The sequence below is a fragment of the Acinetobacter sp. IK40 genome (assembly GCF_035615075.1).
GTDB lineage: Bacteria > Pseudomonadota > Gammaproteobacteria > Pseudomonadales > Moraxellaceae > Acinetobacter > Acinetobacter courvalinii.
Genome location: NZ_JANBOE010000010.1, coordinates 1 through 57,671 on the forward strand (window position 1 = coordinate 1; position 57,671 = coordinate 57,671).

Here is a 57,671-nt window from a genome sequence, read left to right on the forward strand (position 1 = left end):
CCTTCCCGAACTCAGAAGTGAAACCTCTTAGCGCTGATGGTAGTGTGGCACTTGCCATGTGAGAGTAAGTCATCGCCAGCTTTTAAATACGAAACACCCCCAACCTAACGGTTGGGGGTGTTTTTTTATTGGCGGGGGGAAAAATAATGCTGTCTAAGAGCTTATTCTTGGCTCAATTCTTTCAAGATAGCTTCATTGAACTGTGGAATATCATCTGGGCAGCGTGAGGTGATAAGAGGCCAGTCATTGGTATTACAACGATGTACCGCTTCATCCACCCAGTGTGCGCCTGCATTTTCTAGGTCCAGACGAATGCTTTTATAGGACGTCAGATTTTTATCCTTAATGCGTTCTGCATTGATGAGTGTCCAAGGCGCATGACAGATTGCGGCAATTGGCTTGTTTTGATCGGTAAAATATTGAATGATGGCATGGGCTTTTTCATTGAGCCGTAAGGTATCGGCATTGACGGTACCGCCAGGAATAATCAAAATATCGTAATCTTCTACAGAAACCTGATCCAATGAGGCTTGTGGTGTATAACTTGGACCAAGTGCCTTATCACCTTTTACCGTCTGCACAGCATCAAAGCTTTCTGCAGCATGGATGACTTCAATACCTTTGCCTTTTAAAAATTCGAGTGGCTGAATCAGCTCATCATGTTCAACGCCTGCGTTAGATGTGATGATTAATGCTTTTTTACCCATGGTTACGACCTCAAAATCATTTTTATTTTAGGGTAACAAGCTAAAAACATGAAAAATGTAGGGCTTTCTGGGGCAGATTGTATCTTGCGGGATACGATGTCAATTTCTGTTACATGCTTCAGATAGATAAAAAGAAGCCCCATCATCCTGACGGGGCTTCTTCGTATTCCGCTTATGTCGTTGATATCCTATTAACGACCACGTCCTGTGTGTTTTATTATTCTCAATGAGACTTCCTGTCTCTCTATGCTTCATATATTAACGATTAAGCTGGGTTAGATATAGACGTAAATCTACCTGATCAACGTACGCTTAGGCGTACAATTAAGCGATATGATACTTCTGTAGTTTACTCATTAACGCTGACAAGCCTTTCACTTCAAACTCATTGGCTTCAAACGTTTCTTCTTTATTACGTTTAAAAATATCACGGATTTCAAGAACAGCATTGCTGTCCACCAGGCCGATATAGGTCGCGACCTGACGGAGTTGATCAATTGAGCGCGAGCCATTGGTTGCACCATAGCCCACATAAGCCGCAGGTTTACCTTGCCATTCCTTAGCCACGTAATCCAATGCATTTTTGAGTGCTGGACTGTAGCCATGATTATATTCGGGGCTAATCAAGATAAATGCATCAGCGGCGGCAATTTTATCGGCCCATTGTTGTTGTTTAGGTTGGTCATAAACACCTGTCGCTGGAGGATGCGCGCCTGCAAAGATAGGTAAGGCCCATTCTTTCAGATCGATAATCTCGGTCTGAATATCATTTAATGAAAGTCCATTGATGGCCTGATCGACCCAATTGGCGATTTTAATGGCTGTACGGCCTTCGCGGATACTACCGACGATAATGTAAATGAGCATATTAATCTTCCTGTGTTATTGCTTAGAATCGAAAATAAATGTCTTTTAATGATCTTATACTTTTATTCAGGGTTAAAAAAAGCTCTCATTTGAGAGCTTTTATGTTACATCAATTTAATGCCTTGCTGTCCAGCAGGGGTGACCTTAAAGATTTCAACTTCAAAGGTAATATTTTTGCCTGCTAGTGGATGATTAAAATCGATTTCAGTGGTGTCATCATTGACCGATTTTACAATTCCAAATAAGGTGGCTTTGGCCTTATCTTCAAATTCAATCATATGACCAACGATGGGACGTTGTTCAAACTTAACCGTATCGAAGATCTGGATATTTTCAGCATTCCAGGGGCCAAAAGCATCTTCAGGTGGTAAATGTACAGTACGACGATCGCCTGCACGTAAACCAAATAAAGCCTTTTCAAAGCCAGGTAACAGGTTACCGTCACCAATGATCAGACTGACAGGTTCTTCACGGCCACGGGTATTGTCGATCTCAACACCATTTTCGATTGAAACCGAAAAGTGCAAGTCAACTTTTGAACCGTCCTGAATACGAATTTCTTCGTTTGGGTGAATAATTTCGTTCATCTTATCTATCCGCATTTTGGTTGCGTTTCTTCTCGAGGAAGAAGGTATCGATTAGCAGTAAAATCGTTCCCAAAGTAATGGCACTATCTGCAAGGTTAAATGCTGGGAAATGGCTGTTCTGGTAATAGACATGGATAAAATCGACCACATAGCCCAGACTGACACGGTCAATCAGGTTGCCAATGGCTCCACCGAGAATCAACGCAATTGCCATAGGCAAAATGATCATTTTCTTTGGCATGCGCATCAGCCAGAACACAAAAATAACTGACACAATGCCTGCTAGAGACGTAAAAAGATAACGTTGCCAGCCACCCGCATCAGATAGAAAGCTAAATGCTGCGCCATGATTATGAAGTAATGTCCAGTTTAAAAAAGGCAGAACCGGAACAGGATCAGCATAATTTAAATGCGAACTTGCAATCCATTTGGTCCATTGATCCAGCACAATGGCAAGGACAGAAAGTCCAAGCCACATGAAGTTGTGCGGGTAAAACTGGAATAAGCCTTTTTTTGCGGGGCTTGTTTGCACAGAATTATGCATATTTTCTCACTTCGCCACTGCCAGTGACATTGATAATACAACGAGCGCATAAACCAGCATGACCAACGTGTGTATTTACATCTGGCAGCACATGCCAGCAGCGTACACATTTTTCACCATCCGCCGCTGAAACCTGAACACGTAACCCGGCAAGGTCAGTGCTTTCACCTTGTTCAGCATACGGATGCACAATGACTTGAGAGGTGATCAAGACAAAGCGTAATTCATCAGCCAATTGGTTCAACAATTTCTGTAATGCTTCATCTGCCCAAAGTTCAACTTTTGCAGATAAGTTACTGCCAATCAGTTTAGCGTTACGTGCTGCTTCAATCTGTTTATTTACTGCTGATTTTACGCTAATCAATGTTTGCCAATCTGCTTCAGACAGTAAGTTTGCCGTTGATGCGGTTGGAATGTCATACCATTCAGCGGTAAACACATATTTTTCAGTTTGTTCTGGGATTAAAGGCCATGCTTCTTGCGCGGTAAAGCTGAGAATTGGAGCCATCCAGCGGACAAAGGCCTGAACGATATGGTACAGCGCGGTTTGGGCAGAATGACGTGCTTGTGAATCTGCCTTGGTGGTGTATTGACGATCTTTGATGATGTCGAGATAGAAACCACCCAAATCGTTGATACAGAAGTTGGTGAGGGCATTGGTCACAATATGGAAATTCATCTCTTCATAGGCTTGCTGAATGGTTTTTTGAACCTCAGCAGCACGTTGCAGGATGTATTGATCCAATGCAATCAACTGGTCCACTGGCAGTGCATCTGTAGAAGGTTTGAAGCCATTCAGGTTGGCCAGCAAGAATCGTAAGGTGTTACGGATACGACGATAACCATCTGAAGCACGGCTAAAGATTTCTTTACCAGCCGTCATTTCATAACGGTAGTCCGCAGAAGCGATCCAGAAGCGTAAACCATCTGCACCCATATCTTTAATAATGTCTTGTGGGGTAATGATATTACCTAATGATTTAGACATTTTACGGCCTTTCTCATCGACCACAAAACCGTGGGTGAGCAAGCCTTTATATGGCGCACGTTCATTGATTGCAATTGATGTCAGCAATGAAGACTGGAACCAGCCACGGTGTTGATCTGAACCTTCAAGATACAAGTCAGCAGGATCTTGCAGGTCTTCACGTTCACGTAGCACAGCATAGTGAGTTGTGCCAGAGTCAAACCAGACATCAAGCGTGTCACGGATTGCATTGTAGTTCTCGGCATCTGCACCAATGAAGTCACTTGCTTCACGGTTATACCAGCCATCGATCCCTTCTTGCTCGATCAGCTTAGCCACTTCTTCAATCAGTTCAGGCGTGCGCGGATGCAATTCGTTGGTATCTTTATGAACGAAGAACGGGATTGGCACACCCCAGGTCCGTTGACGTGAGATACACCAGTCAGGACGACCTTCAATCATAGACTGAATACGGCTTTGACCCCAATCAGGCACAAACTCGATGTCATTTTCAATCGCGTTTAATGCATTTTGGCGTAGACCGTTGGCATCCATACTGATAAACCATTGTGGTGTCGCACGGAAGATAATTGGTGTTTTGTGACGCCAGCAATGCGGATAGCTATGCTTGATTGGCTGATGCGCCCATAAACGACCGACTGCACCCAACGCTTCAATAATTTGAGGATTGGCTTTATAGATGTGTTCGCCTGCAAAAATTGGTGCAGTGGGTAAATACACACCATTGCCGCCTACAGGGTTTTCAACTTTCAATTGATAGAGCAAGCCGACTTTATAGTCGTCTACACCGTGGCCTGGTGCAGTATGAACTGCACCTGTACCACTGGTTGCAATCACGTGCTCGCCTAAAATGACAGGCACTTGGCGATCAGTTAACAGCGGATGTTGCAAAAGAAGGTTTTCGATTGCCGCGCCTTTGAAATCTGCGAGTACAACTGGATTTTCCAATTTGTAACGTTCGATTGCTGATTCAACCAAGTCTTTGGCAAGAATAAAGTTTTGCGTACCACGGTCAGTGGTCACTTGGACCAGTTGATAGTCGATTTCAGCATGCAACGCGACCGCCTGGTTGGCAGGCAAGGTCCATGGCGTTGTGGTCCAGATCACGATATCAGTCGCATCTTTCACCTCGACATTCAAACGCGTGCTGAGATCGTTCAGATCAACCACGGTGAAGCCGACATCGATGGCATCTGATTTTTTATCTTCGTATTCAACTTCAGCTTCAGCCAGCGAAGAGCCACAGTCCATACACCAGTTCACTGGTTTTAAACCCGGCTCAATATGACCTGCCTTGGCGATTGCACCAAGCGCACGTACGATATCTGCTTCTTGTTTGAAGTTCATGGTGAGGTATGGATTGTCCCAGTCACCGAACACGCCCATGCGCACAAAGTCTTTTTTCTGTAATTCGACTTGAGTGTATGCATATTCACGGCAAGCTTTACGGAAGGTTGATGCATCAACCTTGACGCCGACCTTACCGACTTTTTCTTCTACTTTCAGTTCGATTGGCAGACCGTGACAGTCCCAACCTGGTACATATGGTGCATCGAAGCCATCTAAAACACGGCTTTTGATAATGATATCTTTTAAGACTTTATTGACTGCATGGCCTAAATGGATTTGACCATTGGCATAGGGAGGGCCGTCATGAAGGACATATTTTTTCTTGCCAATACGCGATGCACGAATCTGCTGATAAATGTTGTCGGCATACCACTCTTCTAACCATTTGGCTTCACGCACAGCCAAGTTTGCCTTCATGGCAAATTCAGTCGCTGGCAAATTGAGTGTGGCTTTATAATCCACTGCATTTTCAGGAGTTTGCTTATCGCTCATGCAAGTTTTCTTCCAGTTTGATCAGTTTGTAAACTGACATGTATTACAAATGAAAATTAAATTTAAAAAGGAAATTCAGCTGTGCTGCTACGATAATCTCGTAACTTTTGCACATCATCATCAATTCCGGCTTTGAGGGCTTCAAGCGAAGGGTAATTCAGCTCACCATGTAAATAGTGAAGGAAGGTTACCCGCATCAATAAGCCATACAGATTAGCAGAAACATCAGGGAAATGTACCTCTAATCGCCATTCTGGCTGGTCTTGTTTGATGGCTGGGCGTGTTCCCACATGACCTGCACCAAACAAACTGTCAGCTTGATAGCCAGAGATGCCATTAAGGGCAGGATCTGCATGTTTTATTTTTGCTGTAAGAGAGGCATCTTCACACACCACATCGACCGCATAAATCCCGTTTAAGCACGGTTTATGACGGTTTAAACGCACATTAATCGTTGGGAAATCAAGGGTGCGACCAATCTGGTCACCATACTGGACACGGCCAGTGATGCTATATGGACGTCCCAGTAATTTTGCCGCTAAAGCCAGATCACCTGCTTGTAAGACCTGACGAATACGGGTTGAACTGACCCGTTCACCGTTTAAGGCAATGGTATTTAAATTGGTGACATCAAAGCCATAGTTGCGTAGAAATTCGCTGTTGCCTTGACGATCTTTACCAAAATGGAAGTCATCTCCCAGTACAAGGCTTTGCGCATTCAGTTTTAATTTGAGTAGTTCTGCAAATTCTGTGGCATTTAGACTTCTAAAATATTGGTCAAATTTCGCAACCGCAATGTAGTCCACACCGAGCTCGGTTAAATATTCTACTTTTTCACGTAATGAGCTAATCCGTGGTGGTGCATCATAACCTTTAAAAAATTCAAGCGGTTGCGGCTCAAAAATCATCACTAATGTTTTTAAGCCTTGCGCAGCAGCCAACGTTTTGAGTTGAGCAATCATCGCTTGATGGCCGAGATGGACACCATCAAAATTGCCGATCGTTACCGCAGTCGGCGGTAACTGAAAATCTGGCGATAATGCGTTGAGACGAAGCAACTTCATGGGCGTTAAATACAGTGATTTTTGCAAAGGCTATATATTGCCATATTCTCAGCGTTTCGTCTTGTTGTTGTGTTTTTACACAGAAAAATTTCAATATTTAGAAGTTTTATATCAGTTAAAGTGATTCATTAAATAAAAATAAATCAATTTTTCTTATTTAATGATTAAACTAAAATAGCTGCATAGTCGCTTGATATCGAGATAGAGATGAAAAAGCCGTTTTATCAGCTAGAGCAGAGCACCGATGTAATACGCCATTTTACCCCGAACTGGTTTACTGCCACCATGGGCACAGGGGTTGTGGCGATGATTTTAACACAGCTGCCTTTTGCTTCATCTCTTTTGTTTATGCTTGCGACGAAATTGTGGCAATTCAACATTCTGTTATTTACTACTTTTACTGTGTTGTATGGCTTACGCTGGATCTTGTTTCCGACTGAAGCCAAGCAGATTTTTAGCCATCCCAATATGAGTCTGTTTTTGGGTGCGATACCCATGGGTTTAGCCACGATTGCCAATGGTTTTCTCAGTTTCGGTACCCATTTATATGGTGATATCGCCATACAAATTGCAACTTACCTTTGGTATATCGATGTTGTTCTTGCCGTTGTAATTGCTTGGTTGGTGCCATTCTGTATGTTTAGTTGTCAGGACCATCAACTGCAACGCATGACCGCCGTCTGGCTGTTGCCGATCGTGGCATGTGAAGTTGCTGCCAGCTCTGCGGGCTTGTTATTGCAACATTTAGCAGCCGATCAGCATGCCTTGACCATCTTGATCACAGGCTATGTATTATGGGGCATTTCTGTCTTACCTGCTTTTGCGATCTTAACCATCCTGATGTTACGTCTGGCATTGCATCAGTTGCCTGAGAAAGAAGTGGCGATTTCTAGCTGGCTATGTTTGGGGCCGATTGGGACAGGGGCGTTAGCATTACTATTACTTGGTGAGCAGGCGCCACGGATCATGCAAGCGATGGGCTTTGAAGGCTTGGCAATGTTATTACCTGCTTTAGGCATCGTAGCGAGTCTGGTGTTATTAGGCTTCGGTTTATGGTGGTTTGGTATCGCGATTTTGACTACATTACGCCATATGCGTACTGGAATTCCATTTAACCTAGGCTGGTGGGGCCTCACGTTCCCATTCGGTGTCTTTATTTTAGCAATCTTTAATTTAGCGCATCAGTTACATATCGGTTTTTTACAGTATGCGGCTGTGGTTCTCAGTTTGCTGCTGGTCGGATTATGGGCATTGGTGATGAAGAAAACGCTGGCAGGGGCATATAGCGGTCAGTTATTTTTCTCTCCCTGTTTGGTCGCCTTACAGCAGAAGATGCAATAATATCTAAGGTGTGCCTGAGCGCACCTTTTTTGTGTCTCTATTTTGATTTGAACGAGTCTTTTTATGAATACTGATATTGCCCTGATTATGGCGTTGCCGAGTGAATCCAAAGGTTTGTTTGAGCAGGCAGGTATAGAAGTCCATTACAGTGGCATCGGCAAAATTAATGCGGCATTCAAAGCCTTTGAGGTGATTCAAAAGACCAGATGCAAAACGCTTATCAATTTAGGCAGTGCCGGAAGTTCTCATTTTGATGCACATAGTCTGGTTGAAGTCACCACGTTCGTGCAGCGTGATATGGATGTCTCACCACTCGGTTTTGCAGTCGGGGTTACACCAATGGATGACGAGATTCCTGCTGAAATCCATGCCCAGCCGCATTTTGAGCTTTTACCAAAAGGAATTTGTGGTACGGGTGATTCGTTTGAAACAGGCTTACCGAAAGTCAGCTGTAATCTGGTTGATATGGAAGGCTATGCCTTAGCTAAAGTCTGTCAGAAACTGGGTATACGTTTGATCTCGGTTAAATATATTACTGATGGTGCCAATGATACCGCTCATTTAGAGTGGGAAGAGAATCTGTTACTAGGCGCACAAAAATTATTGGCGTTGTATCAGGCGCATTTTAAAATGTAAAGGGTTTAAAGTTGTAATATATATGGGTGGACTTTTGTGTGTTGGTATGTTATTGAAATTAAAATGTTATTTTGTTTTTAGTTCGTATAACGACCATTATGTTAAATAGATATTCCTGCTCAATTTAGATATATATGGTGATGCTTTAAATTAACTATAACTTAAATGGAAAAATAACGTTTAAGAATATATATTTATATTTTATTAGTAATAGAAATTAACTATGATTTTTACAGAAAAAATAGCTTTAGCTAATCAAGGTAATTTAGATGCACAAAATGATGTAGGCTTATTATACCTAAAAGGTCAAGGTGTTTCAGAGGATTACAATCTAGCGGTAAATTGGTTTCAAAAAGCAGCTGAAAAAGGACATTCAGACGCACAATTTAATTTGGGTTCAATGTACTATCTAGGTATTGGGGTTGAAATTAATGATACGCTAGCTGAAGAATTGATTCGGAAAGCTGCTAATCAGAATCATAGAGCAGCACAACGTGAATTAGGTATGCTATATGTCAAAGGTCAAGGTGTCCTGCAAGATTATGATCTAGCCGCAGAATGGTTTCATAAAGCTGCCATTCAGGATGATGCTATAGCACAAACTCATTTAGGGTTACTATATAGTAAAGGTCAAGGTGTACTGCAAGATTATGATCTAGCTGTAGAGTGGTTTCATAAAGCAGCTAATCAAAAGTTTGCAATGGCTCAATATAACCTAGGCGTGTCATATTATTACGGGCATGGTATATCACAAGATTATGATTTAGCCGTAGAATGGTTTCATAAAGCAGCTAATCAAGATTATGTAGCTGCTCAGCGTGATTTAGGTGTATTGCATGAATTGGGGATCGGAGTGCCTAAAGATATTAATTTAGCTAAAAATTGGTATCAAAAGGCCAGCCTTCAAGGAGATGACTATGCCAATAATAGACTTCATGAGTTGCAATAAAAAAGATATTTAATTATTTCTAAAATTAACATAATACGGCTTATGCGAAATGATTCAACTTTCCCTATAAGCATCAATAGTTTAGCCTAAGCCGTTCTAGGGTTCAGCGCACTAGAACGGCTTTTTCGTGATTTTTCACGTTCCATATAGGTTTATTGATCATTGTTCTATAATTTCATTTAGGCAAACTTAATAATATTTTCGTGCCTTAAATAAAAAAAGCGACAAACAAAGCCGCTTTTTCTATTTTAATCGCTAAGATAAGGCAAGGCGTGTGAAGAAAATTTAACGCGGCAATACGCCGTATAACATCACATGCACAGTATGCTCGATGCTGCGTTGAAACATACTACGATTACGCAAGGTTTTGCCTGTCACCATTTCAATCTGGGTCGAGAAATCCGCGTAATTCTGTGTAATGGCCCAGATATTCAGAATCAACAGTTCTGGATCAATCTCTGCTGACAATTTACCTTGTTCTTGCCAAGTTTGAATGACTTTAGCTTTACGTTTAAACAGCTTTTTCAACGGACCTTTCAGGATCGGCAAAATATGAGGTGCACCTTGAATAATCTCGAGTGCAAATAAACGGGAAGCCTTCGGCTGGTCACGTGAGCTTTCAATTTTTTGAATTAAATAATGTGTCAATGCTTCTGTTGGTTCAAGTTCAGACTCCAAGGTCTGTAAAGGCGCCAACCATTTTTGCAGAACCGTGGTGAGTACTTCCACATACAGTGACTCTTTATTTTCATAGTAGTAGAAAATATTGGATTTATGCATATTTGCGAGCTGTGCAATCTCATCCAGACTTGCGCCACTAAACCCATAGACGGAAAAAACATCCAGGGCAGCATTCAGCAGTTGATTGCGCTTTTGTGTACTTTTTTTCTGTTCCATCTGCGAGCTTGATTCAAAAAATGTCATTGACATTGTAAGATAAATTGCCGGATTTGTGCACAGTCACAGAATTTTTTTATCGAAAAAATTATACTTTTTGGGCCAAAATTAGGGATGTGTTTGATAATTATTGAAATCTAAAAAAGGTCATACATATTTTGTAAATAATTCATCTGTTGGTCATCAATTGGAATCGTTATTTTTGATGATTTGACGTATTTTTTAGAAAAAGTGAAACGGTTTTAGGTGGCTAAAACCGCATCAAGGACTTGTTGTTCAAGTTGTGCAAAAGCAATACTCTTTTTACGTGGACGTGGCAGATTTACCTGAAAATTATGCGCGATATGGCCCTGATCCAGAAGGATAATTCGATCGGCCAGCTGGACAGCTTCACTTACATCATGTGTCACCAGAATGGCGGTAAAGCCTTGTTCCTTCCAGAGACGTTCAATCAGGTTTTGCATCTCCAAACGGGTCAGGGCATCTAAGGCGCCTAAAGGTTCATCCAGAAGCAAAATACGGGGTGAATGCGAGAGCGCACGTGCCAGTGCAGCACGTTGACGTTGCCCACCTGAAAGTTGTGCAGGCCATTGCGAGGCTTTCTCTTTTAAGCCGACTTTCTCCAGTAAGGTGGCTGCGAGTTGGTGCTGTTCTTTAGGTAGTCCCAATTGCACATTTTGCAGGACGCTTTTCCATGGCAGCAGGCGAGGGTCCTGAAACATCACCCGAATGTCTGCATTGGTGATACCTTCACGAAAATGGCGGGCAGACTGGAATTTAATTTCTCCATAACTGGCTTTTTCCAGTTGGGCAATGAGACGGAGCAGGGTACTTTTACCACAGCCACTACGTCCGACGACCGCAACAAATTCACCTGCCTGAATATGCAAGTCAAGATCTTCCAGAACCTTGACCTCACCATAAAACTTATACAGTTGTTCAATCAGAATATCTGCGCCATTGGCAGGTGCCTGAGCTGTTTCTGGTTCAGTGACTGGTTGCACCAGATTATTGTCATAGAAATTTAGATTTAAATTACTCATCTTTAACTCCCTTTTATTTCTGGTAGCCTGCATGCCAGCGTAATAAATAACGTTCTAAACCTTGAGCCAAGACATCGGCCAATTTGCCCAGCAGTGCGTAAAGTAAGATACCGACCAGAACAATGTCAGTCTGTAAAAATTCCCGCGCATTCATGGTCATATAGCCGATTCCTGATTGTGCCGAAATGGTTTCGGCCACAATCAAAAGGACCCAGACCAATCCTAAAGAGAAACGCAGACCGACCAGTATGGAAGGCATGGCACCGGGTAAAATGATGTCTTTATACAACTGCCAGCGGCTTAATCCATAGCTTTTACCCATCTCGATTAGCTGGGGATCGACGGAACGGATGCCGTGATAGGTATTGATGTAGATCGGGAAAAACACGCCCACTGCAACCAGAAACAGTTTGGCCGTTTCATCAATACCGAACCATAAAATCACCAATGGAATCAGCGCCAATGCCGGAATGTTACGGATCATTTGCAAGGTGGTATCAAGCAAGGTTGAAGCAATACGCGATGAGCCGTTGAGTAGCCCTAAAATTAGCCCCAAGCCACCGCCAATCAGTAAACCCAGTAAAGCACGACCCGCACTGACTTTGACATGCTGCCAAAGTTCACCACTGAGCAGTAAGTGCCAGAACGCACTTACCACAGCACTTGGGGCGGGTAATACCCGGCTTTGTAACAGGCCCGAACTCGAAGCAGCTTGCCAAACCAGCACCAGTAACACTGGAAATAGCCAAGGCAATAAACTGCTGCCTATTTTTTGTGTTCCACGTGAAACATTATTAACGGAAACTTTGCTATTCATGCAGTCTCCTTGGTCAAGGGCTTAGCTTCCTTGACCTCCGGCACGTAGTTATTGGCAATGATTTCACCAAATGGGCCAGTTAAATGTGGTTGTGCCAGTTTCTCGCGGGTTTTAAGGGGTAATAATGGGAACACCAGTTCAGCAAAACGGATCGATTCTTCCAGATGTGGATAGCCCGAGAAAATAAAGGTATCGATACCTAAATCGGCATATTCCTGAATACGTGCCGCAACTGTTTCTGGATCACCGACCAGAGCGGTTCCTGCGCCGCCACGTACCAGCCCAATGCCTGCCCAGAGGTTCGGTGAAACTTCGAGTTGATCTTTACGCCCGCCGTGAAGGGCAGCCATACGCTGCTGGCCCACAGAATCCATTTGCGCAAATTTTTTCTGCGCTGCGGCAATGGTAGCATCATCCAGATATTGAATCAGCTCATCTGCTGCTGCCCAGGCCTGTTCGTTGGTCTCACGCACAATCACATGTAAACGGATCCCATAATTCAGGGTACGCCCTTTGGCCGCTGCTTTGGCACGCAAATATTCGACCTTTTCTTTCACTGCAGCAGGAGGCTCACCCCAGGTTAAATAGGTATCGACCTGTTCTGCTGCCAGTTCAGTTGCAGCTTCTGATGAACCGCCAAACCACAATGGAGGATAGGGTTGCTGTACAGGCGGATAGAGCAGTTTGGCGTCATCGACACTGAGGCGTTCTCCGTGAAAGGTAAACGATTCGCCGGTATGTGAGCGGGTCAGGATTTCACGCCAGATTTTGACATATTCAGAGGCTGTCTGATAACGGGTACTGTGATCTTCATAGAGACCATCACCTTTGAGTTCTTGCTCGTCGCCGCCAGTCACCAGATTAAGTAGAATACGCCCATTGGAGAGACGGTCAAAGGTGGCGGCCATCCGTGCAGCAAGTGCCGGAGTGGTAATGCCGGGACGTAGCGCCACCAGGAATTTCAGCTGTTTGGTGGCATCAATCAGGCTGGCAGCGGTGATCCAGGGATCTTCACAAGAGCGCCCTGTCGGAATCAGGACACCAGCATAACCGAGATTGTCCACCGCTACGGCAATCTGTTTCATATAAGCATGATCGACCTGACGAGCGCCCTTGCTGGTGCCAAGATAACGACTGTCACCATGAGTGGGAATAAACCAGAAAATATTCATGTCGATGTTCCTTATGAAAATGAAATCAATGTTTATTGGGCAGACCAGACACTGTGCTGAATATCAATTTGCACAGGAATGAGTTGCTCTTGTTTAAATAAATCGGCAATTTGTTGCTGACTCTTTATGACCTCAGCTGTGAGGATGTGCACAGGCGATGGTTTTGGTCGTTTGTCTAAAACACGTTGCGCCACAGGAAGGCTCAGCCCCGTACTTTGTGCATAAATCTGTAGTGCCTGATCTTGGTGCTGAACAATCCACTGATCCGCAATGTTGATGCTCTTAATCAGCTTTGGCGCAGAATCAGGATGCTTTTGAATAAAATCAGGATTACCAATATAAAAAGAATAAGTGGTTGGAAAAGCAGAGCCATCGACCAAGGTTTTGGTATGGCCTTGCAGTTCTGCTGTACCTAAGTAGGGTTCCCAAATTGCCCACGCATCAACGGCCTGTTTGTCAAAAGCTGCGCGTGCATCAGCAGGAGGTAACCAGATCGGTTGAATGTCTTGCCAAGATAGGCCCGCTTTCTGCAAGGTTTTTGCCAAAAGTTCGTGTGCACTGGAACCTTTTTGAACTGCGACACGTTTGCCTTTTAAGTCTTGCAGGGTGCTGATTTTATCGTTGGCATGTACCAAAATAGCTTGGCCTGTTGGTGCAACCACTTCATAAGCTACATAGCTCAATGGTTTAGCTGCGGCTTGCGCAAAGATGGGTGGGGTATTGCCGACATAACCAAAATCGACTGCACCAACGGCAAGAGCTTCAAGCATTTGTGGACCTGCTGGAAATTCTCGCCATTCAATTTTGGCATTCGGAAACTCTTGCTCAAATAGCTTTTGTTGTTTGGCAACTAACAAATTGAGGGAGGATTTCTGAAAACCAATGGATAGGGTTTTGACAGCCGTATTTTCAGTTGCTGAAGTTGCCTTCTCCGTACTCTGCTCTGGCTTCTGGCAACCACTCAGTGAAAATGTAGAGATCAGCACACCCAGAACAGAAACTTTAGATAGCAACTTCATGATGATCCTCAATTATTTAACGTCGTTCTTTAATACGGCATCTTGAATGACCAGTTGCTTTGGAATCAGCTTCTGGGCAAAAAATACATCGGCTACATATTGCTGTTCTTTGGCAACCTTTTCGGAAATAGGCTGAACCCCAAAGCCCATACGCGAAATTGATGTTTTTAAAATATCGAATTCAAGTGCGGTTGGTTTTTCTAATAGTTTTGCAGCATCGTCTGGATGCGTTTTGACCCAGTCCGTGGTTTGATTGAGCGTGGTGACCACGGTATTTAGCACTTGCGGATGATTCTCTGCGAATTGGCGATCAGATAGATAGAATTGATGGTTACTGACCAGATGTTCGCCATTGGCAATAACACGTGCATGAATCTGATGTTCAGCTGCAGCCAGGAATGGATCCCAGATCACCCATGCATCGACAGCACCTTTTTCAAAGGCAGCACGTGCATCTGAAGGCGGAAGGTAAACGGGCTGGATATCACTTAAGGTCAGATTATTTTCTTCCAGTAACTTAAGTAATAGGTAATGCACGTTGGAACCTTTATTCAATGCAATACGCTTGCCTTTTAAATCCTGAATCGATTGAATTGGCGAATCTTTTTGCACAATCAAGGCTTCTGCGGATGGGGCAGCGGGCTGATTGGCCACATAGACCAGATTGGGATTGGCAGCCTGGGCAAAGATCGGTGGTGCTTCACCGGCCTCACCCAAGACCACACTTCCGACGTTTAAACCTTCCAATAACTGGGGTCCGGCTGGGAATTCAACCCATTTCACCTGTACACCCTGAGCAGCAAGCGTTTTTTCTAATTCACCTTTTGCTTTGACAATCGGCAAGATGCCATACTTTTGAAAGCCGATATTTAATGTGGTGGTTTCTTGTTTTGTGGTGCTTTGCTGCTCAGGTTTTTTTGCACAGCCTGCAACACCCATCAAACTGGCAAGACTTGCCGCGATGAGGGTATATGTTGTCCATGAGCGATGGTTTGAAATAGCCATGATGGTTGTGCTCCCCGAAAAATCAAAAGATTTAAATAGATGAGCAACTAAGCTAAAACTTTTTTTATTGCATAAAAAATAACAAATCGGGCTTTGTTTATGAGGAAAAGTGCAAAATACAAGATTGCATAACCTTATCCATAAATGGAATAAGAATTAAAAAATGAAATATATTAAGTTTTTGTTTTTAATTGAATTTTTATTATTTTATCGGTTGGTGAATTTATTCTTCATACAGACTTAAGCAGAGATAATGATGATGAAGAGAGATCTTTATCAAAAATAAACATATCTCTTCACCATGCTGAATGCTTAGAGCAGTCTCTTTTTAAATACCAGAGAATTACGTTGATAGTTATATAACTCCTGACGCGCATTCGGTAAATCATCGACGCTGGCAGGGACAAAGCCCTGTTCTAGAAACCAGTGCGCGGTTCGGGTGGTGAGCACAAACAGTTGCTGAATCCCTTGTTGTTTGGCTTTGCTTTCCAGAAATTGCAAAATCTGGCTACCACGATTGGATTTACGGTAGCTTGAATCTACTGCGACGCAGGCAATTTCAGCAGAACGGATTTCATCTGATCCGGCCGGAATCGGGTATAGGGCTGCACAGGCCAGGATCATACCGTCCCGTTCAATCACCGCAAACTGTTCAATTTCACTTTCTAGGCGTTCACGCGAGCGATAAACCAGAATGCCTTCCTGCTCAAGGGGGCGTAACAGGTTAATTAAACCGCCGACGTCATTGATATTGGCAATGCGGACTTCTTCATAATGTGCATCAGTAATTAGGGTACCGACACCATCACGGGTGAACAGCTCTTCAATCAGTGCTCCATCATAGGCATATGAAATCAGATGCACACGATGTACCCCGGATAAAGAGGCCTGTTGCGCCTGTTTGAGATGGAGCGCAAATTCTGGATATTGTTGCTGGTTCTGTTGAATATAGGGTTCCAGCTGATGCGGATTTAACTCACGCAATAACTGGTGCTGCGTATCCATTAGACCTTGTCTTTCACCCAGGAAAATCAGTTTATCGGCTTTTAATGCAATCGCGGTCTTGGTCGCCACTTCTTCTGCAAGTAAATTAAAGACTTCCCCCGTGGTTGAATAGCCAGTTGGGCCCAGCAGGACGATATTATGGTTATCCAGATGACGCTGAATGGCATCAGTATCCACCGAACGGACTTCACCCGTAAGCTGGAAGTCGATACCATCACGAATCCCGTAAGGTTTGGCGGTGACAAAATTACCTGACACCACATCAATGCGAGCGCCGTACATTGGTGAATTGGCCAGACCCATCGAGAGTAGGGCTTCAATTTCCAAACGGATTGAACCCACCGCATTCATGACGCCACGTAATGATTCGCGGGTGGTAATGCGATGGTTCTGGTGAAATGGCGTGTCAATATTGCGATCAAGCAGATTCTGGTTGATTTGCGGGCGTGCGCCGTAAACCAGAATCAGTCGGATGCCCAGAGAGTGCAACAGGGCAATATCATGAATAATATGCTGAAAATTTTCGTGCTGAACGGCTTCACCGGCAAACATCAGGATAAAGGTTTTATCACGATGGGCGTTAATATACGGTGCGGAATGGCGAAACCAGTGTACATAATCTTGGGTTGTACTATGTAACGTTTCAGTCATTTGGGTCGCCATGTGAATCTCAGAGATGTACCAATTGATCTGATTTTAACGAAAAAAAAGAAAAGATAAATCACTTCCTAAAACAACACCCCAACTTTTAGCGGTCAAGCGATTGGCGCTGTGCCTAGAAACCCATGATACGGATAATGCTGTTATCTTCCGAATTGACCAAAATATAGTCGTTGTTGATTTTGTACCATTGCTCGTTACGGCTCGGTCGAGGAAGATTATTATCTTTATAATCGACTTTATAACCGTTACCACGATAGTGCTGTGGCATGACATAACCTGCCTGCCAGCGATGTTGCTTTAAGCGCTCGACACCACGTTCTTCACGCATACGGCGTTCACGTTGACGATTTTCACCATCCGGACGATCAAAGCCACGACCATTTTGCCAGCCGCCACCGCGCGAATCCTCATCACGATCGTGCGGACCTGCAAAACTCCCCATGCTACTGAACAGGGTGGTTGAACCTAAAACCAAGATAATGAAAAATTTTTTCATGATGCACCTTATTGACTTCGGATGTCTCTCATGTGAACTACTGTACGTTAAAAATGCAGAGAAACTGTGAAGATCAATTCATTATTGTTTTAAAACAATGAAGAGTTTTCACTCATTTCTCTGAAAAAAACAGTTTTAACCTCAGGGTCCAATGTTATTTAGAATTATTGTAAGGATGAAATTAAGCTTGAGCGTCAATACTTTTCCCGTTCATGTCCAGACTATCGTCACCCATCAGGTACAGGTAGGCTGGCATAATGCTATCCGGTGTTGGAAGAACTTTTGGATCTTCTTCCGGATAGGCCTTGGCACGCATCGCGGTACGTGTACCCCCTGGATTGATGCAGTTAAAACGGATATTCGGATAGGTATTTTCAGCGGCAAAGATCTTGCTCATGGCTTCAGTGGCTACTTTAGAGACCGAATAGGCACCCCATAAGGCACGGGCTTCACGGCCCACACTGGAGCTGGTAAATACCACAGAGGCGTGTTCAGATTTCTGTAGCAACGGCAATAAAGCTTGGGTAAGGGCAAAAGGCGCGCGTAAATTGACTGCCATGACATCATCCCAGACATCGACCGGATATTCTGCCAGTTCAACACGGTCACCGAGCATGCCTGCGTTATGCAAGATGCCATCAAGGCGGCCAAATTGCTGTTCCAGCGTATTGACCAGAAGCTCGTAGTCATGCGTTGAAGCAGTGGAAAGCTGCAAAGGTAAGATTGCAGGTTGAGGCGCACCCAAACCTTCAATTTCGTCATAGATCACTTCAAGTTTATTCAGGGTACGGCCGTGTAATACAACGGTTGCACCATGAAGGGCATAACTCATCGCAGCAGCACGTCCAATACCATCACCGGCACCGGTGATCAGGATAATACGGTCTTTCAGCAAATCTGGACGAGGTTGATATTCTGAATATTTCATTGTTATGCCTCCTGTTTTTATCGTTAATAATTAACCCATCATACCCTGATTTTCTGACAAAACAGTGATTTTCTGTTTGAGCAGCTGGTGTAATTCGGGGATGGTGTGAATAATGGCATCGGCCTGCCAGGCCGCCAGATCATCACGTGTTTCTACAGGCAAATAACCATAAGCCGCCAGAATGGTATACATGTCTGCATTACGGCCTGCATCAATATCACGTGGATGGTCGCCGACATAAATGATGTCTTTGGCATCAAGATTAAGCTTTTTGGCCGCCAGATACATCGGTTCTGGATCGGGTTTGGTATGGCTGACATCTTCCGGGCAAACCAGTACAGCGCAACGATCGGTCAGGTTTAAGGCCGCGAGTAAAAGCTCGCTTAAGCCACGAGGCTTATTGGTCACAATACCCCACGGGATATCGTGGGCTTCCAGTTCTTCCAGTAAAGGATACATGCCTTCAAACAGGTTGGTGTCGACTACAATATTGTCACCATAGACATCTAAAAAGCGCTGGCGATATCCTAAAAATACAGGATCGGTAACCTCTAATTCGGGATAGACCAGTTTTACCATGGCACGTGCGCCTTCAGACACCTGCGTGCGAATGGTTGCGGCATCCACCACAGGGCGCTGCTCATCACGGCACATTTGCTGAATGATACGGATAAAGTCGGCAGCGGTATCGATCAGCGTACCATCAAGATCAAATAAAACAGCTTTCATCACGCACCTGTATTTGTGGTATGAACCATATAATTCACGTCAACATTTGGCGCTAACCAGTAATGTTTGGTGATCGGGTTGTAATGTAAACCGGTCATTTCTTTGAGGGTGAGACCTGCATTGCGGATATCATGTGCCATTTCTGAAGGGCGAATGAATTTATGATAGTCATGCGTGCCTTTTGGCAGTAAACGAAGCACGTATTCCGCACCGATAATGGCAAATAAATATGATTTCGGATTACGGTTAATGGTTGAGAAGAACACATGACCGCCTGGCTTAACCAAAGCCTGGCAGGCTTTCACGATTGAAGCAGGGTCAGGTACATGTTCCATCATTTCCATACAGGTTACTACATCATATTGACCGGCCTGTTCCTGCGCCAGCTGCTCGACTGGAATCTGACGGTATTCAATATTTTCAACATTGTCCTGCTGGGCATGTAAACGCGCCACGGCAAGCGGCGCTTCGCCCATATCAATGCCCACAACATCGGCACCACGACGTGCCATGCTTTCTGCCAGAATCCCGCCACCACAGCCGACATCAAGGACTTTCTTGCCTGCCAGGCCGCCCACGCGTTCATCCACCCAGTTTAGACGTAAAGGGTTGATTTGATGGAGCGGGCGGAATTCAGAATGTTGATCCCACCATTTGGCAGCCAATGCTTCAAATTTTGCGATTTCTTGCGGGTCAACATTCAATTGTGACATGGAAGAGCCTCTATCAATATTTTATGGAGTTGTAATGATGATCAAATCCTTAGTTAAAACATTAAACCAAGCAGAGTCTTGCTGAGTTTTCATCTTATTTCAGGATAGACCTTCGGTTCGACCTACTTTTCTTTCGGGAAAAGTAGGCAAAACCATTGTCATCTGCAAAACCTGAGGTACGAATAGCAAAGATTAATAATCTTTGCCGTACCGCAAGGTGAAAGCTATGCTTGAACAAAAAACTACGCACTTCGCTAGTCTTGCGCTACACCAAAGCTTTAAATGCTTTGGTTCGCTCAGGTTGCAGATGACGTTGTCGAGTATCTAATTTCAGAGAATGTTTTGAGTCTGAATTTAGCTTAGTGTAGCGATTCTGGCAAAAAAAGCGATAAATCCAATAAAAAACTTCACAGAAGCAAAACGAATTGCTCGTGTTTGTTTTATATTTAGCATATAAACTTACGAAAAATGCTTAGAGGAAAAGCAAAGTCAATGAAAAAGTTAGTATTAAGTGGTTTGAGTGTGGCTGCATTAGCATTTTCAATGAATGCCGTGGCAGCTGATTTTGTGGCTGGTAAGGACTATACCGTGATTGCAAATCCTGGTAAAACGGTTGCACCAGCCGGCCAGCTCGAAGTGCGTGAATTCTTCTGGTATGGTTGCCCGCACTGCTTCAAGCTTGAACCGCATATGCAGGCATGGTTAAAACAAATTCCAAAAGACGTCTATTTCCTTCGTACACCGGCGGCAATGAATAAGGTATGGGAACAAGGCGCGCGTGGCTATTACGTTTCTGAAGCACTGGGTGTACGCAAGAAAACCCATATTCCACTGTTCCATGCGATTCATGAAGGTGGCCAGCAGATCTTTGACCAGGCTTCTCAGGCAAAATTCTTTGCCCGTTACGGTGTACCTGAGCAGAAGTTTAACAGCATGTTTAACTCTTTCCCGATCTCTGCAAAAATTGCCGAATCAAATAAACTGGCACAGCAGTACCAGTTGACGGGTGTTCCTGCCGTGGTGGTAAATGGTAAGTATGTGGTTCAGGGTGAAGATGGTAAAGTCACTCAAGTAGTCAATTACCTGTTAGAAAAAGAACGTAAAGCCAAATAATTAATGCATTTACATATATAAAAAAAGGACTGCCGCGACAGTCCTTTTTTTATTTAGTCTTGTTCCAGCTGAAAGTCTTTTAAATCAATCTGGACTTTCTGGGTAGGCAGCGACAAGGCCTGATTGACATACAGATTAATCAATTTCTCACGTGAACCGATCGAACGCTGGTAATAGCTTGAGTTCAACAATAAGGCCGCGCCATAGGTCAGTGACCAGATATAAGACAGGTAATCACGGATCGACATATCGTAATTCTGTGATTTTAAATATTTTTCAGTCATGTCTTTTAACGACACAATACGTTGTTGACGGATCGAGTAAAGCTCATCAAACAGATGCTTTAATTTGGATTCGGTCATGGTCAGATGTTCTTCTAACTGATGCAGCAGAATGGTACGGCTTGGTGAAGTAAGGTGATAGAGCATGTAACGTGGTGCATACTCTTTGACATCCGTATTGTATTTATCTGAAATTTTTAAGATTTCTTTTTCATTCTGGATAATCAGTTCCAGCAGTAACTCATTTTTACTACGGAAATGTTTATATAGGGTGCCTTTGGCAATATCCAGTTCAGCAACCAGTTCATCGAGGGTCATTTCTTGGTTGTTTTCTAATAACAGCTTTTCTGCAACCTGCAAGATTTTTTCTTTACGAATTAAGAACTGAGTATGACGATCTGGATTCATGATGCTTATAAGCTCCTCATAGTGTTCTACACTGCATTTGCATTAGTGTCCAATGCATCATAACGCGAAGCAATGCTTTTATATATCAAACTTTGGTTTGGATATGATCAAGCGTTTTGGGGTTCCCAGTTGGAAATCCCACTGAATAATAAGCGCACTTGGGTCGCGGCATTGTCAATAAACAGGTTTTGCTGTTCGAGTAAATGATCGATCGTGTATTGTTTTGGCAGATTGATCCAGGTCATGGCCCAGGTAAATGACATATTAATCAGGATGGTCGAAAGCACCTGCAAATGCTTGGCTTCCTTGATGTGTTTGAAGGTTTCGAGCTTGCACAGGTCAATCGCCAGATCTTCGATCAGAAATTCAATTTCACGTGCGATGGCGATACGTACCGTTTCAGATCCGCCCCAACGCTCCGCAATCATAAATTGCCATTGTTGCGGGCTGTGATTAACCGCCTGTACAAATAATTCAATGCTGGTCCGGGTTTTGGCCGAACCACTGTGTAACAAGTAACTTTGCCCCAATTGATGAATCAGGCTTTTTAAATGCAAGGAAACCTGATCGACCAGCTCTTGTCCGAGCGCATCCATGTCCTGAAAATGACGATAAAACGCCGTTGGAACCAAACCAACTTCACGTGCAACTTCACGCAAGCTAATGCTACTGAATGAGCGCCCAGCAGTGCTGAGGTGGAGGGCTGCATCCAGTAAAGCCTGTCGACTCTGTTGTTTTCGTTCATCTCTAATCGACATGAATAAGATCCATTAAAACCATACCAAAGAGTCTAGCAAAAAAAACGGAAACTTTTTAGTCTTCGTACATTGCTAAATACAGATGTTTTTGATCTTTATGGGTGCAACAGGTATGCAAATTACCCACCGTATCTGAAAAAAGCGCTTTATTTTCCCCGTATTTTGAGTGGCTTATAACAAGTACAAAAAATATTCAAAAAATTAGTGAACAAGTGTTGACTCAGTGAACACAAATAAATATAGTGTACACATGTTCACTACATGAACATTTGTTCACTCAAAATAAATAGCCAGATACAAAACGAGGAACGTATGAACGCAGAGTTAAGTTATCAGCCACATTGGATTCGAGAAGATTTCGTTGATTTTATCTTGCAAAAGATCAAACCAACCTTCGCCTGGAAACGCATTCTTGCGCAAGTCACTGCTGTGCAGCCGCTGAGCGAAGATATGGTCTCCCTCAGCTTAAAGCCCAATCATCATTTTGATGTTCGCCAGGTGAAAGCCGGTCAAAGCGTTTTGATTACCCTGATGATTAACGGAGTCTATCAGCAACGTAGTTATTCGATTATTGAGGTCACGCCGCAAGGCGAAATCCGTCTAGGCATTAAAGTGCAAGGTGTGGTGTCTAAAGCAGCACAACAATTACGTGTTGGAGACAGTTTCGAGATCTCTCAGCCACAAGGTGATTTCGTCTTACATCAAGGTCAGCAGCCTGCATTACTGATTGCTTCAGGTTCAGGTATTACCGCGATTTATGCTTTATTAAAACAAGCGTTGCAACAGCAGCTTGAACACGTGCATGTGCTGTATTTTAACCGTGCTGAAGTATTGCATCAGGACATCTTGGCCTTGGCTGAGCAATATCCACAGTTACACTATCATTTCTTTAATACGGCACAGCAAAAACAGCATTTAGATGCGGCATTGTTAGAAAAGTTAGTCCCGAATTTTAAACAGATGCAAGCCTATGCCTGTGGTCACCACAGCATGATGAAACAGGCGCAACAGATTTATACCGAGCATGCGGCAGCGGAAAACTTTCATCAAGAATTTTTCCAACCTGTACAAGTCGAGCACTCCAGTGAAGCACAACCGGTTAGCTTCCGTCGTGCACAACAGAATTTTATTGCAACGACCAATCTGCTGAGCAGTGCAGAGCAAGCGGGCTTACGACCACAACATGGTTGCCGCATGGGTGTGTGTAACCGTTGTAGCTGCACCAAAGTTAGCGGCGTGACCCAGAACCTGCTCACGGGTGAAATTGATGATCAACCGAATCGTCCAATCAAGTTATGTGTGAGCCAGGCACTGAGCCCAGTTACCATTGACCTATAAAAACAAAGATATTTGAGGATCAGCACAATGAATATGGCATTAGAATTTAAAAACGCATCCAAGTCAGCGCATTTAACCCCTGAACAGGTTGAAGAGTTTGGTCGCCGTGTCGAGCAAATCCGGCTGGAAGTGATGCAAAACCTTGGTGAGCAGGATTCAAAATATATTTATAAAGTGCGTAATTTCGTGCGTTATACCGAAATCGCATCGCGTGGCATGCTGATGTTTGGTGGCTGGATTCCACCGGTCTGGTTACTGGGAACCGCCATGTTGGGTGTGTCTAAGATCGTCGAGAATATGGAGCTGGGCCATAATGTGATGCATGGTCAGTTTGACTGGCTCAATGATCCAAGTTTACGTGGTGAAGATTACGACTGGGACAATACCTGTTCAGGCAATGACTGGCGCTATACCCATAACTATATGCACCATACCTATACCAATATTGTCGGTAAAGATCATGATGTGGGTTATGGCATTTTACGTGTCACTGAAGACCAGAAATGGGAAGTACGTCATTTGGCCAATATTCCGTTGGCCTTACAGTTGATGTTCTTTTTCCAGTGGTATGTGGGGGTACAAAACCTGCATCTGGAAGATGCACTGGTGTATAAAACCAAAACCTGGAAACAGGTTTGGGCAGATGCGGCGGAGTTCCGTAAAAAAGCCAGACGCCAGGTGCTGAAAGATTATGTGTTCTTCCCGGCCATTGCCACAGTGAATTTTCTTCCCGTGTTGGCGGGTAATGCCGTCGCCAATATTATCCGTAACCTGTGGTCATCAGCAGTGATTTTTAATGGTCACTTTACTGAAGATGCCGAGACCTTCGAAGCGGACAATACCGAGAACGAGACCAAGGCACAGTGGTACCTGCGCCAGATTCGTGGCTCGAGTAATTTCACCGGCGGGAAGTGGATGCACTTCATGAGTGGTAATTTGAGCCATCAGATCGAGCATCATTTATTTCCGGATATGCCTGCCAATCGTTATGAACAGGTGGCACCACAAATCAGGGCCTTATGTGCCGAATATGGCGTGAATTATAACGAAGCCAACTTTATGAAGCAGTTCTGGACGGTGTGGGTGCGTTTGGCCAAATGTTCATTGCCAAATGACTTCTCTGCGCAACTGGCACAAGGTTGGAGCAACCTTAAGTCAAAGTTTAAGTTTGCTTAATTGGGTGAATTGTAACGAATAAGTAAAACTGAAAGCACGTGTAATTGAGCTATACTATGGCGCAATGATATTTGAGCCATAGTTTTAAGGAATCGTTATGCGTATTGACCAAAGAGCATTAGACCAATTACGTGAGGTAAAAATTACCCGTAACTATACCCGTTACGCAGAAGGCTCAGTTTTGGTTGAGTTTGGTCATACTAAAGTGTTGTGTACGGCGAGTATTGATAACTCGGTACCACGCTTCCTGAAAGGTCAGGGTCAAGGCTGGGTAACCGCTGAATATGGCATGTTGCCACGCTCAACCCATACCCGTAGTGATCGTGAAGCGGCGCGTGGTAAACAAACCGGTCGTACTCAGGAAATCCAGCGTCTGATTGGCCGTAGTTTACGTGCCATGGTGGACTTAAAGAAGTTAGGTGAGAACACCATTACCATCGACTGTGATGTGATTCAGGCCGATGGCGGTACCCGTACTGCGGCAATCACCGGTGCAGCAGTGGCTTTGGTAGATGCCATGAATGTATTGCTCAGCAACAAGAAAATTAAACAGGACCCATTAAAAGGTCTGGTGGCAGCAATTTCAGTGGGCATGTATCAGGACGAAGTCCTCCTCGATCTATGCTACGAAGAAGATTCAAATTGCCAAACCGATTTGAACGTGGTGATGACTCAGGCGGGTGAATTTATTGAAATTCAGGGCACGGCAGAAGACAAGCCGTTTACCCGCCAGCAGTGCAATGCCATGTTAGAGCTTGCAGAAAAAGGAATCATGGAGTTGATTCAGAAGCAACAGCAGGCACTCGGTTGGTAAGTTCCAGTTGATAGTGCGGGCGGTCTGGTGTGTTTAGACCGCCTTTTTTTTATCTGTTTTTTTGTCATCAAACTGCGATCAAATCATCATCGAACTGTCATTTAGATTGTATTGACTATCTGCACTGATATTGAACGGATCGTCAAATGCGAAATTTCTTTTTAGCCTTACTTGCTGGGAGCTGCCTGTTACTCAGTGCCTGTAACGATAGCGATAGTGGCGATAACAATAACGCTCAGCCAGAGCCGAAGCCACCTACCTCAAGCTGCAAGATGCATTGCGCCCCTTAAAGAATAACAATAAGGAAATGGATAAAATGAATCGTCGTGACTTTTTATTAAATTCGACTAAGGCACTATTTGGGACTGCGGCGCTGACCAGTTTTCCAATGAGTATTCAAAAGGCACTGGCGATTGATGCCAAGGTCGAGACCGGCACCATCAAAGACGTGAAACATGTGGTGATCCTGACTCAGGAAAATCGCTCTTTTGATAATTATTTTGGCACCTTGAAAGGGGTACGTGGATTCGGCGACCGTTTCACCATTCCTTTAAGTGAAGGTCGTAAAGTCTGGGAACAGTACGATGCCAAAAAGAATAAGGTCTATCCTTATCATTTAGACAGCAGTCGCGGCAATGCGCAGCGGGTCAGTGGTACACCGCATTCATGGACCGATGGGCAATATGCCTGGGATCATGGGCGGATGGGGAAATGGGTGCAATACAAGCAACCACAATCGATGGGCTATTACAAACAACAGGAAGTGGAGTTCCAGTTTGCCTTAGCCAATGCGTTTACCTTGTGTGATGCGTATCACTGCGCCATGCACACCGGAACCAACTCCAACCGTATGTTTATCTGGACGGGAACCAATGGTCCAACTGGGGCCAATGTTGCCAGCGTGGTCAATGATCTGGACTCGATCGGGTCATCTCTCACCGGTTATGACTGGACCACTTATCCTGAACGCTTACAGCAAGCAGGCGTCAGCTGGAAAGTCTATCAAAACATGCCGGATAACTTTACCGATAATCCATTGGCTGGTTTTAAAAAATACCGCCGTGCCAATGAATTATCAGGCAAACCGGTCAATAACAGTACCATTTGCCCAGCCTATGACCCAGCCATTGATGCCAGACAGCCCTTGTATAAAGGGATTGCCAATACCATGCCAGATGGTGGATTTCTTGGTTCATTTAAAGATGATATTGCCAAAGGGCAGTTACCGCAGGTGAGCTGGCTGGTGGCTCCTGCAACCTATAGTGAACATCCGGGTCCTTCAAGCCCTGTACAAGGTGCCTGGTATATTCAGGAAGTCCTCAATGCGCTCACAGAGCATCCGGAACTCTGGAGCCAGACAGTTTTCCTGATTAACTTCGATGAAAATGATGGCTTCTTTGACCATGTACCTTCACCAAGTGCACCTTCGATGGATATATCCGGTGAGGTCTATGGCAAATCGACCTTAAGTAAGGAACAAATGTCCTATGAGTACGCAACACATGCCAAGGCATCCAGTGGCCAACCTAATTTTACCAATCCAGAGGTCAGTAATGGGGTCGGGGTCTATGGGCCAGGAATCCGTGTGCCGATGTATATCATTTCACCGTGGAGCCGTGGCGGTTGGGTCAACTCACAAGTATTTGATCACTCCTCCGTAATTCGCTTCCTGGAACAGTGCTTTGGGGTACAAGAGCCGAATATCAGTCCATATCGACGTGCGGTATGTGGCGATTTAATGTCAGCGTTTAACTTTAAGACCCCGAATTTACTCCCAATGCCAGATCTGGCAGGTAAGAAGAGTAAAGCTGAAGCGGATGCAATTCGCAAAGCACAGGAGCAATTAGCACAAGTCAGCCGTCCAGACAGCCAGACTTATCCTGTTCAGGAACTGGGTATCCGACCATCGCGTGCCTTGCCATATATTTTGCACACTAGTGCCAAAGTGGATAGCAGCGCGAAAACAGTCAAACTAATGTTCTCTAATACTGGGACACATGCAGCCGTATTTCATGTCTATGATAAATTGAATCTGGATGCGGTACCGCGCCGTTATATGGTGGAGGCGGGCAAGCAACTGGATGATATTTGGCTGAGCAAGGACAATCAGTATGATTTGTGGGTATTGGGACCCAATGGTTTTCATCGTAGCTTCAGCGGTGACTTGACACAGCTCGCACAAATTCAGACATTGCCAGAAATCCGGGTTTGTATGGAGGAGTGTGATCCCAAACTGTTCCTGAAAGTACGTAATGATGCGGGGCAGACTGCAAAATTGCTGGTCAAAGCCAATGCCTATTTGCCGAATAAGACTTGGCACATCGAAACGGCTGCGGCTGAACAGGAACTGAGCTGGGATATGAGCGAGTTCGGCGGCTGGTATGATTTTACCGTCACCATTGAAAATGATCCGAGCTATCGCCGTCGTTTTGCTGGGCGTATTGAAACCAATGAAGACTCGATTTCTGATCCGTATATGGGCTTTATGGAGTTATAAATTATTGGATGAGATCAGAAAAAGCAGTCTAGGTGAGCACTTAGACTGCTGTTTTAAATTCAATTAGTGTAATAAAAAGTAAAGGCATAGTACAGCCAGCAGCGACACACTAAGAAAACCCGCTATACATACTTCAGTACTGTCAAAATCCACCCGCTGCCCGGAACGATAACAGCGGACGACCGCATAACCGATACTACGGATCAATCCTTCAAACAGAATCTCAAAGATCACATTCATAAATACAAAGCGGAAAAACTTAAAAAGTAAGTGGAATAAAGCCTCAAATATACTGTCCATCGTTATTATTTTAATCAGTCACTTTGCTGAGCATTGTAGGCTTACACAGCAAGAAAGGAAAGCAGACATAAAGCCAGCATGGTCAACACAACATTACCGAGAGTTTACATGCCTGTAACACAGCCCACTGATTTGACTCATTTAAATTTGCTAGATTGAGGCAAATTGAAACACACACATTGAAGGGAAAGCATGTTACAGGTATTTTTGGTGTTACTCACCGCAGTAACTTTTGTTTTAATGGCGGCAGATCCACGCCCCACTGATTCGACCGAAGCCAAATCAGCATGGCAAGTTGAAACGACAGAAGTGACTAAAAAAACAGAGCTTTTTGCTTCACAAAAGCATAATTCTCAAAACAAAGAGACCGATCAGGCTTAAGCGTTAAAACGCATCGATAAATCAACCGCTGTTACATCTTTAGTCAATACACCCATTGAAATGTAATCCACGCCAGTGGTCGCCACTTCACGTAAATTTTCAATAGTGATATTGCCCGATGCTTCTAGCTTGCAGCGACCTGCAACGTGTTTCACCGCATCAATCATCTGTTGCTGACTAAAGTTATCCAGCATCACAATATCCGCACCAGCTTCCAGTGCCTGATTTAACTCATCCCAAGTTTCCACTTCGACTTCGACCGGTTTGCCCGGTGCGATTTCGTGGGCTTTGGTGATGGCCTGGGCAATGCCGCCCGCAGCCATAATATGATTTTCTTTAATCAGGAATGCATCAAATAAACCCAAGCGGTGATTTTGTCCGCCACCAATGGCTACCGCATATTTTTGTGCAATACGCAGGCCTGGCAATGTTTTACGGGTATCCAGCAGTTTGGTATGTAAACCATCGAGCTGTTTAACGTAATTTGCAGTTTTAGTCGCAACCGCAGACATGGTCTGGATAAAGTTTAAAGCTGGACGTTCTACTGTGAGTAAGCTGCGCGCTGAACCAGCGAGTTTGAGGAACGCTTCATTTGCCGCAACAACGTCACCTTCTTGCTTTAACCAAGTCACTTGCACGCTGTTGTCATAGGCTTGAATCAAGGCATTCACCCAAGGCTGACCAGCCAAGACCATCTCTTCACGGCTAATAATGGTCGCAGTGGCCTGCTCATCGACTGGTGTAAGCATGGCGGTAATATCGCCATCCCCAATATCTTCCTGTAATGCTTGTTGAATATTGATTTGAATAGATTGTTCAAGCAAAGATTGAGGAATACTCATACCAGTTCCAGTGTATGTTTGACTAAAAAACGTGTGCGATATAATAGGGTCTATTGACATTTCAACCATGCATTGCGTTATTGGCTAAAACAACATAAACAAGGCATGAAATGTAGGCAATGGCGCCACCCTTGTCAAGTTTCATAACGCTGTTTATGGCGGGTTTAGCCATAACCCTCTGGGACAGGAATATTTTTTGCCGCTCCTGCGTTATAACTTGACTCATTTAGAATGACTAAATTTCGCAAGTCATGCCTTGTATCGTCTAAAAATATTCTCTGTCGCAAGCATCTGTGAAATATTAATAGACCCTAATACTCTCCTCATAAAAAATAAGTATTTCATCTCGATTATTCTGGAGAAAGCATGGCAGAATGGCGCTTATACAGATTAAATTGCTGATTCGAGTCACAATGCAACACGCTAGATTTGCTCAAATACAAGAGGGTGTATTGGTGGGGGCGACCCAGATTGCCTCGCCTAATTTTAATGCACGACCTGCCGGAACCGATATTCAACTGATCGTCATCCACAATATCAGTTTGCCGCCTTCCCAGTTTGGTGGGGGCTATATTCAGCAATTTTTTCAGAACCAGCTGGATTGGTCGCTCCATCCTTATTTTCAGACTATTGAAGGAATGCAGGTCTCGGCACACCTGCTGATTTTGCGCACAGGTGAAGTGATTCAGTTTGTGAACTTTAATGAGCGTTCCTGGCATGCAGGACGTTCAAGCTATCTTGCGCAGAAAGAATGTAATGATTATTCGATCGGGATCGAACTGGAGGGGAGTGATGATTTACCCTTTGAGCCCGAACAATACCAGTCTCTGGTTGAAGTGGTCAGCACCTTACGGCAGGCTTACCCAAAAATTCAGAATCATCTTGCAGGGCATTCTGACATTGCGCCCAAACGTAAAACCGATCCAGGTGAATATTTTGATTGGCCATTGTTCCGGAATTTGCTTGCTCAACACAAGTTAGCCGAAAAAACATCGATAGATTTATAATTTCACAACGAAATCGATCAGGACTTTCATTACAATAACGCTTTTTAAAAGATAAGCCGTAGGTGAGTGCGATGGCATTGTGGCGATCGACTGTAATTGTCAGTGCAATGACAATGTTATCCCGGGTGTTGGGGTTGGTACGTGATGTGGTACTGCTCAATGTATTTGGTGCGGGTAAGGACTTCGATACCTTCGTTGTTGCCTTTCGTATTCCTAACTTTTTTAGGCGCTTATTCGCAGAAGGGGCTTTTTCTCAAGCCTTCATTCCGGTTTTAACCGAATATAAAACCAGCCGCGCTCATGCTGAAGTCCAGATTCTCATTAGTCGGGTATTTGGCTGTTTGCTCACGGCCATGTCCTTACTGACCTTTGTGGCGATGGTGGCTGCGCCTGCGATTATTTATCTCTATGCGCCGGGTTTCCATAACGATCCAGAGAAGTTTGAGCTCGCGGTCGATATGTTCCGCCTGACCATTCCTTATCTGATGTTTATGTCCTTGACGGCCTTTGCCAGCAGTATTCTCAACAGTTATGGTTCTTTTGCCTCACCTGCGTTTTCTCCGGTGTTGCTTAATGTGGCAATGATTGCTGGGGCGTGGTGGTTGACGCCGTATATGGCTGAGCCGATTATGGCATTGGGTTGGGCGGTGGTTGCCGCAGGGGTTCTGCAGCTAGCGATTCAGATTCCGGAATTATGGAAAAAGAATTTGTTGATTCCACCTAAAGTAGATTTCAAACACGAAGGTGTGGATCGCATCCTAAAGCTGATGTTACCTGCTTTATTTGGTGTATCTGTCACCCAGATTAACCTGTTGCTGAATACCATTTGGGCTTCCTTTATGCAGGATGGTTCAGTCTCATGGTTATACAGTGCCGAGCGGATGACCGAGTTACCTTTGGGACTGATTGGTGTTGCGATTGGTACCGTGATTTTACCGTCATTGTCTGCGCGCCATGCTGAACAGGATCAAACCAAATTTAGAAGTATGATTGATTGGGCTGCCAAGGTAATTATGCTGGTGGGAATCCCTGCCAGTATTGCCTTATTTATGCTGTCGACACCGATCATTCAAGCGCTATTCCAACGTGGTGAATTCACTTGGGAAGACACCAAGATGACCGCTCTGGCACTGCAATGTATGAGTGCAGGGGTGATCTCGTTTATGCTGATCAAAGTGTTTGCCCCAGGCTTCTATGCGCAGCAAGATACCAAGACGCCTGTTCGGGTGGGTTTAATGGCGGTTGCTGCCAATGCCATTCTTAACGTGGTGTTTATTGGCTTCTTTAAGCTGATCGACTGGCAGGCAGAACATATGGCTTTGGCTTTAGCCTCTTCTGGCTCTGCTTTGGTGAATGCGGGCATGCTGTATTTCTATCTGCATAAACGTAATATCTTCCGTTTTGGCGCGCATTGGAAAAAACTGGCGTTTCAATATGCAGTGGCCAATATCGCGATGATTGCGGCATTGTGGTATGGCTTAACTTGGTATCAGGGAGAAGTCTCACAATGGCTGCGTATTGCAGAAGTGATCGGTTTATGCGTAGTGGGGGTAGTTGCTTACCTAATCGGATTGCTGGTGACAGGATTTAGACCGAGACATTTAAAGGCTTAGGTAAGAGTTCTAAAGTGTAAATACTCTATTAAGGAAATAAAAGTGATTATACGAATAATTTTGTTGTATATAATATTGATAATCAGCAAACAGGCTTGTGCTCAAGAAGCAATCACATCAGGAGCAAGCGCGTATCTTTCTCTTGATACATGGAAAGTGAATGAAAGGTATAGCGCTTCGCATGCATTAATGGTTCCGTTGCATTATGCTTATAAATATAATGATAAAGAATTAAGAAAAGATTTTGAGTCAAATATACGACGCTTTAAAAAAGTAAGTAATAATGGAATAAATATTAAGGCTAAAGGTGAAAGACTAAGTGGTATACAATATTTATTTTTTTTAAGTGAATATGCCGTTTTAAACAATGATAAAGAATTATCTGCTTATTTGCTTAAGTATATTAATGAAATTTGGTATGATATTCCTGCATGGCAATGGGGTAGTAAACCATTTAAAAATTTAAAAGAAAGATTGGAGTGGAAGCTATCTACAGGTAAAGAAGTAGGATATAAGAAGATTATTATTGATGAAGAATTCTTTAGTTTTGGTATAGCTGCTAATTTGTCAAAAATTTATCCTAAGGATCCCACTCTAAAAGAAATAAATAGTTATGCATTAGAAGTTTTTAAGCAGAGAAGTTATTTTGATGAGGAGGGGCGTTGGTTATTTGATCGAGGTAGTTATGATGATTATAAAGATCATGCATATGCAGGATATGAAAATAAGTCTATTAACGAAAAGAAACCATTAAAAAATATGGTGGCAGATTCTTCACATTTTTTTAGAATTCCAAAGATTCTTTTATCATTACAAAATTCATATCCTGTTAATAGCTATGAGTTCAACTTATATAAAAAAATTAGAAAAGGGCTAGCAAAACAGTTCTTAGAAAAAGTTGTTACTATAAAAAATAATAAAATATATTTAACAAATTATATGGATGGTAGAAATGGAGTTTATAGATGGGGTTATTCTAGTCTAGGAGAAAATAGGGGGTATGGACCCTATGAGTTAACAGATTCATTTGGTATGGGGTGGTGGGGTTTTCTACAAAATAAAGAAGTTGGTAATCTTTATTCTAAGTATAATCAAGATATACAAAATACAGAAGGAAGTAATTTATGTGAAAGTGTAATAGAAAAAACTATACAGAAAAAAAATATACCTAATCGTAAAAAGCTCTATAATTGCATGCGTATATATAATTCTTATATGGCATCGAAAATATAATTTTTTTATTCTATTGAAAAATATATTTTTAATAAAAACACCGCGATGCGGTGTTTATTTATTTTTAATAACTTCTAGTAATTCAATATCAAAAATTAAAGTACTGTTCGGGCCAATGGCATCACCTGAACCAACATCACCATAAGCGAGATTTGCAGGAACGAAGAAGCGAGTCTTACCACCTTCTTTCATGGTTTGCACACCTTCCGTCCAGCCTGCAATCACTTGGTTCAGTTTGAACTCTACAGGATGATTACGGGCGATCGAACTGTCAAATACGGTACCGTCTAATAAACGGCCTTCATAATTCACTTTAACGGTAGAGGTGGCTTTGGGAGACTTGCCTTGACCTGCTTGTAGCACTTGATACTGTAATCCTGACTTGGTGGTCACGATACCGGCCTTTTTACTATTTTCAGCTAAAAATGCTTTCCCTGCTTGATCATTTTTTTGAGCCTGCTCCTGAAACTCAACCAGTTGCTTGGCTTCCAGACGCTTTTTATATTGATTCAGCACATTGGCCATTTCTTCATCGGTTAAAGAGGCAGCTTTACCCTGCATGGCTTCTTGTAAGCCCTGCACAAAGGTCTCGATATTTAAATCTTTGAGTGTTTCGGCATTCCCTCGACCCATCAGATAGCCATAGCTATAGCCGAGCTGATCTTTTTGTGGGCTCTTTGTTGAAATGGGTGCTGCTTGAACCGTTCCGATGGTTGAGGCAATTAAAATCAGGCCTAATCTTTTCATTCTATCTTCCAAAAAAATAAAGGAGGGCACCAGCCCTCCTTAAATCATTTATTTTACAGCGATTAATTCTACATCAAATACCAATGGGCTATTTGGTGGAATTGAGCCAGGAACACCTTGCTCACCGTAACCGAGGTTGGCAGGAATATAAAGCGTTGCCTTACCGCCTTCTTTCATCAACTGTAGACCTTCAGTCCAACCAGGAATAACTTGGTTCAATGGGAATTCAATTGGCTCGCCACGGTCATAAGAGCTATCAAATACTTTACCGTCTGGAAGCTGACCTTTGTAGTGAACTTTCACGGTAGAGCTTGCAGTCGGTTGCTTGCCTGTACCTTCTTTGGTGATTTTATATTGCAGGCCAGAAGCGGTGGTTTTCACGCCTTCTTTCTTGGCATTTTCTGCCAGGAAGCTGCTATTGGTTGCTTCAACTTTTTTGCTTTCATCTATTTGCTTTTGTTGCAGCTGCTTCTGGAATTCTACATAGGCTGCCTGTAACTCTTCTTCTGTATATGCAGCAGGTTTTTGTGCATGGGCATCACGGAAACCTGTAATAAATGCACTGGTTTCTAATTCTGGTGGTGTTTGCTTAGCCACTTCGTAGCCGAGTGCATAACTGATTTTTGCGACAGGTGCTGCATTTTTATCAGCTTTTGCCCCAAGTTCAGTCGCTGGGTGTTGAGTTGCATAATAGACAGGAACGAGTGCTGCACCGCCTAATACGGCTGCGACAACGAAAGGTAAAGCTTTACTCATGAGATGTCCCAAAGTGAGATTGGAATAAAAAATATGGCAATGATCTTAGCATGTCTAAGCTGAGGCATTGAATAATTAAGCGCAAAAATGCGTGGGTTTTTTATAAGATTTATGTGTTTAAGCATAAAAAAACCAGATCACGGGATCTGGTTTGTTAACAATCAATTTAAAGTTTGCTTAGTCATCTTTATTGGCTTTATAAGCATAAGAATAGTTATAACCATAACCGTAACCGGCACTAGAACGTTGAATGTCATTCAGGATGAAGCCATTCACTTTCACATTGGCTTGTTCAAAACGATTCAAACTTAGTTCAAGCTCTTTCATTTGTGATTTGGCATAACGTGCAACCAGTAAATTCACACCCGCATATTGCGAAATAATAATACCATCGGTTACTGCCAGGATTGGTGGCGTATCAATAATGATATGGTCGTATTGCTGGCTCAACTGCTCCATCAAAGCTTTAAATTTTTCTGAACTCAACATTTCAGACGGATTCGCCGGATTTTTACCCCGTGCAATCACGCTGAGTCCAGCTACATCGGTTTGATGAATCACCTGGCTCAAGTCAGCCAAATTACTTAAATATTCAGATAAACCTGGTTTAACTTCAAGATTAAAGTATTTATGCATATAGCCACGACGCATATCGGCATCAATCAGCAATACCTTTTTATTACTTTGAGCAAAAATGGTAGCCAAGTTGGTTGAGATAAAAGATTTTCCGACTTCTGGTGATGGTCCTGCAATCATGATGATATTGTTCTTGGCATTAGCCAACGCAAAGTGAATTGCTGTTCGAATACTGCGTAAACTTTCTACCGCAATATCATCATTATGTTTAACAGCCAGAATTGGAATGGATTTCTTTTTCTTCAAGATACTCATACGGGTTTCTTGAACAGGTGAACGCGGTACGGTGGCATATACAGGTAAATCGAACTCGTTCTCAATTTGTCCAGAATCTTTTACACCAGTACGTAGCATATTACGCATTAATGCAATCAGTGTTCCTAAGAAACCGCCGAGGAAGATCGAAAGTATCAGAATTTGCAGTTTTTTCGGTTTGATTGGTTGAACAGGCTCAACTGCGGTATCCACGATCCTTACATTACCAATCTCACCTGCTTTAGCGATACGTAGTTGTTGATACGAGTTGAGTAGTGCGGTATAAAGCTGGGTTTTGACCTCAACTTCACGATACAGTTGTAGGTACTGACGTTGAACGTCAGGTAGCTGTTTCAAAGTACTATTTAGTCCAGCAATTTGCTTATCTAAGGCCGTAATTTGTGCATTGATTTCACGCATTGCCGGATGTTGAGCCGTATATTTGGCTGCCAAATCAGCCTGTTGTTGTTGCAACTCAATCTTTTTGGTTTCAAGCGTGATACTTTGGGTCAGATATAGTTCAGATTCTTTGGTCACATCGACTGTATTATATTCTTGACGAAATTTATTGAATACACGTTCCGCATCATCCAGTTGCTTTTTCAGATCTGGCAACTGTTCATCTAGAAATTTTAAGGTTTGCGCAGTTTCAGCTGAACGGCGTTCGACATTTTGTGCGCTATAAGCGGCTAAAATTGCATTCAAGACCTTAGTGATGTGTTCTTTGTCTTGACCTTGATAATTTAGTCCTAAAATTCCAGTCAATTTTCCTTTTTCTGCTACAGAATAATTAGCATTAATAGCTTGTACTGCAGCAGGTAATGATTTCTTTTGTATTAAATAGTGCGTATCAAACTTATCGGTTGTAAATATAGCAATTTTCCAAACGCCAAAGCTGGTACTGAGTTGATTGAGTTGATTCAGTGGAGCCGTTAAAAGTACTTCATCTGTTGCTGGATTAGTTAAACTAAAATTATTATTTTTGAAACTTAAGCTAAGTTTTTTATCCAGATAGTAGGCTGGTATTTCAAATGTTTGAATATCAAATGTTTTTTCCTCATCGTGGAAAGTGACTGCTTTAGGGCCATATTCAGTCGCATAGTCGGCTTTATTGAATAGACGATGAGAGAAAGTATCTTCTGGGCTGGAAATATTCAGATCTAGATGAAGCGCCTGAATTACTGAGCCAAGTACCAGACGCGATTTTAAAATTTCGATTTCAGATTGGGCCGGTGATTTTTGCTCCATCATTTGTGATAGGTCACCTAGGAGAGCCGCAGATGCCCCCTTACTATCTTCCACCTGAACCAAGGCATCGACTGAGTAAGTATCAGGTGTTGCACGAAGGTAAAGCAAAGCAAGCACCAAGCTTAGAATAATACACAAGGCAATGAGCTTCCATTGTGCAATTAAAGCAAAGAAAAGCTCTTTCAGGTCAATTGTATCTTCAGTATTGGTAGTTTGGCTCATAATCTTAATCTAAAAAAGTTAAATATAATTTTTCCAGTCAGTCACACACTGTTGAATTAACTGGCAGGTATTATCAAAAAAAGCTTGGTCGTGTTGGTAGGGGTCAGGTACATTTTTATTTTGCCAATGTCCTAGTCGAAAAATTTTCCCTTTTGCAAATGGCCACATTTGTTCAATATGTTTTTGCTGATTGTGACTCATTACTAAAATCAGGTCTGCTTGCTTTAGGAGTTCTGCATTGAGTTTTTTGGCAACATGTGGACTCATATCTATATCTAATCGCTGCATACATAATTGAGCTTTGTCATCGGCCGGATGCCCAATCATTCCAGAAATACCTGCAGATTCAATCTGCAGGTTAGGATGTTGCTGTTTAAGCATATATTCAGCCATGGGACTACGACAGATATTACCTACACAAACGACCAAAACACTTTTAATCTCCATTGTAATTATTGCCCCAAACGATCTATATTATATAAGGCATTTGAGAAGGGAATAACCTGATTGACAATTCGTTGCCAGCGTGTCAGACCAGTGGCATCGACATAGACAATATCATTGCTACGTAGTCTAAATTGATTCGCAAGACCAAAATCACCCAGACTTAATAAATTCAGATGATAAAGTTCGGTATGGCGATCCTGAGGATTAGTTCTAAGAACATAAATACGGCTGGCACTTGCTGAAAGCGGGTTGATGCCTAAGCTCTCACCTAAAGCATCACTTAAAGTCATACCCTGATCACGCATTGGTAGGGCTTGGTTTTTACCAGACTCACCCATGACATAAATTTTTTGGTTTTCGCGATTACCTACATAAATTGTATCATTCGGTTGAACCAGTAGTTTATGCAGCGAATAGCCAGCCTTTTCCAGTGCGATGGTATTCAGATCATAAGTCTGACCATTACGAATCAGTTGAATAAAGGTATTGTCACCTTTATCGGTGACACCCCCTGCCATACCTAAAGCAGTATAAACACTGATTGGCTGATCATTTAAATAGAATTGCCCGCCTTTGATCACACTACCTTGTACGGAATAACGTTGTCCTTGATAAGACAATACTCGCACAATCACATCGGGATTTTTTAAATAATGAGAAAACTGGCTACGTAGGTCAGTATTGAGTTGTGTTAGGGTTTTTCCAGAGGCCTTATAGCGTCCTACTAAGGGAATTTGTACATAGCCATTTACATCGATTGGATAACCATTGGCTTGTACTGCTTGTTCATTAGAAATATTACTATTCGGCGGTGTGATTTCTGGATAAGCCCAAAGTTGAATCGAGAGTATATCACCGGGACTGAGGCGATAGATTTGCTGTTGTTGTTTAAATAATAGAGAATAATTATTCCGATAGTCGATTTGAGCAGTTTGAATTGCCGGTAAATTGTTCTGAGTGATTTTTATAACATTGACGTTAGTTCCTTGATCTGTCGTGTAAACACCTTCAGTTGGAATATCATAGGTTTGTAAGCCAGATGTGACAGCACAAGCTGTTGCACTCAGACTAATCGCAAGAATGGAAAAAAGTTGATAATGTTTCACACTCGACCCTTGAATAGTTATATCTGTTGTTACACAACAACATATCTTTGGACTTGGAATTGGGGTCATTCTAGCTGAAAAATATCAAAAAAGCACCGAAGAATCATTTCGGTTTGTATGTTTAGTTTATCTGAAACAACATGAAAATAGCGTTGCGGCATATGATACTTGCAAGGCTAGGAATAACCTTATAAAAAGCTTTTGAGTCCTGTTAGAGGGTTTAAATCAGGTTTGCTTAAGTCTTTGCTGTAATAACGTATTTCAGCTTTGTTTAAAGCCATAAAATGGGCAGTCTGCTTCTTAAAGAAACCTTTTAAAAAGGATAAAGTTAATTGAAATCATTCCTACTCTATTCAGTAAAAATAGTGTCATTCGAGTGTATGAGAAAAGTTAAAGCCTTTTGCTTTAAAACACAGCAGTGATAGAAGTTGATGAGCAACAAGTAAGATATTCTCGTTAGGAAAACAGGATTTTAGCGACGAGCTGTAATTGTTATTTTGTCGAATCCTTTCAATCAATGTCTAGTTGTTCCTACCCAAATACTGGGCGATAGGAGCAAGAAAGCGTGTATTAACAAAATACCTGAGAGGAATAAGCAACTTTTAAAGCATACATAATAAGTCATATATAAAAAGGGTGAATTTGATGAAGAAAGTTTTATTGGTATTCGGCACACGGCCAGAAGCGATCAAGATGGCGCCTTTGGCTTTAAAGTTACAACACTATTCGCAAGATTTTGAGACCAGAGTCTGTGTAACCGGACAACATCGGCAGATGCTGGATCAGGTGTTGGAACTATTTAGTTTAAAACCTGATTTTGACTTAAATTTAATGAAGCCAGGACAAACGCTCTCTGATGTGACCTCCGGAGTGCTTAAAGGTCTGGAGCAGGTGTTTGAACAATGGCTGCCAGATGTGATTTTAGTACATGGTGATACTGCGACTACATTTGCCGCATCCTTAGCTGCGTATTACCATAAAATCAAAGTAGGGCATGTTGAGGCTGGGCTACGTACAGGTGATTTATATTCGCCTTGGCCGGAAGAAGCTAATCGACAATTAACCGGGGTATTGGCAAATTATCATTTTGCACCAACACAATCCTCTTATGACAACCTGATTAAAGAAAATGTGAATCCAGCGACTATTGTTGTGACCGGTAATACCGTGATTGATGCGCTATTGCAAGTCAAACAAAAGGTTGAGCAAGATCAAACACTGATCGAACAATTTCAACGGCAGTTCTCATTTCTCGAGAAAGATAAGAAACTGATTCTGGTGACGGGTCATCGTCGTGAGAACTTTGGTCAGGGTTTTTTAAATATTTGTCAGGCCTTAGCGAATCTGGCAAAAAAATATCCGGATATCCAGATTGTGTATCCGGTGCATTTAAATCCCAATGTACAGCAACCAGTGAACGCGCTTTTGGCCGATATTGACAATGTTTATCTGATTGCGCCTCAAGATTACTTACCATTCGTCTACTTAATGAATCGTAGTTACCTGATTCTGACTGACTCTGGTGGAATTCAGGAAGAAGCGCCTTCGCTGGGTAAACCCGTTCTGGTGATGCGAGATACCACCGAAAGGCCTGAAGCTGTACAGGCTGGTACAGTGCGTTTAGTGGGAACAGAGATCACCGCGATTGAACAGTCGGTAGTAGAATTAATTGAAAACCCTGATATTTATGCTGAAATGGCTGCAGCGCATAATCCGTATGGCGATGGTACAGCCTGTCAGCAGGTTATTCAGTTTTTGCTCCAAGTCTTATAATGAAGATGCCGGTATATGACTCAGCTTTATAAATTTTCTTGATTTCATTTATAAAGCGATAAGAATGATTGATAAGTTTCAGTAAACACAATCATACAATTGAAATGAGGGAGTCTAAAAAAATTTGTTATAGTACGCACGACGTTTAATGTGAAGCATTAGGCCTGAAAAAATCATTTGATACTGATGTAAACTTTATAAAGGAATAGGCTGATTGTGATGCAACTTGCCGAATTGAAAATAGCAATTATTGGTTTAGGGTATGTAGGTTTGCCATTGGCAGTTGAGTTTGGCAAAAAAACTCCTGTGGTCGGATTCGATATCCACCAAAAACGTATAGATGAACTTAAAAGTGGTCAAGACCATACTTTGGAAGTTTCACCAGAAGAATTAAGTCAAGCAAAAAACTTAAGTTATAGCGCAAATTTAGAAGACTTAAAAAGCTGTAACTTTTTTATTGTGACTGTACCGACTCCGGTTGACGAGGTGAATCGTCCAGACTTGACTCCTTTACGAAAAGCGAGCGAAACCTTAGGTAAGGTGATTAAAAAAGGCGATATCGTTGTTTACGAATCCACGGTTTATCCGGGCGCTACCGAAGAAGTCTGTATTCCTGTGCTCGAAAAAATTTCAGGCCTGAAGTTTAATCAGGATTTCTTTGCTGGCTATAGTCCAGAACGGATCAATCCGGGCGATAAGGTGAATACCTTAACCAAGATTAAAAAAATCACCAGCGGTAGTACGCCCGAAGTTGCAGATAAAGTAGATGCGGTTTATGCCAGCATTATTACTGCGGGTACCCATAAAGCATCAAGTATTAAAGTTGCAGAAGCAGCCAAGGTCATCGAAAACACACAGCGTGACTTAAACATTGCCTTGGTAAATGAGCTTTCGGTGATTTTCGATCGTTTGGGTATTGATACCATAGATGTGCTTGAAGCTGCTGGCAGTAAGTGGAACTTCTTGCCATTCCGTCCAGGTCTGGTAGGAGGCCATTGTATTGGTGTCGATCCATACTATTTAACCCATAAAGCGGAAGAAGTAGGCTACCATCCACAGGTCATTCTGGCCGGTCGTCGTATTAATGACAATATGGCACGCTATGTCGCGCGTAATACCATCAAGCGTATGCTACAAAATGGTATTGATGTGCCTCGTGCAAAAGTAGGCGTACTCGGCGTTACCTTTAAAGAAAACTGCCCGGATATCCGTAACAGTAAAGTCGCGGACTTGATTAGAGAATTCGAAGCCTGGGGTGCTCAAGTGGTCGTTGCGGACCCGTGGGCAGATGCTGACGAAGTCAAGCATGAGTATGGAGTTGAATTAGGTCAGGTCAATGCAGAACATCCGGTCGATGCACTGGTTGTTGCGGTGGGACATAATGAATTCCGTAACTTGTCTGCAGCCGAGCTAAAAAGCTATGTGCGCAGTAATCAACCTGTTCTTGCCGATGTCAAAGGTTTATTTGACCGTATCAGCATGACTGAACAGGGCTTTACAGTCTTCCGTCTATAATTTAAAAATTGAAAAGAAGTGAAACGATGAAAAAATTTGCTCTTATCGGTGCGGCTGGATATATCGCACCTCGCCACCTGAAAGCAATCAAAGAAACAGGCAATACTTTGGCTGTAGCCATGGATGTAAATGACTCTGTCGGAATTATGGACAGTCACTTCCCGGAAGCAGAATTCTTTACTGAATTTGAAGAATTTGAAGCCTATGTAGAAGACCAAAAATTAAAAGGTGAAAAGCTGGATTATGTTGCGATCTGTTCACCTAACTACCTACATGCCCCTCACATGAAATATGCGTTGAAAAACGGTATTGAAGTAATTTGTGAAAAACCATTGGTACTGAATTCAGAAGATTTAAATATGCTTTCTGAATATGAAAAGCAATATGGTGCCAAGGTAAACTCAATTTTACAGTTACGTTTACATCCGTCTATTATTGCCCTGCGCGATAAAGTTCAAGCTGCACCGGCAGATAAAGTATTTGATGTTGACCTGACTTATCTCACTTCTCGTGGTAAATGGTATTTAAAATCCTGGAAAGGGGTAGACAACAAATCGGGTGGGGTTGCGACCAATATCGGCGTGCATTTCTATGACATGCTGCATTTTATTTTTGGCAAGATTGTTAAAAATGAAGTGCATTTCCGCGATGAAAAAACGGCTTCAGGTTATCTGGAATACGAACGGGCGCGTGTACGTTGGTTCCTGTCGATTGATGCCAATAACCTTCCGGACAATGCAGTACAAGGTGAAAAACTGACTTATCGCAGTATTACCATTGAAAATGAAGAACTTGAGTTTTCAGGCGGCTTTACCGATCTTCATACCCAAAGCTACCAGCGTGTATTGGAAGGTAAAGGTTACGGGGTTGAAGAAAACCGTGCAGCAATTGAGACTGTTGAAGTGATCCGTGTTTCTCCAATTGTTGAAAATCCGGAAAATCCTCATCCATTATTGGCAAAGGTGAAAAAAGCATGAGCTTTTATCAACATGAAACGGCCATAGTGGATGATGGCGCACAAATTGGTGAAGATTCACGGGTCTGGCACTTTGTGCATGTCTGTGGCGGCGCCAAAATCGGTAAAGGCGTGTCTCTGGGTCAGAACGTATTTGTGGGTAACCGCGTCATTATTGGTGACCATTGTAAAGTCCAGAACAATGTATCGGTTTACGATAATGTCGTTCTGGAAGAAGGCGTATTCTGTGGGCCGAGCATGGTCTTTACTAATGTGTATAACCCGCGTTCGCTGATAGAGCGTAAAGATCAATATCGTGACACGCTGGTGAAAAAGGGTGCCACATTAGGCGCGAACTGTACCATTGTCTGTGGTGTGACAATCGGCGCATATGCTTTTGTTGGGGCGGGTGCAGTCGTGAATAAAGATGTCCCTGCTTATGCACTGATGGTGGGTGTACCTGCAAAACAAATTGGCTGGATGAGTGAGTTTGGTGAGCAGCTGGATCTTCCTTTGCAAGGACAGGCACAAGTGACCTGTTCGCATACAGGCGCAGTTTACCAACTTGATGGAACGACACTGACAAAGCAAGGTTAATATGATTGACTTTATTGATTTAAAAGCACAGCAACATCGAATTAAAGATAAAATTGATGCCGGTATTCAAAATGTATTGACGCATGGTCAATACATTTTAGGTCCAGAAGTAACTGAGCTGGAAGAAAAGTTGGCTGCCTATGTCGGTGCGAAATACTGTATTACCTGCGCCAATGGAACCGATGCCTTGCAAATTGCACAAATGGCATTTGGTATTGGTCCAGGTGATGAGGTAATCACACCAGGGTTCACTTATATTGCGACCGCGGAAACAGTGGCTTTATTAGGTGCGAAGCCAGTCTACGTGGATGTTAACCCTAAAACTTATAATCTGGATGCTGAAAAACTGGAAGCAGCGATTACTCCTCGCACAAAAGCCATTATTCCGGTGAGCCTATATGGTCAGTGTGCTGACTTTGATGCAATCAACGCGATTGCTGCAAAGTACGGTATTCCGGTAATTGAAGATGCGGCACAAAGCTTTGGTGCAACTTACAAAGGTCGTAAAAGCTGTAATTTAAGTACAGTTGCCTGTACCAGCTTTTTCCCAAGTAAGCCATTAGGCTGTTATGGCGATGGCGGGGCTATTTTTACCAGCGATGATGAGTTGGCTAAAGTAATTCGTCAGATTGCACGTCATGGGCAAGATAAGCGTTACCATCATATCCGTGTCGGCGTGAATAGTCGCTTAGATACCATTCAGGCTGCGATTTTGTTACCAAAACTAGAAATTTTGGATGATGAAATGCAGGCACGTCAAAAAGTAGCTGAAGTTTATAACCAGTTATTTAATCAGGCGGGTATCCAGACAACGCCATATATTGAGCCACATAACACCAGTGCATGGGCACAATATACGATTCAGGTTGATAATCGTGCAGATGTTCAGGAAAAACTAAAAGTTCAAGGGATTCCAACGGCTGTACATTATCCGATTCCTTTGAATAAACAACCTGCAGTGGCCGATACAAGCGTAAGTTTGCCCGTCGGTGATGAAATTGCGGAAAGAGTTATGAGCTTGCCAATGCATCCTTACTTAGTGAAAGATGATATTGTAAAAATCATTGAAAAGTTTTAAATATTTATGTTTAAAGTTAAGAGTTCATTTGCTCGCAATATATTAATATTGTTGACAGGAAGTAGTATCGCCCAAGCTATACCTATTGCAATCACACCTGTTTTAACGAGGCTATACACACCAAATGATTTTGGTGTGTTAGCTATATTTGTAGCTTTGACAACTATCTTAGGATCTATTGTAAGTGGAAGATATGAGCTAGCAATTATTTTACCTGAAGATGATAGTGAGGCTTTAAATATTGCAGCAGTTGGATTTTTAATTACAACTATCATTTCTATAATTTCTTTATTTGTTGTCTTAATATTTAATGATCAAATTGTATTGCTTCTTGGAAATGTAGATATTAAGTATTGGCTATATTTGGTACCTTTTTCAATTTTTTTTATAGGTTGTTTTAATGTATTAAATTATTTTAATACTAGAATGAAGCTTTATAAAAATATAGCTGTCGCTAATGTGAATAAATCTCTCGTACTTAGTAGCATTCAAGTAGGTGTTGGTTTTTTACACAAAGGTGCTACAGGGCTAATAGTAGGACAATTCCTCTCGTTAGTTATGAGTAACTATAAGTTATTGAGATCAATATTACAGAAGCATAATGTTGTTGAAACCATAAATGTAAATGAAATGAAGAAGGTTGCTGTGAAATATCAGGATTTTCCAAAATATTCAACTGGGGCAATTCTGGCAAATACATTGTCATATCAGTTATTGGGTATTCTGATATCAAGTTTTTATTCTCTAGCAACATTAGGGTTTTATTCTCTTGTTCAAAGAGTAATGGGCATGCCTTCGAGTTTAATAGGCACTGCAGTTAGTCAAGTATACTTTAACCAAGCTAATACGCAAAAAAATGAATTAGGGCATTGTAATAATATATTCAAAAGTGTTGTTAAAAAATTATCTTTACTTAGTTTTTTAATTTTTATTCCAGCATACTTTTTTATAAAACCTGTTTTTATTTTTATTTTTGGTGATAAATGGGGGGTTGCAGGAGAATATGCACAAATTCTTATTCCTTTTTTTGCAGTTCGTTTCGTAGTAGCAGTAGTTACAATTACTAATAGTATTTTTGAAAAACAGAAAATATCTTTAATCTGGCAAATTTTTCTTTTAATTATCTCAATGTTATCCATTCTAAGTGCTAAGTATTTTGCTTGGGATTTTACTCTTTTTCTAAAAGTATGGGTTTTTTTGATGGTTATTAACTATTTGATTTTATTGTATATATTAAATAACGTGTCTAAAGGAGAGAGTGTGTGATCGTTAATAATCAGAAAAAATCTTGTGCTTTAATTCTTGGTGGATATATTAATGCATATTCAATTCTCCGAGAGCTCAAAGAGGAGGGAGTGAATGATATTTGGGTATTTGATTATGGTACTTCTATAACTCGATTTAGTAATATGATATCTGGTGTAACTACTATTGAAAAAACTTGTGATAGTTTAAAAAAAGCATTATTACAGTTAAAAGAAAAATTTGATTATATTGTTTGTTATCCTACGGACGATATACAATTGGAGTTATTGCTAGCATTAAGTAATGAAATTAGTGATTTTTGTTTTTTACCATTTAATACAGAAAACCTTAAAGCAAGTTTAAATAAGACTATACAATATCAATTCTGTGAAAAATTAGGAGTGCCTTACCCTAAAACTGAGGAAATTCGTAGTGAAAATGATTTTATTCATATAAAAAATCTGGTTTTCCCAATTATTATAAAACCAAATACACGTAAAGATATAACTACAAATGTATTTCGTAGTCTTTATATAGAAAATTATAGTGATTTTGAAAGAAATAAACAGAAAATTATAGGCTTTATAAGTAAAGGAATTGACTTCTTGGTTTCTGAGGTTGTACCAGGAGATGATACCTTAATCTATGCTTATACAGGTTATCGATCTAAGAATGGCAAAATACTGAATGAATGGGTAGGGAAAAAACTAACTCAATTTCCTGATGCTTTTGGGGTTTTCTCAAGTGCAAGTAATGAAGCTCCAGATGTGATTATTGAGCAGGGACGTAAGCTTTTAAATGGTTTGAATTTATATGGTATTGCTGAGCCAGAATTTAAATATGACCGAAGAGATGGAAAATATAAGCTTATGGAAATTAACTTACGCTCAATGATGTGGCATAGAGTGGGTAATTTATCTAATGTAAAACTACAATATACACAATGGAATGATGCAAATGGCTTACCTGTTAAAAAATATGAGCAACAAAGAACAGAAATTATACATTTCGTTTATATGAAACATGAGCTATTAAACTTAATTTCTCGTTGGGGTTACTTAAAACTCTTTATAAAGAATGTTTTTCCCAACAATAGACGTTTTTTTGCTGTTTTCAATACTAAAGATCTAAAACCTTTTTTTATCGATTTACTAAAATATCCTAGAGGAATTGCTGCAACATGGCGAAGAGTTTTAAGCAGAAAGTAGTACTGTTTGTTAAAAGAATTCTCCTAAGAAGAAAAGGGATTATTATCTATCATAGTACTGTTTTTTCTAATATACGTTTTAGGGGTACAGCAAAAATAGAGCCTTATTGTCGTATATCTGGCACACCATTAGTTACTGTCGGTAACAACTTTTATATGAATGCCGGGTGTCATTTATTGGGAGAGATTACGATTGGCAATGATGTAATGATAGGCCCTAAAACAGTTGTTTGGGGAAGAGATCATGGAATGGAAAATAATGGCATTCCAATGAAAAAACAACCACATGCTTATTCGCCAATTACTATCGAAGATGATGTATGGATTGCAGCTAATGTTACAATTCTAAAAGGTGTCAATATTGGAAAAGGAGCTGTAATAGGAGCTGGCGCAGTTGTAGTAAAAGATGTTCCTCCTTACGCAATCGTAGTAGGTAATCCAGCAAAAGTAATTAGATATAGATAAGGGTCTATTTAAAATGTCACTTTTTACTGAGCAAAAAATTATTTGGCTTGAAGCTTTACTAGATGAGCGCTTTGGTATTCCTTTAAAATTAGATTTTAATGGAAATCAGCTTATTTTAAGCTTTCAGAATGAAAGTGGTAAAATTATATTCCATAATTTGAACTCTGATTTTCATCAATTAGGAGCTTCAAGTTTAAATTGTAAGCGTTGGAGCCCAGAATCAGAGGGTTTTGTAAATATTTTAAAATGCGATTTATATGCGCCAGGTTTATGTGTGCAAAATATTTTTAAATTCCATGATGATGTTGTTTATTGTGGATATGATATATTAGGATTAGTTTTTTGGAGCTTAAATAGACTTGAAGAAATTAATAATCCTGCTGTTGATGAGCATAAAAGATTTACATATAATCAGTCTCATGCTTGTAAATATGATTATATAGAATATCCAATTGTTGATCAATGGTTGGATGTCCTTAAACAAACTATCAATAAGATTAATAAAAAAATTTTTTTAAAAAACAAAGTATATAAACCATATATTACTCATGATATAGATAGACCCGCACGTTATTACTTTTCAAATAATAAAAATTTTTTAAGATCAGTTTTTATAGATTTTATAAGAGAAAGGAAAATATCAAATTTTATTAATAGTTTTTCAAAGTTCTTTAGTAAAAAAATACCTATTTCCGACCCATATAATACTTTCGATTGGTTGATGGATATTTCTGATAAATATGGGTTGAAGAGTAATTTTTACTTCATATGTGGAGGAAATAGTAAATATGATGGAAATTACAATATCGCATCTATAGAAATGAGAGATATTGTTAATAATATACTTAATAGAAATCATTTTGTTGGTCTTCATCCAAGTTATTCTTGTTATTTGGATAGTAGTCAAATATTTAAAGAGGTGACTGAACTAAAAAAAGTATTACCTTGTAACTTAAAATACATTGGTGGACGAATGCACTATTTAAGATTTAAATATCCTGAGACTTTGAATAACTTGGTTGAGGCTGGTATAGATTATGATAGTACTCTTGGATATGCTGAGCAAATTGGTTTTAGATGTGGCACAAGCCATAGCTATTATCCTTTCGATCCATTGAAAAATGAAACTATTGGTATTAGAGTTTTTCCTTTAATAGTAATGGATGGGACTCTAACAACTTATATGAATATGCGTCTTGCCGATGAGTCTACCTTTTATAAAGTAAAAACACTTATTGAAAGATGTAGAGAAACTGAAGGTAACTTTGTTTTACTTTGGCATAACTCAGAGTTAAAAAATGAAGTACAAAAGAATTTTTATGAAAAAGTAGTGTCTGCCTTATGAAAATAAATTTTATAAGCATAATTGAAAGTAAGATTTTCTTTCTAGTTATTTCAATCTTTTATAAATTTTGTTTAGATTGGTCATACTTTAAATTTGTCAGTCCTTTATTTAGCTATGCCGGCTTTGAGCTGAACTTTACCGTATTTAATTATATTACCTCGTATGTTCTAACAATTATTTTGATAATGTTCACGCCAAATCTGCTTAAGCAAGTTTCTGACTATGTTTTAGTGATATTCGCATTTTGTATTTTAATTCCTTTGTTTACCTTGTATGGATTTAATTCTAACTATAGTTTTTATCCGATATTAGTAAATTTTTTAGTTTACTTTGTTTTATATTTAGGTTTGAAAATACGATTATCAGATAAAAAAGTTGTTTATCCATATATAGCTAATGGTGAAATAATTTTCAAAACATTTTGTTTGTTTATGATTTTTTATTTAGTTGCTTGGTATTTTGTTTCAGGAGCTGTTTCTAATTTTAACTTGGATGTGTCAAAAGTTTATGAGTTTAGGGATGAAAATGCAGAATTAACAAACTTAGGAGTATTGTCTTATTTTAACTCTTGGGTGCTGAAAGTTTTTAGTTTAGCATTAATTGCTTATTCATTAATGAAGAAAAAGTATTTTTTGTTTATTTTTTTATTGGTTTTGCAAGTTTTCTTTTATGGTGTTTCAGCTCATAAGTCTGTTTTGTTCTCTCCCTTATTAGTTTTCGGGATATATTTTTATTTAAGTAAAACTCGTTCTTTAGCAACGGTTCCGCTTCTATTTTCTAGTTTAATTGTGATGTGTATGGGTTTATACATCTATAATGAGAATGCGACTTTAGCCTCTATGCTAGTACGTCGGATATTTTTTGTTCCTAATTATTTAACATTTGTTTATTTCGATTTTTTTTCTAATAATCCTTTTGCGTATTGGACGAATACTTTCTCTTTTATAGGCCCTGCTGTATATCCGAATGGTATTCCTTCAACAGTAGGTAGTTATTTAGGTAGTGATGAGTTAAGGGCTAATAATGGCTTTGTTAGTAGTGGATTTGCTCAAGCAGGTGTTATAGGAGTAGCCATTTATACTTTTTTATTTTTATTTATATTAAAAGTAATTAATCAAATTTCCCAGGAAGTTGGTTATCTTTGGTTTACCTTATGTATTGTAATAACACCATTGAGAACAGTTTTAATATCCTCTGACTTATTAACTGTTTTGTTAACTCATGGATTGATATTTGCTATAATTTTATTAATTTTATTAAGAAAGTCGAGTGTTAAAAATGATTTATAAAGTTGCACATTTAACATCAGCTCATCCACGTTTTGATACTCGTATTTTTGTAAAACAATGTTGCTCTTTAGCTCATGTCTATGATACTTATCTAATCGTGGCTGATGGAAATGGAAATGAAGTTAAAGATAAAGTTAATATTTTAGATGTTGGTAAATTTAATGGACGTAAGAATCGTATTCTTAATGCTCCTAAAGCTGTATTTGAACAAGCACTTGCTTTAGATGCAGAGATATATCATTTACATGATCCTGAACTTATACCTATAGGTTTAAAATTAAAAAAATATGGGAAAAAAGTTTTATTTGATGCACATGAGGATCTTCCTAATCAAATTATGTCGAAACATTATTTGAATGCTGTTTCTAAAAAAATTATTGCTTTTTTTGTTAAAACTTATGAAAAATATGCGTGTGCAAAATTGGATGGAGTTGTGGCCGCAACTCCTTTTATCCGAGATAAATTTTTTAAAATTAATAAAAATACACTTGATATTAATAATTATCCGAAATTAGAGGAGTTTAGCTCTATTTCTATAGATACATCAAAAGAAAATCAAGTTTGCTATATTGGTGGTTTGGCTGATGTGCGTGGAATTGTAGAAATGGTTCATGCAATTAATTTAGCAGATAGTAATACGAATTTGTTTCTTGCAGGAGATTTTGCAGATAAAAAGTTAGAACAATTCGTAAGTGAAATGGAAGGTTGGAAAAAGGTTAATTTTTTAGGTTATGTAGGACGAGATGAAATAAGAAAAACCTTAGCTTCATCAGTAGCGGGCTTAGTCGTTTTACATCCAACACGTAGCTATTTAGATTCATTACCCGTAAAAATGTTTGAATATATGTGTGCAGGGATACCCGTAATTGCATCAGATTTTCCTTTATGGCGTTCTATTATAGATAACGCACGATGTGGGATCTGTGTTGATCCTTTAAAACCCGAAGCAATTGCTCAAGCTATAGATTATTATGTTAATCATCCTGATGAGGCTAGATTGATGGGACAGCAGGGGCGTACAGCAGTTTTGGAGAGATATAATTGGAACATTGAAGAAAATAAACTATTGAATTTCTATTCAAGTATTCTGGATATTTGAAATGATGAAAAATAAAAAAGTATTCTGGTTTATTAATCAATATAGCTCAACGCCAGAAACAGCAATGGGTGGTCGACATTATTATCTGGCCCAGGAGCTAGCAAAGAAAGGCCACAAAGTTTATGTGATTGCTGGTCGATATAGTCATCTGTTACGTAATCCAAAGCAGTTTGACGAGCAGTATTTTATTGAGGAAATTATTCCTAATTTCTCATTTGTATGGGTCAATTTACCTGAATATCAGGAAGCGCATAGCAAACAACGTGTACTAAACTGGTTTAAGTTCTCTTGGCTTTTACGTAATATTTCAAACGTAATTACAGCCAAGCCAGATGTAATTTTATATTCATCTCCTTCTCTTATTGGTTATCTGGGTGCTAAGTATCTCGCAAATAAATTTAGGGTTCCTTTTATTTTTGAAGTAAGAGATATTTGGCCTTTAACTTTAATGGAATTAGGTGGACATTCATCAAAACATCCATTTATAAAGTTCATGCAATGGGTTGAGGATCGAGCTTATAAAAAAGCTGATTATGTATTTTCAAATTTATATAATGCTGTTGAACATATGCAAACCCGAGGTCTAGATAGTAGTAAGTTTCATTGGATACCAAATGGTGTATCTTTAGAAGAGGTTTCTCAAAAGCAACCTTTAAATGCGGAGACACTCAGTCAGTTACCTCAAAATAAATTTATTATTGGATATACAGGAACTATTGGGGTTGCTAATGCTATAGATGACCTTATTGAAGCAGCAAAGATCCTTTCCAGTAATCCGCAGTTACATTTTGTTCTTGTTGGTTCAGGAAAGGAAAAAGAAAACTTAATAAAAAAAGTTCAATCTTTGAAATTACAGAACATTACGTTTATAGATGCAATTCCAAAGAAACAAATTCAGTCCATGCTTGAGCAGTTTGATATTTGTTATATTGGTTGGCAGAAAAATTCTCTTTATCGATTTGGAATAGCACCGAATAAACTACCTGAATATTTATATGCAGGTAAACCCATTATCCATGCCTTTTCTGGTAAGGGGGATATTGTTCAGCAAGCTCAAGCTGGGATCACCATTGAGGCCGAAGATCCTGAAGCAATCGTAGGAGCTGTACAACAATTATATAATTTAACTGCTGAACAGCGCCAACAGTTAGGTTCAAATGGTAAACAGTTTGTATTACAACATTTAGAGTACGCTATGATTGCAGAAAAACTTGAAAATATTGTCTTTAAATAATGGATAACTCATGAAACGACTACTGGATATCATTATTGCTTCAATTGCATTAGTTCTGCTTTCACCTTTATATGCCTATGTAGCCTATAAAGTAAAAAAGAATTTGGGTTCACCCGTCTTGTTTCGTCAGGTTCGTCCAGGCTTGCATGGTAAGCCCTTTGAAATGATCAAGTTTCGTACCATGAAAGATGCAATTGACGAGCGAGGCAATCCATTACCGGATAGTGAGCGTTTAACCCCTTTTGGCAAGATGTTACGTTCAAGCAGTCTAGATGAAATGCCTGAACTCTGGAATGTGATCAAAGGTGATATGAGTATTGTAGGCCCGCGACCATTACTGATGGAATACCTGCCGCTGTACAATAAAGAGCAGGCCAAACGCCATGAGGTCCGTCCCGGTATGACTGGACATGCTCAGGTCAATGGCCGGAATGCGATTAGCTGGGAACAGAAGTTTAAACTGGATACCTGGTATGTGGAAAACCGTTCGCTATGGTTAGATTTTAAGATCATGCTGCAGACGGTGAAGAAGGTCATAGCCAAAGATGATATCAATGAAGCCGGTGAAGCGACGATGACAAAGTTTACAGGTACCCCAGCGGAAGAAAAGGAATGAGCCAATCGATCTATGCGATCTATGGCGCGTCAGGCTGTGGTCGCAGTTTAATGCCTGTGGCACGACAACAGTTACAGCGCTTGAATAGTACAGCTGAAATTTATTTTATTGATGATAGTTTACAAGAAGAAAAAATTATTAATGGCCATAAGGCTATCAATTATCAGGTCTTTAAAAATTTAAATGCTGACAATAAATATGTATTGATCGCAATTGCGAATAGTCAGATTCGTGAAAAAATCGCCAATCAGCTTTTAATGGATGCCATTCACTTATGGACTGTGCAAGCGGATAATACGGTCATGATGGACAATATTGAGATAGGTGAAGGTGCTGCATTAAGCCCTTTTGTTTCAATTACATCAAACATAAAAATCGGCAAATGCTTTCATGCTAATTTATACAGTTATGTTGAACATGACTGTGTGATCGGCGACTACGTTACTTTTGCACCAGGTGTCAAATGTAATGGCAATATTCATATTGAAGATCATGCCTATATCGGATCAGGAGCCGTGATTAAACAGGGCACCCCCGATAAGCCGTTAGTGATTGGTAAAGGCGCTGTCATAGGTATGGGCGCGGTGGTGACCAAAAGCGTGCCTGCTGGCGTAACCGTGGTCGGTAATCCAGCAAGAATTTTAGAAAGAAAGTAAGACATATTTTTTATTAGGAAATCATAATGTTAAATACTGCATTTGAACCATGGCCAAGTTTTACCCAACAAGAAGCAGACGCAGTTAAAAATGTATTACTTTCCAATAAAGTAAATTACTGGACCGGGCAAGAATGCCGGGAATTCGAAAAAGAGTTTGCAACATTTGCCGGTACTCAATATGCAGTGGCTTTAACCAATGGTACCGTTGCGCTGGATGTCGCTTTAAAAGCCTTAGGCATTGGATCGGGCGATGATGTGATTGTCACTTCACGGACCTTCCTAGCTTCAGCCAGCTCGATTGTGACAGCGGGCGCCAATCCTGTTTTTGCCGATGTAGAACTGGATTCACAGAATATTTCACGTCGTACTATTGAAGCTGTACTTACACCAAATACCAAAGCGATTATTTGTGTGCATCTGGCGGGCTGGATGTGTGATATGGACCCGATCATGCAGCTTGCTGAAGAAAAGGGGCTGTATGTCATTGAAGACTGTGCCCAAGCGCATGGTGCCAAATACAAAGGCAAACCGGCTGGTTCGATTGGGCATATTGCAGCCTGGTCATTCTGTCAGGACAAAATTATGACCACCGGTGGTGAAGGCGGTATGGTCACCACCAATGATGAAACGCTATGGAAGAAAATGTGGTCTTATAAAGATCATGGCAAAAGTTATGATAGCGTTTATAACAAGCAACATCCGCCAGGTTTCCGATGGTTGCATGATTCATTTGGTACAAACTGGCGTATGATGGAAATGCAGGCCGTGATTGGTCGTATCCAGTTAACGCGTATGGCAGAGTGGACACAACAACGCACTGAAAATGCAGAGAAAATTTTAAAGGCATTTGAAGGTTCTTCTTATTTTACTGTTCACTTGCCTTCGGATGACTATGTACATGCCCACTATAAATGTTATGTCCAAGTCAATTTAGCTGCATTGCCTGAAGGTTGGTCACGTGACCGCATCATGCAGGAAATTAATGCGCAAAATGTGCCTTGTTTCAGTGGTTCATGTTCGGAAGTCTATCTGGAACATGCCTTTGATGGCACACCATGGCGCCCTGAACAGCGCTTACAAAATGCCCAGCAACTGGGTGAGACCAGTTTGATGTTCTTGGTCCATCCAACACTGAGTACAGAGAGTATCGATAAAACTATTAGCGCAATTCAGCATGTAATAGGCGCGATTTGATAGCTCAAGAACTAAGGGAAAGAGTGTGATAAGGTTTCAAACTCTGGCCCTTATGATTGTGTAATCAATATGTAAAAGGCATTTCTAGTTCTGTCAGAAATGCGTATAAAGATCAAACTGTAAAATGGATCATTAGAAGATCACTGTGAAAAAGATTATTCATCAATTTGCCTCTGCGCCAAGATTATATAAACAATTTTTCCTGATTTTTCTGGATGCATTAGCTTTTCCCGTAATTTTATGGTTGTGCTATGTCATCCGTTTATTTGATTTAGGCGCGGACATTATCCCAGGTATTGATCACGGGATTATTCTGGTTAGCCTGATTACGGTCATAAGTTTGGCGCTCACCGGCGTTTATCATTTTATTGTACGGACATTTAACGAAGTCTTTATCGTTAAGCTGGCGATTGCGGTTGCCTTAACCATGGCCACCTTGTACATCCTAAATGTGATTACGCCAGCCTATATCCCGATGTCGATTCCATTCATGTATGGCTTCATGATGTTTGCCTGGGTATGGCTCAGCCGTGCAGTGATTCGCTTTATGATTAAGGCATCTTATTATTCCGAAATCGGGCGGAAACGCATTGCGATTTATGGCGCCGGTGATGCAGGTCAGCAAATTGCTGCGGCATTGCACCGTTCAGATGACCATTTACCGGTATTCTTTATTGATGACTATGCTTCTTTGCAAGGACAGACAGTTGGTGGTTTAAAGGTCTATTCGGTTGAAAAAGCCTTACAACGGTTTAAGAAAGACCGTATCGATGAAATTTTACTGGCGTTGCCTTCAGTGGGGCGGGTGCGCAAAACAGAAATTATTCATCAGTTTGAAAGCGCACGTTTAAAAATTACCGAACTCCCTGGGTTGACCCGTCTGGTCGATGGCGAAATCCAGGTTTCAGATATCCAGGAAGTGGATATTATCGATTTATTAGGGCGTGATCCGGTGCCACCGATTTCACATCTGATTGCCAAAAATATCCAGAATAAGGTGGTCATGGTGACAGGCGCGGGTGGTTCAATTGGTTCTGAGCTATGCCGTCAAATTATTAAAAATAAACCTAAGATGTTAGTGCTGTATGAGCTAACAGAATTTGCGTTATATGATATTGATAAAGAGTTAAGACAGACAGCTACCTGTGAAATTGTTCCAATTTTGGGAACGGTACAGGACCAGCAAAAACTTGAACGGATTATTGAACAATACCATATCCAGACGGTTTATCATGCTGCGGCCTATAAGCATGTTCCTTTGGTTGAATGTAACCCGATTGCGGGATTGAAGAACAATAGCATTGGTACCGCAAACAGTTTAAATGCTGCCGTGAAAAAAGGCGTGGAAACTTTTGTGCTGATCTCAACCGATAAAGCGGTACGTCCGACCAATGTGATGGGGGCCTCAAAGCGTATGGCTGAGCTGTATTGTCAGGCCGTGGCTGAAACCAAACCTGCTACCCAAATCAGTATTGTTCGTTTTGGTAATGTATTGGGCTCTTCCGGTTCGGTTGTTCCACTGTTTAAGCAACAGATCGCCAAAGGTGGTCCGATTACGGTGACTGATCCTGAGGTGACCCGTTACTTCATGACCATTCCAGAAGCATCACAGCTCGTCATTCAGGCAGGTGCCTTGGGTTCTGGCGGGGATGTATTCCTGCTGGATATGGGTGAACCGGTCAGAATTCAGGATCTGGCGCGCCAAATGATCAAGCTCAGCGGTTTAAAAGTGAGAGAAAATGGTTCACTGGATGGTGATATTGAAATTGCCTATAGTGGCCTACGTCCAGGCGAGAAACTGTATGAAGAACTGCTGATTGATCAGGACAATACCGAATATACTGAACATACCCGTATCCTACGTTCCTTTGAGAAACATTTTGCATTGGACGAAATTCAGGAAGTCTTTGGTAAAATCAGTCAGATGACAGCAATCGATCATGATGTTGACTGGGCCTTAACCCAGCTTGAACATTATGTAGATGGCTATAAGCGCAGCGGCGAAGTTAGAGTGAATTAATCTGAGAAAGTAATGATCAAAAAAGCAATTTTACCTGTTGCAGGTCTGGGGACACGTTTTCTACCTGCAAGTAAATCGATTCCAAAGGAAATGGTGACCGTTGTTGATCGTCCTGCAATTGAATATGTGGTACGTGAAGCAGTTGAAGCGGGAATTGAACAAATTATTCTGGTCACCCATTCTTCAAAAGC

The 57,671-nt window shown here is 41.2% G+C and carries 53 protein-coding genes and 1 pseudogene (1 of these 54 running past the window's edge); 29 read left to right on the forward strand and 25 right to left on the reverse strand.

Going from position 1 to position 57,671, the window contains the following annotated elements:
- Window positions 1–161: 161 nt before the first annotated feature.
- The 6 genes from MSG93_RS16235 to ribF all read right to left on the reverse strand — a co-directional run bounded on the left by MSG93_RS16235 (window position 162) and on the right by ribF (window position 6,599).
- On the reverse strand, window positions 162–707 hold the full coding sequence (locus MSG93_RS16235; protein ID WP_005281506.1) for a type 1 glutamine amidotransferase domain-containing protein: 546 nt from the start codon (window positions 705–707) through the stop codon (window positions 162–164).
- Window positions 708–1,031: 324 nt separating this feature from the next.
- Window positions 1,032–1,574, reverse strand: a complete 543-nt coding sequence (locus MSG93_RS16240) for an NADPH-dependent FMN reductase (protein WP_032876898.1) — start codon at window positions 1,572–1,574, stop codon at window positions 1,032–1,034.
- Between the two features lie 104 nt (window positions 1,575–1,678).
- Window positions 1,679–2,161, reverse strand: a complete 483-nt coding sequence (locus tag MSG93_RS16245; RefSeq protein ID WP_324622502.1) for a peptidylprolyl isomerase — start codon at window positions 2,159–2,161, stop codon at window positions 1,679–1,681.
- A 1-nt stretch (window position 2,162) separates the two neighbouring features.
- Window positions 2,163–2,693 carry a signal peptidase II gene (gene lspA / locus MSG93_RS16250; protein ID WP_153560063.1) on the reverse strand — a complete coding sequence of 177 codons (531 nt, stop codon included), beginning with the start codon at window positions 2,691–2,693 and terminating at the stop codon, window positions 2,163–2,165.
- Between the two features lie 4 nt (window positions 2,694–2,697).
- Complete coding sequence (gene ileS, locus MSG93_RS16255; protein ID WP_324622503.1) at window positions 2,698–5,535, reverse strand: isoleucine--tRNA ligase; 2,838 nt, start codon at window positions 5,533–5,535, stop codon at window positions 2,698–2,700.
- Window positions 5,536–5,597: 62 nt separating this feature from the next.
- Complete coding sequence (gene ribF / locus MSG93_RS16260) at window positions 5,598–6,599, reverse strand: riboflavin biosynthesis protein RibF (protein ID WP_324622504.1); 1,002 nt, start codon at window positions 6,597–6,599, stop codon at window positions 5,598–5,600.
- Between the two features lie 207 nt (window positions 6,600–6,806).
- Between ribF and MSG93_RS16265 the strand changes: the two genes are divergently transcribed.
- The 3 genes from MSG93_RS16265 (at window position 6,807) to MSG93_RS16275 (ending at window position 9,525) form a co-directional block, all read left to right on the forward strand.
- Complete coding sequence (locus tag MSG93_RS16265; RefSeq protein ID WP_324622505.1) at window positions 6,807–7,940, forward strand: TDT family transporter; 1,134 nt, start codon at window positions 6,807–6,809, stop codon at window positions 7,938–7,940.
- 63 nt (window positions 7,941–8,003) lie between these two features.
- Entirely contained in the window at window positions 8,004–8,576 is a 573-nt protein-coding gene (locus tag MSG93_RS16270) for a 5'-nucleosidase (protein ID WP_324622506.1), read from the forward strand.
- A gap of 223 nt (window positions 8,577–8,799) precedes the next feature.
- Complete coding sequence (locus tag MSG93_RS16275; protein WP_324622507.1) at window positions 8,800–9,525, forward strand: tetratricopeptide repeat protein; 726 nt, start codon at window positions 8,800–8,802, stop codon at window positions 9,523–9,525.
- Window positions 9,526–9,810: 285 nt separating this feature from the next.
- On the opposite strand, the gene MSG93_RS16280 is transcribed toward MSG93_RS16275, so the two are convergent.
- The 11 genes from MSG93_RS16280 to ubiG form a co-directional block, all read right to left on the reverse strand.
- Window positions 9,811–10,422, reverse strand: a complete 612-nt coding sequence (locus MSG93_RS16280) for a TetR/AcrR family transcriptional regulator (RefSeq protein ID WP_005228225.1) — start codon at window positions 10,420–10,422, stop codon at window positions 9,811–9,813.
- Between the two features lie 242 nt (window positions 10,423–10,664).
- Window positions 10,665–11,465 carry an ABC transporter ATP-binding protein gene (locus MSG93_RS16285; RefSeq protein WP_032870817.1) on the reverse strand — a complete coding sequence of 267 codons (801 nt, stop codon included), beginning with the start codon at window positions 11,463–11,465 and terminating at the stop codon, window positions 10,665–10,667.
- Window positions 11,466–11,478: 13 nt separating this feature from the next.
- A complete protein-coding gene (gene ssuC, locus MSG93_RS16290; protein WP_009516385.1) occupies window positions 11,479–12,282 on the reverse strand; it encodes an aliphatic sulfonate ABC transporter permease SsuC in 804 nt (267 codons plus the stop codon).
- The gene (ssuD, locus tag MSG93_RS16295; RefSeq protein WP_324622509.1) at window positions 12,279–13,454 is read right to left on the reverse strand and encodes an FMNH2-dependent alkanesulfonate monooxygenase; all 1,176 of its coding nucleotides are present in this window, start codon (window positions 13,452–13,454) and stop codon (window positions 12,279–12,281) included. Before ssuD ends, ssuC begins: the two co-directional genes overlap by 4 nt.
- Before the next feature lie 32 nt (window positions 13,455–13,486).
- Complete coding sequence (locus MSG93_RS16300; RefSeq protein ID WP_324622510.1) at window positions 13,487–14,473, reverse strand: aliphatic sulfonate ABC transporter substrate-binding protein; 987 nt, start codon at window positions 14,471–14,473, stop codon at window positions 13,487–13,489.
- A 12-nt stretch (window positions 14,474–14,485) separates the two neighbouring features.
- Complete coding sequence (locus tag MSG93_RS16305; RefSeq protein WP_324622511.1) at window positions 14,486–15,478, reverse strand: sulfonate ABC transporter substrate-binding protein; 993 nt, start codon at window positions 15,476–15,478, stop codon at window positions 14,486–14,488.
- A gap of 312 nt (window positions 15,479–15,790) precedes the next feature.
- A complete protein-coding gene (gene argA / locus MSG93_RS16310) occupies window positions 15,791–17,146 on the reverse strand; it encodes an amino-acid N-acetyltransferase (RefSeq protein WP_324622512.1) in 1,356 nt (451 codons plus the stop codon).
- A gap of 112 nt (window positions 17,147–17,258) precedes the next feature.
- Window positions 17,259–17,642, reverse strand: a complete 384-nt coding sequence (locus MSG93_RS16315) for an RcnB family protein (protein ID WP_004773416.1) — start codon at window positions 17,640–17,642, stop codon at window positions 17,259–17,261.
- A gap of 181 nt (window positions 17,643–17,823) precedes the next feature.
- On the reverse strand, window positions 17,824–18,570 hold the full coding sequence (locus tag MSG93_RS16320; protein ID WP_324622513.1) for a YciK family oxidoreductase: 747 nt from the start codon (window positions 18,568–18,570) through the stop codon (window positions 17,824–17,826).
- Window positions 18,571–18,600: 30 nt separating this feature from the next.
- The gene (locus MSG93_RS16325) at window positions 18,601–19,302 is read right to left on the reverse strand and encodes an HAD-IA family hydrolase (RefSeq protein ID WP_324622514.1); all 702 of its coding nucleotides are present in this window, start codon (window positions 19,300–19,302) and stop codon (window positions 18,601–18,603) included.
- Window positions 19,299–20,012, reverse strand: a complete 714-nt coding sequence (gene ubiG, locus MSG93_RS16330; protein ID WP_009516391.1) for a bifunctional 2-polyprenyl-6-hydroxyphenol methylase/3-demethylubiquinol 3-O-methyltransferase UbiG — start codon at window positions 20,010–20,012, stop codon at window positions 19,299–19,301. The genes MSG93_RS16325 and ubiG overlap by 4 nt, the downstream gene beginning before the upstream one ends.
- Before the next feature lie 492 nt (window positions 20,013–20,504).
- Here ubiG and MSG93_RS16335 point away from each other — a divergent pair, with 492 nt between their 5' ends.
- Window positions 20,505–21,125: a thiol:disulfide interchange protein DsbA/DsbL gene (locus MSG93_RS16335; protein ID WP_005281463.1), complete on the forward strand. Its 621-nt coding sequence runs from the start codon at window positions 20,505–20,507 to the stop codon at window positions 21,123–21,125.
- 53 nt (window positions 21,126–21,178) lie between these two features.
- Here the strand turns inward: MSG93_RS16335 and MSG93_RS16340 are convergent, their stop codons facing one another.
- The gene (locus tag MSG93_RS16340) at window positions 21,179–21,814 is read right to left on the reverse strand and encodes a TetR/AcrR family transcriptional regulator (RefSeq protein ID WP_005228246.1); all 636 of its coding nucleotides are present in this window, start codon (window positions 21,812–21,814) and stop codon (window positions 21,179–21,181) included.
- Between the two features lie 107 nt (window positions 21,815–21,921).
- The gene (locus MSG93_RS16345; protein WP_005228248.1) at window positions 21,922–22,572 is read right to left on the reverse strand and encodes a TetR family transcriptional regulator; all 651 of its coding nucleotides are present in this window, start codon (window positions 22,570–22,572) and stop codon (window positions 21,922–21,924) included.
- A gap of 312 nt (window positions 22,573–22,884) precedes the next feature.
- Between MSG93_RS16345 and MSG93_RS16350 the strand changes: the two genes are divergently transcribed.
- From MSG93_RS16350 to MSG93_RS16375, 5 genes are all read left to right on the forward strand, one after another.
- On the forward strand, window positions 22,885–23,910 hold the full coding sequence (locus MSG93_RS16350) for an iron-sulfur cluster-binding domain-containing protein (RefSeq protein ID WP_324622515.1): 1,026 nt from the start codon (window positions 22,885–22,887) through the stop codon (window positions 23,908–23,910).
- Between the two features lie 33 nt (window positions 23,911–23,943).
- Window positions 23,944–25,086: a fatty acid desaturase family protein gene (locus MSG93_RS16355; protein WP_171067866.1), complete on the forward strand. Its 1,143-nt coding sequence runs from the start codon at window positions 23,944–23,946 to the stop codon at window positions 25,084–25,086.
- A 97-nt stretch (window positions 25,087–25,183) separates the two neighbouring features.
- Window positions 25,184–25,900, forward strand: coding sequence for a ribonuclease PH (rph, locus tag MSG93_RS16360; RefSeq protein ID WP_005228254.1), 717 nt, complete (start codon window positions 25,184–25,186; stop codon window positions 25,898–25,900).
- A gap of 316 nt (window positions 25,901–26,216) precedes the next feature.
- On the forward strand, window positions 26,217–28,397 hold the full coding sequence (locus tag MSG93_RS16365) for a phosphocholine-specific phospholipase C (RefSeq protein WP_324622516.1): 2,181 nt from the start codon (window positions 26,217–26,219) through the stop codon (window positions 28,395–28,397).
- Between the two features lie 492 nt (window positions 28,398–28,889).
- Window positions 28,890–29,078: a hypothetical protein gene (locus MSG93_RS16375; RefSeq protein ID WP_324622518.1), complete on the forward strand. Its 189-nt coding sequence runs from the start codon at window positions 28,890–28,892 to the stop codon at window positions 29,076–29,078.
- Here MSG93_RS16375 and nadC read toward each other — a convergent pair.
- A complete protein-coding gene (gene nadC / locus MSG93_RS16380) occupies window positions 29,075–29,920 on the reverse strand; it encodes a carboxylating nicotinate-nucleotide diphosphorylase (RefSeq protein WP_005228267.1) in 846 nt (281 codons plus the stop codon). The genes MSG93_RS16375 and nadC overlap by 4 nt on opposite strands.
- Window positions 29,921–30,333: 413 nt before the next feature.
- Between nadC and ampD the strand changes: the two genes are divergently transcribed.
- The 3 genes from ampD to MSG93_RS16395 all read left to right on the forward strand — a co-directional run bounded on the left by ampD (window position 30,334) and on the right by MSG93_RS16395 (window position 33,773).
- Window positions 30,334–30,927, forward strand: coding sequence for a 1,6-anhydro-N-acetylmuramyl-L-alanine amidase AmpD (ampD, locus tag MSG93_RS16385; RefSeq protein ID WP_324622519.1), 594 nt, complete (start codon window positions 30,334–30,336; stop codon window positions 30,925–30,927).
- Window positions 30,928–30,989: 62 nt separating this feature from the next.
- Window positions 30,990–32,540, forward strand: coding sequence for a murein biosynthesis integral membrane protein MurJ (murJ, locus tag MSG93_RS16390; protein ID WP_171062237.1), 1,551 nt, complete (start codon window positions 30,990–30,992; stop codon window positions 32,538–32,540).
- 42 nt (window positions 32,541–32,582) lie between these two features.
- Complete coding sequence (locus MSG93_RS16395; protein ID WP_324622520.1) at window positions 32,583–33,773, forward strand: hypothetical protein; 1,191 nt, start codon at window positions 32,583–32,585, stop codon at window positions 33,771–33,773.
- A gap of 54 nt (window positions 33,774–33,827) precedes the next feature.
- On the opposite strand, the gene MSG93_RS16400 is transcribed toward MSG93_RS16395, so the two are convergent.
- From MSG93_RS16400 to MSG93_RS16420, 5 genes are all read right to left on the reverse strand, one after another.
- Window positions 33,828–34,520, reverse strand: a complete 693-nt coding sequence (locus MSG93_RS16400; protein WP_324622521.1) for an FKBP-type peptidyl-prolyl cis-trans isomerase — start codon at window positions 34,518–34,520, stop codon at window positions 33,828–33,830.
- A 48-nt stretch (window positions 34,521–34,568) separates the two neighbouring features.
- The gene (locus MSG93_RS16405; protein ID WP_324622522.1) at window positions 34,569–35,276 is read right to left on the reverse strand and encodes an FKBP-type peptidyl-prolyl cis-trans isomerase; all 708 of its coding nucleotides are present in this window, start codon (window positions 35,274–35,276) and stop codon (window positions 34,569–34,571) included.
- Between the two features lie 177 nt (window positions 35,277–35,453).
- Complete coding sequence (locus MSG93_RS16410; RefSeq protein WP_324622523.1) at window positions 35,454–37,637, reverse strand: polysaccharide biosynthesis tyrosine autokinase; 2,184 nt, start codon at window positions 37,635–37,637, stop codon at window positions 35,454–35,456.
- An 18-nt stretch (window positions 37,638–37,655) separates the two neighbouring features.
- Complete coding sequence (locus tag MSG93_RS16415) at window positions 37,656–38,084, reverse strand: low molecular weight protein-tyrosine-phosphatase (RefSeq protein WP_324622524.1); 429 nt, start codon at window positions 38,082–38,084, stop codon at window positions 37,656–37,658.
- 5 nt (window positions 38,085–38,089) lie between these two features.
- The gene (locus MSG93_RS16420; RefSeq protein WP_324622525.1) at window positions 38,090–39,190 is read right to left on the reverse strand and encodes a polysaccharide biosynthesis/export family protein; all 1,101 of its coding nucleotides are present in this window, start codon (window positions 39,188–39,190) and stop codon (window positions 38,090–38,092) included.
- A 645-nt stretch (window positions 39,191–39,835) separates the two neighbouring features.
- Here MSG93_RS16420 and wecB point away from each other — a divergent pair.
- The 17 genes and pseudogenes from wecB to galU all read left to right on the forward strand — a co-directional run.
- Complete coding sequence (wecB, locus tag MSG93_RS16425; protein ID WP_324622526.1) at window positions 39,836–40,963, forward strand: non-hydrolyzing UDP-N-acetylglucosamine 2-epimerase; 1,128 nt, start codon at window positions 39,836–39,838, stop codon at window positions 40,961–40,963.
- A 219-nt stretch (window positions 40,964–41,182) separates the two neighbouring features.
- Window positions 41,183–42,478 (forward strand): Vi polysaccharide biosynthesis UDP-N-acetylglucosamine C-6 dehydrogenase TviB, encoded by a 1,296-nt coding sequence (gene tviB / locus MSG93_RS16430; protein ID WP_324622527.1) that lies wholly within the window; start codon window positions 41,183–41,185, stop codon window positions 42,476–42,478.
- 26 nt (window positions 42,479–42,504) lie between these two features.
- A complete protein-coding gene (locus MSG93_RS16435) occupies window positions 42,505–43,455 on the forward strand; it encodes a Gfo/Idh/MocA family protein (RefSeq protein ID WP_005228287.1) in 951 nt (316 codons plus the stop codon).
- The gene (gene wbpD, locus MSG93_RS16440) at window positions 43,452–44,030 is read left to right on the forward strand and encodes a UDP-2-acetamido-3-amino-2,3-dideoxy-D-glucuronate N-acetyltransferase (RefSeq protein ID WP_324622528.1); all 579 of its coding nucleotides are present in this window, start codon (window positions 43,452–43,454) and stop codon (window positions 44,028–44,030) included. Before MSG93_RS16435 ends, wbpD begins: the two co-directional genes overlap by 4 nt.
- Before the next feature lies 1 nt (window position 44,031).
- Window positions 44,032–45,108 (forward strand): DegT/DnrJ/EryC1/StrS family aminotransferase, encoded by a 1,077-nt coding sequence (locus MSG93_RS16445; RefSeq protein ID WP_324622529.1) that lies wholly within the window; start codon window positions 44,032–44,034, stop codon window positions 45,106–45,108.
- Window positions 45,109–45,114: 6 nt separating this feature from the next.
- Window positions 45,115–46,374, forward strand: coding sequence for a lipopolysaccharide biosynthesis protein (locus tag MSG93_RS16450; RefSeq protein WP_324622530.1), 1,260 nt, complete (start codon window positions 45,115–45,117; stop codon window positions 46,372–46,374).
- Window positions 46,371–47,561 (forward strand): hypothetical protein, encoded by a 1,191-nt coding sequence (locus tag MSG93_RS16455; protein WP_324622531.1) that lies wholly within the window; start codon window positions 46,371–46,373, stop codon window positions 47,559–47,561. The genes MSG93_RS16450 and MSG93_RS16455 overlap by 4 nt, the downstream gene beginning before the upstream one ends.
- Window positions 47,562–47,866: 305 nt before the next feature.
- Window positions 47,867–48,022 (forward strand): annotated as a pseudogene (locus tag MSG93_RS19290) (DapH/DapD/GlmU-related protein); the annotation flags it as partial.
- Between the two features lie 16 nt (window positions 48,023–48,038).
- Window positions 48,039–49,370, forward strand: a complete 1,332-nt coding sequence (locus MSG93_RS16465; RefSeq protein ID WP_324622533.1) for a polysaccharide deacetylase family protein — start codon at window positions 48,039–48,041, stop codon at window positions 49,368–49,370.
- Window positions 49,371–49,555: 185 nt separating this feature from the next.
- Window positions 49,556–50,659 (forward strand): hypothetical protein, encoded by a 1,104-nt coding sequence (locus MSG93_RS16470; RefSeq protein ID WP_324622534.1) that lies wholly within the window; start codon window positions 49,556–49,558, stop codon window positions 50,657–50,659.
- Window positions 50,649–51,758 carry a glycosyltransferase family 4 protein gene (locus MSG93_RS16475; protein WP_324622636.1) on the forward strand — a complete coding sequence of 370 codons (1,110 nt, stop codon included), beginning with the start codon at window positions 50,649–50,651 and terminating at the stop codon, window positions 51,756–51,758. The genes MSG93_RS16470 and MSG93_RS16475 overlap by 11 nt, the downstream gene beginning before the upstream one ends.
- Window position 51,759: 1 nt before the next feature.
- Window positions 51,760–52,992, forward strand: coding sequence for a glycosyltransferase family 4 protein (locus MSG93_RS16480; protein ID WP_324622535.1), 1,233 nt, complete (start codon window positions 51,760–51,762; stop codon window positions 52,990–52,992).
- A 10-nt stretch (window positions 52,993–53,002) separates the two neighbouring features.
- Entirely contained in the window at window positions 53,003–53,608 is a 606-nt protein-coding gene (locus MSG93_RS16485; RefSeq protein ID WP_324622536.1) for a sugar transferase, read from the forward strand.
- Window positions 53,605–54,264, forward strand: a complete 660-nt coding sequence (locus tag MSG93_RS16490) for an acetyltransferase (RefSeq protein WP_324622537.1) — start codon at window positions 53,605–53,607, stop codon at window positions 54,262–54,264. The genes MSG93_RS16485 and MSG93_RS16490 overlap by 4 nt, the downstream gene beginning before the upstream one ends.
- Before the next feature lie 26 nt (window positions 54,265–54,290).
- On the forward strand, window positions 54,291–55,460 hold the full coding sequence (locus MSG93_RS16495; RefSeq protein WP_324622538.1) for a DegT/DnrJ/EryC1/StrS aminotransferase family protein: 1,170 nt from the start codon (window positions 54,291–54,293) through the stop codon (window positions 55,458–55,460).
- Window positions 55,461–55,605: 145 nt separating this feature from the next.
- Window positions 55,606–57,480 (forward strand): nucleoside-diphosphate sugar epimerase/dehydratase, encoded by a 1,875-nt coding sequence (locus MSG93_RS16500; protein WP_324622539.1) that lies wholly within the window; start codon window positions 55,606–55,608, stop codon window positions 57,478–57,480.
- A gap of 12 nt (window positions 57,481–57,492) precedes the next feature.
- On the forward strand, window positions 57,493–57,671 hold the start of the coding sequence (galU, locus tag MSG93_RS16505) for a UTP--glucose-1-phosphate uridylyltransferase GalU (RefSeq protein ID WP_324622540.1). 697 nt of this gene lie beyond the right edge of the window; 179 of the gene's 876 nt are visible here — the first part of the coding sequence; it begins with the start codon at window positions 57,493–57,495; its stop codon lies beyond the right edge, outside the window.

Bases quoted from the DNA above. Each gene is read 5' to 3' on its own strand.
- MSG93_RS16235 (WP_005281506.1), bottom strand. From the start codon at position 707: ATGGGTAAAAAAGCATTAATCATCACATCTAACGCAGGCGTTGAACAT.
- MSG93_RS16240 (WP_032876898.1), bottom strand. From the start codon at position 1,574: ATGCTCATTTACATTATCGTCGGTAGTATCCGCGAAGGCCGTACAGCC.
- MSG93_RS16245 (WP_324622502.1), bottom strand. From the start codon at position 2,161: ATGAACGAAATTATTCACCCAAACGAAGAAATTCGTATTCAGGACGGT.
- ileS (WP_324622503.1), bottom strand. From the start codon at position 5,535: ATGAGCGATAAGCAAACTCCTGAAAATGCAGTGGATTATAAAGCCACA.
- ribF (WP_324622504.1), bottom strand. From the start codon at position 6,599: ATGAAGTTGCTTCGTCTCAACGCATTATCGCCAGATTTTCAGTTACCG.
- MSG93_RS16265 (WP_324622505.1), top strand. From the start codon at position 6,807: ATGAAAAAGCCGTTTTATCAGCTAGAGCAGAGCACCGATGTAATACGC.
- MSG93_RS16270 (WP_324622506.1), top strand. From the start codon at position 8,004: ATGAATACTGATATTGCCCTGATTATGGCGTTGCCGAGTGAATCCAAA.
- MSG93_RS16275 (WP_324622507.1), top strand. From the start codon at position 8,800: ATGATTTTTACAGAAAAAATAGCTTTAGCTAATCAAGGTAATTTAGAT.
- MSG93_RS16280 (WP_005228225.1), bottom strand. From the start codon at position 10,422: ATGGAACAGAAAAAAAGTACACAAAAGCGCAATCAACTGCTGAATGCT.
- MSG93_RS16285 (WP_032870817.1), bottom strand. From the start codon at position 11,465: ATGAGTAATTTAAATCTAAATTTCTATGACAATAATCTGGTGCAACCA.
- ssuC (WP_009516385.1), bottom strand. From the start codon at position 12,282: ATGAATAGCAAAGTTTCCGTTAATAATGTTTCACGTGGAACACAAAAA.
- ssuD (WP_324622509.1), bottom strand. From the start codon at position 13,454: ATGAATATTTTCTGGTTTATTCCCACTCATGGTGACAGTCGTTATCTT.
- MSG93_RS16300 (WP_324622510.1), bottom strand. From the start codon at position 14,473: ATGAAGTTGCTATCTAAAGTTTCTGTTCTGGGTGTGCTGATCTCTACA.
- MSG93_RS16305 (WP_324622511.1), bottom strand. From the start codon at position 15,478: ATGGCTATTTCAAACCATCGCTCATGGACAACATATACCCTCATCGCG.
- argA (WP_324622512.1), bottom strand. From the start codon at position 17,146: ATGGCGACCCAAATGACTGAAACGTTACATAGTACAACCCAAGATTAT.
- MSG93_RS16315 (WP_004773416.1), bottom strand. From the start codon at position 17,642: ATGAAAAAATTTTTCATTATCTTGGTTTTAGGTTCAACCACCCTGTTC.
- MSG93_RS16320 (WP_324622513.1), bottom strand. From the start codon at position 18,570: ATGAAATATTCAGAATATCAACCTCGTCCAGATTTGCTGAAAGACCGT.
- ubiG (WP_009516391.1), bottom strand. From the start codon at position 20,012: ATGTCACAATTGAATGTTGACCCGCAAGAAATCGCAAAATTTGAAGCA.
- MSG93_RS16335 (WP_005281463.1), top strand. From the start codon at position 20,505: ATGAAAAAGTTAGTATTAAGTGGTTTGAGTGTGGCTGCATTAGCATTT.
- MSG93_RS16340 (WP_005228246.1), bottom strand. From the start codon at position 21,814: ATGAATCCAGATCGTCATACTCAGTTCTTAATTCGTAAAGAAAAAATC.
- MSG93_RS16345 (WP_005228248.1), bottom strand. From the start codon at position 22,572: ATGTCGATTAGAGATGAACGAAAACAACAGAGTCGACAGGCTTTACTG.
- MSG93_RS16350 (WP_324622515.1), top strand. From the start codon at position 22,885: ATGAACGCAGAGTTAAGTTATCAGCCACATTGGATTCGAGAAGATTTC.
- MSG93_RS16355 (WP_171067866.1), top strand. From the start codon at position 23,944: ATGGCATTAGAATTTAAAAACGCATCCAAGTCAGCGCATTTAACCCCT.
- rph (WP_005228254.1), top strand. From the start codon at position 25,184: ATGCGTATTGACCAAAGAGCATTAGACCAATTACGTGAGGTAAAAATT.
- MSG93_RS16365 (WP_324622516.1), top strand. From the start codon at position 26,217: ATGAATCGTCGTGACTTTTTATTAAATTCGACTAAGGCACTATTTGGG.
- MSG93_RS16375 (WP_324622518.1), top strand. From the start codon at position 28,890: ATGTTACAGGTATTTTTGGTGTTACTCACCGCAGTAACTTTTGTTTTA.
- nadC (WP_005228267.1), bottom strand. From the start codon at position 29,920: ATGAGTATTCCTCAATCTTTGCTTGAACAATCTATTCAAATCAATATT.
- ampD (WP_324622519.1), top strand. From the start codon at position 30,334: ATGCAACACGCTAGATTTGCTCAAATACAAGAGGGTGTATTGGTGGGG.
- MSG93_RS16400 (WP_324622521.1), bottom strand. From the start codon at position 34,520: ATGAAAAGATTAGGCCTGATTTTAATTGCCTCAACCATCGGAACGGTT.
- MSG93_RS16405 (WP_324622522.1), bottom strand. From the start codon at position 35,276: ATGAGTAAAGCTTTACCTTTCGTTGTCGCAGCCGTATTAGGCGGTGCA.
- MSG93_RS16410 (WP_324622523.1), bottom strand. From the start codon at position 37,637: ATGAGCCAAACTACCAATACTGAAGATACAATTGACCTGAAAGAGCTT.
- MSG93_RS16415 (WP_324622524.1), bottom strand. From the start codon at position 38,084: ATGGAGATTAAAAGTGTTTTGGTCGTTTGTGTAGGTAATATCTGTCGT.
- wecB (WP_324622526.1), top strand. From the start codon at position 39,836: ATGAAGAAAGTTTTATTGGTATTCGGCACACGGCCAGAAGCGATCAAG.
- tviB (WP_324622527.1), top strand. From the start codon at position 41,183: ATGCAACTTGCCGAATTGAAAATAGCAATTATTGGTTTAGGGTATGTA.
- MSG93_RS16435 (WP_005228287.1), top strand. From the start codon at position 42,505: ATGAAAAAATTTGCTCTTATCGGTGCGGCTGGATATATCGCACCTCGC.
- wbpD (WP_324622528.1), top strand. From the start codon at position 43,452: ATGAGCTTTTATCAACATGAAACGGCCATAGTGGATGATGGCGCACAA.
- MSG93_RS16445 (WP_324622529.1), top strand. From the start codon at position 44,032: ATGATTGACTTTATTGATTTAAAAGCACAGCAACATCGAATTAAAGAT.
- MSG93_RS16450 (WP_324622530.1), top strand. From the start codon at position 45,115: ATGTTTAAAGTTAAGAGTTCATTTGCTCGCAATATATTAATATTGTTG.
- MSG93_RS16465 (WP_324622533.1), top strand. From the start codon at position 48,039: ATGTCACTTTTTACTGAGCAAAAAATTATTTGGCTTGAAGCTTTACTA.
- MSG93_RS16470 (WP_324622534.1), top strand. From the start codon at position 49,556: ATGTTCACGCCAAATCTGCTTAAGCAAGTTTCTGACTATGTTTTAGTG.
- MSG93_RS16475 (WP_324622636.1), top strand. From the start codon at position 50,649: ATGATTTATAAAGTTGCACATTTAACATCAGCTCATCCACGTTTTGAT.
- MSG93_RS16480 (WP_324622535.1), top strand. From the start codon at position 51,760: ATGATGAAAAATAAAAAAGTATTCTGGTTTATTAATCAATATAGCTCA.
- MSG93_RS16485 (WP_324622536.1), top strand. From the start codon at position 53,003: ATGAAACGACTACTGGATATCATTATTGCTTCAATTGCATTAGTTCTG.
- MSG93_RS16490 (WP_324622537.1), top strand. From the start codon at position 53,605: ATGAGCCAATCGATCTATGCGATCTATGGCGCGTCAGGCTGTGGTCGC.
- MSG93_RS16495 (WP_324622538.1), top strand. From the start codon at position 54,291: ATGTTAAATACTGCATTTGAACCATGGCCAAGTTTTACCCAACAAGAA.